Raw genomic sequence first — 56610 nt, 5'->3', positions numbered from 1 at the left:
GCAACGCCGAATGGGCATCTCCTCGACCACCGTGCGCACCCACATCCAGGCACTGCTGACCAAGCTCGGGGTCCACTCGCGCCTGGAGGCGGCCTCCTTCGCCGTCCGCCACCGCCTCTTGGTCGACCCACCCCACCGGGCCACCGGGACCTGACCGACCAACCCGCGCGGGGGACCCGGCGCCGGTGATCCAACTGTCTGAATCGGCCCGCCGGGGTCACTATGGACACATGCGGACGACCCTCGACGGTGCCCTGATCGCCGGCCTCGTCGCCACCCTGGCCGAGACCGCGCCGGAGCCGTCCCCCGTGGACAGTCGAGCCGCCGTCCGCCAACCGGTGCACACCTGCCTGGTCCCGGTGGAGGACGCCACCGACGACATGCCCGCCCGCTGGGGTGCGCTCGCCGCCGCCGCTCTCGCGCAGTACGCCCCGGACCCCGCCGCGCTGGCCGGGATCGTCGGCCTACCCCCAGCTCTCGCGACGACCGTGTACGAGCGGGTGTGCGGCAAGCTCGCCACCGACCCGGTAGAGGACGTGCGGATCGACCTCAGCCACCGTGAACACGACACCGGCGATGCTGACGCTGCCCGCGCCGCCGAACTCTTGGCCCGTTGGTGCCTACCCGAGTCCGGCATCCGGGTCCGCTCGTTCGCCACGGCCGACTCCTTCCGCCGTGCGGTCCGGTCGCTCGACCTTGCCGTCACCTCTCTAGGCCGCCCGGTCACCCTGACCCTGCCTGAGGTCACCTGGACCGAACAGGTCAGCGTCATGGTTGGCCTCTTGGAGGTCCTTGAACGGCGGCTCGGCCTGCCCGATGGAGCCCTGCGATTCGAGATCGGCGTTGACACTGCCCGCGCTGTCGTCGATCACGTGGGGGGCGCCGCGGTACCGGCTCTAATCGCAGCCGGTGAAGGGCGCGTGTCCGGGCTCGTGTTCGGTGCGGACACTTACGCCGCCACCTGCGGTCTTACCGACGCTAGCGCCGACCACCCGGCATGTGACTTCGCCCGACATCTGATCCTGGTAGGCGCGGCTGGCAGCGGTGTCCGCCTCTGCGACAGCCCGACGACTCTGCTGCCGACAGAGGATGCCGTCGCCGAGGGGTGGCGCAGGCACTATCAGCAGGTTCGACGGTCGCTAGCGCTCGGCTTCCCACAAGGCGTGGACATCCACCCCGCCCAGCTTGTCGCCCGGTACGCCGCCGTGTTCACCCACCGGCTGGAAACTCACAGCGCGGAGAGCCTGGCCAACCTCTCCTCGGGCAGCTGACGGGGACAAGAGACGCACTTAGGTCCGCCGGTCGCTTCGTAGATCAAGCAGCAAGACCCTCGCCGCACGTAATCGCGGCCGTTGACGTTAACGAACCGCGGTGTCGGCAACTCCGGCATGTCCGCAGCCAGAGACAGCGCCAACTCCGGTGTCCCGCCCGACCACAGCACCCGGTTCGCCAGCGAATCCGCCGCCACCGCCCACAACGTCCGGGCCTTGGCGCCGGTCACCGCCGCGACAGCCGAGATCACTGATTCGAAAACTCCGCGCAACGCCGCCCCGGGCGCCGAGCACAACGAGTCCGAAGTGGCCGCCAAGATTCGCCCGTCAGGGTGCAAGTACAGGGTGACGGCGGCGGGGTCCAACGCCATCCCAGTCACCACAAGTGATTCGACCGTCGGCGCGGGCACCATCATGCTCGCCGAGTACCACCACAACACGCCCAGCACCCGCCGGTCGCGGAACCGGTACATCCGCCCCGCCGCGGTGATCTGCTCGGCCACCCAGTCCGCGTCCGACCCCCTGGACCCGGGCACCGGCGACAGGCCTACCGCCGCCGCGCCCACGTGATAGGGCAGCCGCGCGGCGATCGCCGCGTACACCTCCGGTACCCCGCTCATCGACGGCCAGGTTACAGACACGCTTCCGTAGTCGACCGCTCACTACTCGTGAGTGAAACCTGGCCGTAACACCGCTGAGTGCGGAGTTCACCGGCCGGAAACGAACGGCGCGGTCCCGCGAAACAGCGCACCCCGATGCTTCCCGGCAATCAACAGTTCACGGGAGGACGATGTGAACGCAGGAGATACGGCCTGGGTGCTGGTGAGCGCGGCACTGGTCATGCTCATGACACCCGGCCTCGCCTTCTTCTACGGCGGCATGGTGCGGGCGAAGAGCGTGCTCAACATGCTGATGATGAGCTTTATCGCGCTGGCCGTGGTGACGGTGCTGTGGGTGCTCTACGGCTACAGCCTCGCCTTCGGCAACGACCTCGGTGGCGGTCTGCTCGGCGGCTTCGACTTCGCGGGCCTTAAAGGCGTCGTCGGCTCCCTCGTAGGCACCGCGCCGACCGACCCCGCCATCCCGTGGGCCGACGGCCACCAGATCCCGCACCTGGTCTTCGTCGTGTTCCAGCTGATGTTCGCCGTCATCACCGCCGCGCTCATCTCCGGTGCCATCGCCGACCGGGCCAAGTTCTGGGCGTGGACGCTGTTCATCGCGGTGTGGGTCACCCTCGTCTACTTCCCGGTCGCGCACTGGGTGTTCAACTTCGACGGCGCCACCGGGGTCGACTTCGTCGGCGGCTGGATCGCCACCAAGCTCGGCGCGCTCGACTTCGCGGGCGGCACCGCCGTGCACATCAACGCGGGCGCCGCGGGCCTCGCCCTGGCGATCGTGCTGGGCAAGCGCAAGGGCTGGCCGCGCGAACCGATGCGGCCGCACAACCTCCCGTTCGTCATCCTCGGCGCCGGGCTGCTCTGGTTCGGCTGGTACGGCTTCAACGCGGGCTCCGCGCTCGGCGCGAGCGACCTCGCAGGCGTCGCGTTCATCACGACCACCGCCGCCACCGCGGCCGCGGTCATCGGCTGGCTGCTGGTCGAGCAGTTCCGCGACGGCAAGCCCACCACCCTCGGCGCGGCCTCCGGCGCGGTGGCCGGTCTGGTCGCGATCACCCCGGCCTGCGGGTTCGTCAGCCCGCTCGGCGCGTTGGCGATCGGGCTCGTCGCGGGGGTGCTGTGCGCCCTGGCGGTCAGCCTCAAGTACCGCTTCGGCTTCGACGACTCACTCGACGTGGTCGGCGTTCACCTGGTCGGTGGGCTCGTCGGCACCCTGATGATCGGTCTGTTCGCCACCACCTCGGTGAACCCGGCGGGCAAGGACGGTCTGCTCTACGGTGGCGGCCTGGATCTGCTGGGCAAGCAGGCCATCGCCGCGATCGCGGTGCTCGGCTACTCGTTCGCGCTCACCCTGGTGATCGGCTTCCTGATCCAGAAGACCATCGGCTTCCGGGTCTCCGCCGAGGCCGAGCGCACCGGGATCGACGAGGCCGAGCACGCCGAGAGCGGCTACGAGTTCTCCAGCCTGCGCGGCGGCGGCTCCTCGCTCTCGAGGACCGCCGAGGTGCTGGCGGGCAAGGTCTCCGCAGGCGCGGGCAAGGAAGGCTGAGGACCATGAAGCTGGTCACCGCGATCATCAAGCCGTTCACCCTCGACGAGGTCAAGGCGGCGCTCGAGCAGATCGGCGTGCTGGGCATGACGGTCAGCGAGGTGCAGGGCTACGGCAGGCAGAAGGGCCACACCGAGGTCTACCGGGGCGCGGAGTACTCGGTCGACTTCGTGCCCAAGGTGCGCGTCGAGGTGCTCACCGACGACGCCACCGCCGACAAGGTCGTCGACGCGGTCGTCGAGGCCGCGCGCACCGGCAAGATCGGCGACGGGAAGGTCTGGGTCACCCCGGTGGAGACCGTGGTCCGGGTCCGCACCGGCGAACGCGGGACGGACGCGATCTAGCCGATGTCCGGGGACACCCCGACGACGGCGGCGGACCTGGTCCTGGCCCGCGACCGGCTCCTGCGAGCCGCCGCGGCGCCCAGGTCCGCCGCGGCCGGGCACCGGCTCACGCCTGCCGCGCTGCGCGAGGCGCTCGCCGACCTGCACGAGTTCTGGCTCACCGCGCACGCGGCGCACGCCGGGATCGGTGCCGGGGCGGGCGTCGCCCTGCTCGCCGTCGGCGGCCTCGGCAGGCGCGAGCTGGTGCCCTACGCTGACCTCGACCTGGTCCTGGTGCACGACGGGCGGTCCAAGGTGGACGGTCTCGCCGAGCGGCTGTGGTACCCGCTGTGGAACTCCGGGGTCGGCCTGGACCACTCGGTCCGCACCGTCGGCGAGGCGCTCGACGTCGCCGCCGCGGACCTGCGCACCGCGCTCGGCCTGCTCGACGCCCGGCACCTGGCAGGCGACGCGGAGGTCACCGCCCGGCTCGCCGCCGCGGCCAGGGACCGGTGGCGGGCGGGGGCGCGCAAGCGGCTCGGCGAGCTCATCGAGTCGGTGCGCAAGCGGTGGGTGCGCGCGGGCGAGGTGGCGCACTGGGTCGAACCGGACCTGAAGCACGGCCGCGGTGGTCTGCGGGATCTCGACATCCTGCGCGCGCTCGCCCTGGCCCAGCTCATAGATCGCCCCGGCGCCGAGGTCAACGCGGCGCACACACTGCTTCTAGACACCCGCACGGAGTTGCGCCGCATCGCGGGCCGCCCGCGTGACATCTTGCGACCACAAGACGGCGATGACGTTGCCGCCGCGCTTGGGCTGGTCGATCGTTTCGCGCTTGCCAGAGCTCTATCTGGAGCAGGCCGCACTATTGCTTACGCACTGGACGTTGCTCTTCGCTCTACCGGCGCTTCTGCACCACCCCGGCGAGTACTGGGTGTCTTGCGCCGCGCGCCTGACCGCCGCCCCTTGGACGAAGGCGTTGTATTGCACGGCACCGAGGTAGCGCTTGCCAGGGATGCCGACCCCGGTAAGGACCCCGGCTTGCTGCTGCGTGTTGCCGCTGCCTCTGGGCGCACCGGTCACCCCATCGCTCCCGCTGCCTTGGCGCGACTCGCCGAATCGGCACCGGAGCCGCGCGCGCCGTGGCCCGCTGAGGTCCGCCAGGACTTGGTGGCGTTGCTGGGTGCGGGGGAGGGGCTCGCCGACGTCGTCGAGGCCATGGACCGGGGCGGGCTGTGGGCGCGCCTGTTCCCCGAGTGGGGCGCCGTCCGCGACCTGCCACCGCGCGACGCCGCCCACGTGTGGACCGTCGACCGGCACCTGGTGCAGACCACCATCAACGCCGCCCGCCTGGTCACCTCGGTGCCGCGCCCCGACCTGCTCCTGCTCGGCGCGCTCCTGCACGACATCGGCAAGGGCCGCGACCAGGACCACTCGGTCGTCGGCGCCGCCCTCGCCGCCCAGGTCGGTCACCGGCTGGGGCTGCCGAAGGCCGATGTGGACACCCTCGCCGCGCTGGTCCGCCACCACCTGCTCCTGCCGCACACCGCCACCCGCCGCGACGTCGACGACGAGACCACCATCCACCGCGTCGTCGACACCCTCGGCGGCGACCCGGTCCTGCTGGACCTGCTGCGCGCCCTCGCCGAGGCCGACTCGCTGGCCACCGGCCCGGGGGTGTGGACCGAGTGGAAGGCCCGCCTCCTCGACGACCTGGTCGCCCACTGCCGCACCGCCATGGCGGGCGGCACCCTCCCCGAACCCGTCGGCCTCGACCCGGCCCAGCGCGCCCTCGCCGAATCCGTGGCCACCACCGGCAAACCCGACGTCCTCGTCGAACCCACCCCGGGCCGCGCGGCCACCACCATCACCCTCGCCACCCCCGACCGCCCCGGCGTCCTCTCCCGCGCGGCGGGCGTCCTGGCCCTCAACTCCCTGGAAGTCCACGCCGCCACCGTCGCCACCCACGCCACCACCGCCGTCGGCGTCTTCGCGGTGACCCCCCGCTTCGGCTCCCTGCCCGACCCCGCCCTCTTGCGCGAACAGTTCACCCGGGCCCTCTCCGGCTCCCTGGCCCTGGCCACCCACCTGGCCGCCAAAGAACGCGACTACGCCACCCGCGCCAGCGACGCTCCCGAGCCCAAAGTCCTCTGGTTCGACCACGAAGCCCCCGACCCCCACGCGGTGGTCCTCGAACTCCGAGCCCCCAACCGAATAGGCCTCCTCCACAGCGTCGCCACAGCCCTGGAGTCAGCGGGCGTCAACGTCCAGTGGTCCCGAGCCACCACCCTCGGCCCCTCCGCCGTCGACGCCTTCGGCTTCACCCCACCCCCCATCCCCGACTGGCGAGCCCGCATAACCCACCAGGTCCTGGCCGCCGCCCGAGGTTGAGTAGTCCTACCCACCCCCACCCAAGTGCCCTCACACTGTGCCCCCACCCCCCACCCGACAAGACTTCCCCTCGTCACGCCGAGCACCACGGGCCGGGATCTGTCGGGGAGGACACTCCCGCCCCCTTCCCTCGCCGCGACAACTCCCCGGGAGGGGCCCGCCGAGGGGTCGGGCCCCACTCCCGGGGTTTCGCCTTTCCAGCTTGGCCCGCCATTCACTGCAGGAACCCCCACCCCCACCCCCACCCCGGCGCCGGGTCCGGCCCCACCCACCCGATCGCCCCCTGGACACTCGAACCGTCGGTGCCCAAACCAGTCCACCGAGCCAGCCCGGCCAACCCGCCCCTTGGACCCTCGGACCCAGCGGCGCCAACCCAGCCCCCGTCAGGACCGCCCCAGCCCGCCTGCTCAGCGCCCGGACACTGGTACCGCCGGTGTCAACTCAGCTGCCGTTAGGTCCGCTCCAGCCCGCCTGCCCAGCCACTGGCTACTAGGACCCGATGGCGCCAACTCAGTGCCCGTCAGTTCCGCCCCCACCACCTGCTCAGCCACTGGCTACTAGGACCCGACGGTGCCAACTCAGCCGCCGTCAGGTCCGGCCCAGCCCGCCTGCTCAGCGCCTGGACAGTCGGACCTTGCGGTGCCATCCCAGCCCGCCCTCGTCTGTCCTGCCAACCCAGCACCTGGACAGTCGGAGTCGCTGGTGCCAAGTGCTCGATGGGGCGGACTTGTTTTGCGTGGGGGGACAACACCCGTAGCGTTTCCGCGCGGCAGGGCCTGCTTTTGGGCCCCTGCTTTGCGGTTCTGCGTCGGGTGTTGTAGGGGCCCCGCGCAAAATAAGTTCGCCCCATCGAGCTTGTCGCATTGTCGCGTTTCCCGCCGATGTTGCCGCCAGGCGACGAGGCGTCTCCCGGAGCCGAAGGCGGAGGCCCGAATCCCTTGCCCCGCACTCCCAGCAACGGCCTACGTCAAGATCAACCTGATCGAAAGCCCCCAAATACACAGCCTACCGCCGCACACCGACACAACGGGAGCAGCGAACAACGCCCTGTGGACAAGCGAACCCGTTGTGGACAACCACCCGCCACAACCACCCCCAAAAGATCAACTAATCCAAGAGCCCCCGATATACAGCCTACCGAGAACACCCGACAACCCGGCAGCAGCGACCAGCACCCTGTGGACAAGCAAACCCGTTGTGGACAACCACATGAATAACCACGTGAACAACCACCAATAGCCCCATCCCCCAAACCCCACACGACCGCGAAACCCCTCAACCGACACCCCACACGACCCCTCCCAGCCGCACACCCCCAGCACGCCAGCACCCCCACCCCACGTCCGACCGCACCCCGTCCACACCCCGTCCACTGGCCAGAACCGAGACGTCCAGGCGCGCACCCGTCGTGGCCGACTACCCTCGACCCCAGAGCCTCCCCCGCCCCCACCGGGCGAGGGACCCGATCCGACCCGCAACGCTGGAGTGCCGCACCCGTGTTCGACACCCTCTCCGACCGGCTCACCTCGGTCCTGCAGAACCTGCGGGGCAAGGGGCGGCTGAGCGAAACCGACATCGACACCACCGCGCGCGAGATCCGCATCGCGCTGCTGGAGGCCGACGTCGCGCTGCCCGTGGTGCGCGCCTTCATCGCCAAGGTCAAGGAGCGGGCCAAGGGGGCGGAGGTCTCCGCGGCGCTGAACCCGGCCCAGCAGGTCGTCAAGATCGTCAACGACGAGCTGGTCGCCATCCTCGGCGGGGAGACCCGGCGGCTGAACCTGGCCAAGACGCCGCCGACGGTGATCATGCTCGCCGGGTTGCAGGGTGCCGGTAAGACGACGCTGGCTGGCAAGCTCGCGCGCCACCTCAAGACCCAGGGCCACGCGCCGCTGCTGGTGGCCTGCGACCTGCAGCGCCCCAACGCGGTCACCCAGCTGCAGGTCGTCGCCGAGCGCGCCGGGGTCGCGGTGTTCGCGCCCGAGCCGGGCAACGGCGTCGGCGACCCGGTCGACGTCGCCCGCCGCGGCATCGACGAGGCGCGCCGCAGCCAGCACGACATCGTCGTCGTCGACACCGCGGGTCGGCTCGGCGTCGACGAGGAGCTGATGCGGCAGGCGGCCGACATCAAGGCCGCCGTGGCCGCCGACGAGGTGCTCTTCGTTGTCGACGCCATGATCGGTCAGGACGCGGTCACCACGGCCGAGGCCTTCCGCGACGGGGTCGGCTTCACCGGCGTGGTGCTGACCAAGCTCGACGGCGACGCCCGCGGTGGTGCCGCGCTCTCGGTCCGCGAGGTCACCGGCGTCCCGATCATGTTCGCCTCCAACGGCGAGAAGCTCGAGGACTTCGACGCCTTCCACCCGGACCGGATGGCCTCGCGGATCCTGGGCATGGGCGACGTGCTCACCCTCATCGAGCAGGCCGAGCAGCACTTCGACCAGGAGCAGGCCGAGAAGGCCGCCGCCAAGATCGGCACCGGCGAGCTGACCCTGGAGGACTTCCTCGAGCAGATGCTCGCCGTGCGCAAGATGGGCCCGATCGCCAACCTGCTCGGCATGCTGCCCGGCGCGGGCCAGATGAAGGACGCGCTGGCCCAGGTCGACGAGAAGCACATCGACCGGCTGCAGGCGATCATCCGCGGCATGACCCCGGCCGAGCGCCAGGACCCGAAGATGATCAACGCCTCGCGCAGGCTGCGCATCGCCAACGGCTCCGGCGTGCAGGTGCGCGACGTCAACGACCTGGTCAACCGGTTCTTCGAGGCCAAGAAGGTCATGCAGCAGATGGCGGGCCGCTTCGGCATGCCGGGCGCCCGGGCCAACCAGCGCAAGCAGAAGGGCAAGAAGGGGAAGAAGGGCAAGGGGCCGACGCCGCCGCAGAAGCGCGCGGCCCTGCCCGGCGGCTTCCCGGACCTGTCCGGCATGCCCCCCGGCCTCAACCAGCTCCCGCCCGGCCTCGGTGGCCTCGACGGGCTCCCCCCTGGCTTCGACCCCTCGCGGCTGAAGTTCCCCAAGAAGCCGTGACCGCGCTGCACCTGCGCGGGGTCGTGCTCCCCGGCGACGACGAACGCGACCTGTGGATCGTCAACGGTCGCGTGCGCACCAAGCCGGTCCCGGGAGCGGAAACGGTCGTCGACGGGGGCTACCTGCTCCCCGGTTTCGTCGACGCCCACTGCCACATCGGCATCGGCCCCCAAGGGCCGGTCGACCTGGACACCGCCGCCGAGCAAGCCGTGGCAGACCGCGACGCGGGTGCGCTGCTACTGCGCGACTGCGGTTCGCCTACCGACACCACGCCCTTGCAGGAGCGGTTGGACCTGCCGAGGATCGTGCGCGCCGGTAGGCATATCGCCCGCCCTAAGCGCTACATCCCGCACTTGGGCGTCGACGTCGGTGACCCGGAGCAGCTGCCCGCCGCAGTGGCCGAGCAGGCCGCCAATGGCGACGGCTGGGTGAAGCTCGTCGGTGACTGGATCGACCGCGACCGAGGTGACCTCGCCCCGCTGTGGCCAGATGAGGTGCTGGCGGAAGCGATCGCCGTTGCCCACGCCGCCGGTGCCCGGGTCACCGCGCACGTTTTCGGCGAGGAAGCCCTACCTGGCCTGATCAACGCGGGCATCGACTGCATTGAGCACGGCACCGGTCTCTCGACCGACGTCATAGCCGAAATGGCCCGGCGGGGCACGGCTCTTGTACCCACCCTCATCAACATCGAGAACTTCCCCGGAATCGCGGCAAAGGCGACTAAGTACCCCGCCTACGCCAGCCACATGGTCGACCTACACGCTCGCGCGGGCTCTATGGTCGCCGAGGCAATCGAGGCCGGTGTGCCTGTCTACGCGGGCACGGACGCGGGCGGCGGCATCGCCCACGGACGCATCGTCGACGAGATCATCGCCCTTCACCGGGCTGGCATGTCCACCGAGAACGCCATCGCGGCGGGTTCGTGGGGCGCCCGCGCGTGGCTGGGGTGGTCTGCTCTGGAAGAGGGGTCCGCGGCCGACGTGCTCGCCTTCGACGACGACCCGCGCAAGGATCTGGAAGTGCTGCGCGGCCCGAAGAGGATCATTCTGAGAGGCAGGATCGTCGGGTGATCCGGCCGGGCGGCCCGGACCACCCCGGTTAGTCTCTGCGCACCGCAGGAATCGGACGGATGACGGGGGAAAGCGCGATGGCACCACCTCCGCCCGGTGAGCCAACCGCCGCGCCCGCGGCGGAAGTCCCACCTGTGCCCGCTACCGCGCCCGCGCGCGACCACAAATGGGGATTCGGCGCGTTCCTGCTCGTATTCGCCATCTTCGTCATGTCCGCCGTGGTCATCAACGCGGTGATCGGCCTCGCCGGGCCGGACTCCACGGACTCGGTTGCGGTGATCCTGGTCGGCACCATGGTCCCCACCGCGCTGGCCACCCTCGCCACCCTGGTCGTCACCTGGGTGCGCGGCAACGGCCCCAAGATCGACCTCAGGCTCTCCTACAACCGCGAGGACCTGCGCGCGGGGCTGAAGTTCGGCCTGATCGGCCTGGTGTGCACCACCGCGGCGGCGGCGATCTGGACCAGGGTCGTCGGCGAGGACGACGCCACCTCCTCGCTGGGCAGGCTGGTGGACAACCAGACCATGCCGGTGGCCGCGGCGATCGCGCTGTTCCTCTACGTCTGGCTGGTCGGCCCGCTGCTCGAGGAGATCATCTACCGCGGTCTGCTCTGGGGCGCGCTCGAGCGGCTGCAGTGGGGCCGCTGGGCGGTCTTCGCGCTGACCACCGCCATCTTCGCGGTCAGCCACCTCGAACCGCTGCGCACCTCGCTGCTGCTGGTCATCGGCATCCCGATCGGCCTCGCCCGGCTGTACACCGGGCGGCTGGGCGCCAGCGTCGTGGCGCACCAGGTCAACAACTTCACCCCCGCGCTCGCCGTCCTGCTCATCAGCCTCGGCGTGATGCACTCATGAGCGCGCTCGACCTCAACAGCGACCTCGGCGAGGGCTTCGGCGTCTGGCGGCTCGGCGACGACGACGCGCTCCTCAACGTCGTCACCTCGGCCAACGTCGCCTGCGGCTTCCACGCGGGCGACGCCCCCACCATGCGCTCGGTCTGCGTCGCAGCGGCCGCCAGGGGAGTGGCTGTGGGCGCCCAGGTGTCCTATCGCGACCTCGCCGGGTTCGGCCGCCGCTTCATTGACGTCGAACCCGCCAGGCTCGCCGACGAGGTCCTCTATCAGATCGGCGCGCTAGAGGCTTTCGCGAGAGCCGCTGGTACCCGGGTCTCTTATGTGAAACCGCACGGCGCGCTCTATAACGCCACCGTGCACCACGACGCTCAGGCCCAGGCAGTCGTGGACGGGGTTCGCGCATTCGGTGATCTACCCATCCTTGGCCTACCGGGATCGTGCCTGCTCGCCGCAGCGGGCTCAGCGGGCGTCGAAGAAGCCTTCGCCGACCGCGGCTACACCCCCGAAGGGACCCTTGTCCCGCGCGGAAGCCCTGAGGCGTTGCTCACCGATACCGCTGCCGTCGTCGCGCGCGCCGTCCGCCTCGCTCAAACAGGGGAGATAGTCGCTGTCGACGGCACGGTGTTGGCCCTGCCCGCGCGGTCGTTGTGCCTGCACGGCGACACCCCGGGAGCCGTCCACCACGCCCGCGCCGTCCGCTCGGCCTTGGCAGAAGCGGGCGTCACCCTCACCCCGTTCGCGGCATAGACCCCCGCGAGTTCTCCTCCCGGGACCGCGTCTGGCAGAATTGGCGGCTGTCCGTCGTGGCCGGACCCTCTCACCGTGCCGTGACACCCGAAACCTTCGGGCGCGGTCCCGACCCCACACGGGACCGCCGCGCCCGGCACCGCATGTCGAGAGCTTTGAGGAGCACCCCTACCCGTGGCTGTCAAGATCAAGCTGCAGCGCCTCGGAAAGATCCGCGCGCCGTACTACCGCATCATCGTCGCCGACGCCCGCACCCGCCGCGACGGCAAGGCGATCGAGACGATCGGTCGCTACAGCCCCAAGGAGGAGCCGAGCCTCATCGAGGTCGACTCCGAGCGGGCGCAGTACTGGCTGGGTGTCGGCGCCACGCCGACCGACCCGGTGAAGCACCTGTTCGAGATCACCGGTGACTGGCAGAAGTTCAAGGGCCTGCCGGGCACCGAGGGCACGCTGCGGGTCAAGGAGCCCAAGGTGAGCAAGCAGGAGCTGTTCGAGGCCGCGCTCAAGGCCGCTGGCGACGAGCCCGGCACCGAGGCGACGACCCCGAAGAAGAAGTCCGCGCCGCGCAAGGTCGAGGACACCCCCGCCGAGGCGGAGGCCACGGCCGAGTGAGTGCCCTCGCGGACGCCCTCGAACACCTCGTGCGCGGCATCGTGGACAACCCCGATGACGTGCAGGTCGAACTCGTCACCACCCGGCGCGGCCGCACCCTCGAGGTGCACGTCAACCCGGAGGACCTCGGCAAGGTGATCGGCCGGGGCGGCCGCACCGCGACCGCGCTGCGGACCGTGATGGCCGGGGTCGGCGGTCGCGGTATCCGGGTGGACGTGGTCGACACCGACCACTGATCGGGTCGAGCTCATGGACAAGCCAGACCTGGTCGCCGTCGGCCGGGTGGCCAAGGCGCACGGCATCCACGGCGAACTCGCCGTGGACGTGCGCACGGACACCCCGCAGTTGCGGTTCGCACTGGAGGCGACCGTGACCGCGCGCCTGCGCGACGGTTCGCACCGCCCGCTGACGATCTCAGCCGCCCGGCAGCACGCCGGGCGGCTGCTCGTCCGCTTCACCGAGGTCCCCGACCGCACCGCCGCCGAGGCGCTGCGCGGGGCCCTCCTGCTCGCCGACACCGCGGACCTCCCGCCCATCGACGACCCGGACGAGTTCTACGACCACGAGCTGGCGGGCCTGTCCGCCGAGTTGGTCGACGGGACTCGGGTCGGCACGGTTCGCGAGATCACCCACGGTCCCGGCAGCGACCTGCTGGTCATCGACCGCGACGGGACCGACGTCCTGGTCCCGTTCGTGCGCGAGATCGTCCCCGTGGTCGACGTGCGCGGCGGCCGGGTCGTGCTGGACCCGCCGGAGGGCCTGATCGACCCGGACGACGCCGTGGAAGCGAAAGGCGCGACCGACTAGTGCGCGTCGACGTCGTCACGATCTTCCCCGAGTACCTGGAGCCGCTGCGCGGCGCGCTGCTCGGGCGCGCCATCGAGCGCGGCCTGCTCACCCTCGGCGTGCACGACCTGCGCCGGTGGACCTACGACGTGCACAAGGCCGTCGACGACAGCCCGTACGGCGGTGGCCCCGGCATGGTCATGAAGCCGCAGGTGTGGGGTGAGGCGCTCGACGAGGTCTGCGCCGGTCCGCCGCCGCGGCTGGTCGTGCCCACCCCGGCCGGGCGGCCGTTCACCCAGGCCCTGGCGCACGAGTACGCCGCCGAGGAGCACCTGGTGTTCGCCTGCGGCCGCTACGAGGGCATCGACCAGCGGGTCGTCGACGACGCCGCGACCAGGATGCCGGTCGACGAGGTGTCCATCGGCGACTACGTGCTCGTCGGCGGCGAGGTCGCGGTCATGGTGATCGTCGAGGCCGTGGCCCGGCTGCTGCCCGGGGTGCTGGGCAACCCGGTCTCGGCCCAGCAGGACTCCTTCTCCGACGGCCTGCTCGAGGGCCCCAGCTACACCCGGCCCGAGGTGTGGCGGGAGCGGCCGGTGCCCGACGTGCTGCGCTCGGGCAACCACGCCGCGATCGCCCGCTGGCGGCGCGACCGGTCGCTGGAGCGGACCTTCGCCCGCAGGCCGGACCTGCTGGCCGCGCTCCCCCCGGGTGGCCTGGACAAACACGATCGAGCTATGTTGGACACCCTGCGCGCGGGGGCCGATTTCGGGTCCGCCGACCCGGTCTGACATACTTTCCGGGTTGTCGCGCCTCCGGCGCGGCCCACCAGCCCACCCGAGCCAGGCAGTTCGGCACGACGCCGCCCCTGGCCGGGATGTACGAGCATCGTGACGAAGACGAGGACGGACTACCGATGAACACCCTGGATGCCCTGGACGCCAAGTCGCTGCGTTCCGACATCCCGGACTTCCGCCCGGGTGACACGCTGAAGGTCCACGTTCGCGTCATCGAGGGTTCTCGCTCGCGCGTCCAGGTGTTCCAGGGCGTGGTGATCCGCCGCCAGGGCGGCGGGATCCGCGAGACCTTCACCGTCCGCAAGGTCTCCTTCGGTGTCGGGGTCGAGCGCACCTTCCCGGTGCACACCCCCAACATCGCCGAGATCGAGGTCGCCCGCCGCGGTGACGTCCGCCGGGCGAAGCTGTACTACCTGCGCGAGCTGCGCGGCAAGGCCGCCAAGATCAAGGAGAAGCGGGAGCCGCAGACCGCTTCCTGACGCGGCCAGCACACCCGCTCACGTACGCTCAAGTGCGTGGTCGACCGCCCTCCTCACCGTGTGCCACCGGACGCCGTGGCAGAGTCGGAGCACTCCCGTCGGGAGGCGGTCGACCGTACCCGCGATCAAGAGCGCGCGGCCGGTGCTGACCAGGGCGTCAAGCACACGGAGCCGATCAAGCGCGACGTGAACGGGCACCGGGTCAACGGGGCCAAGGTCAACGGCGCCCCGGTCGGCCCCGCCAAGGGCGGTCCAGCTCAGGTCGGTCCTGCCCAGGTCAACGGGGCGCAGACCGGTGCCGCGGCCAACGGGACCCCGGTCAACGGCGCGCGGGTGAACGGCAAGCCGCTGCCCGCGCGCGAGGCCCGCACCGAGCCGATCCGGCGCAAGCCGCCGGCCCCCGAGGTGCCCGGCCTGCCCGAGGTGGCGCCCGCCGACCCCGAGTTCTGGTTTGGCGCGCCGCTGCCCGAGGAGCAGTCCGCCGAGTGGTTCCCTGCCGCCGCCGTGCAGTCGGCCGCCGAGCGCAAGCGGCCCGAGCCCGACGGGTACACCCGTCCGGGCGGCGCCCCCGCACCACCCCCCGTTGGTGATGTGGCGCAGGTCACCGGCGCGCATCATTCGAAGATGGTGCCGACCGACGACGACACCGACGAGACGATCCCGGTGTCGCGGACGACGTACTCGCCCGCGCGGGTGGACCCGCCGCCGACCCGCCTCCCCGGTGGATCCCGGACCGACCTGCCAGTGGTCGGTCCGCAGCGCCGACCCGACACCCCGTCGCGGTCAGACCTCCCCCCGCTCGGTCCTATCGCCCTCCCGGCTGGTCAGCGCTCCCGGCAGGACCTTCCCGTTGCGGGGCCGCCTTCCCGTTCGGACCTCCCCGCCGCTGTTGGGCCTGCCGCTCCACCTGGACCTGCTGCTCCGTCGGACACGCCGTCTCGCAATGACCTGCCCGCTGTCGGTCCGGATCGCGCCCAGCCGTCGGTACAGCTATCGGAGCTCATCGAGCCCGCGGACTGGGAGGTCGCGGAAGCGGAAGAGGCTGCGAAGGCCAAGCCGCCCGCAGACGTTCAAGACGTCGATCTCACCGCTCTTATCCCGCGAGTGCGGTCACGCGCGCAAGAGATCCCCACCTCGACCTCCAAGCGTAGGCGCGCTAAGACAGTCGAAGATGAACGCCCCAAGGGCGGTAGGCACCGTCGGCCGCCCCGCAGGCAGCCGTTGTGGCGCGAGATCCTCACCTTGATCGGCGTCGCGCTGCTGCTGACGTTCCTCATCCAGCACTTCATCGGCCGCGTTTACTCGATCCCCTCGGGTTCGATGGAGCAGACGCTGCACGGTTGCCCGGGGTGCAGCGGTGACCGGGTCTTCGTCGACAAGGTCGTCTACATGTTCCGCGACCCGACGCCCGGTGACGTCGTCGTGTTCAAGGGCCCCAACACCTGGACCGAGCACGACGTCGCCGCCAACGAGAGCGGCAACCCGTTCACCCGCGCGCTGCGGTACGCGGGGTCGTTCATCGGCATCGCGCCGCCCGACGAGCGCGACTTCGTGAAGCGGGTCATCGCCGTCGGCGGGCAGACCGTCGAGTGCTGCGACGAGCAGAACCGCGTTCTGGTGGACGGGAAACCGCTCGACGAGCCCTACATCTACTGGGAGGGCGGCAACCCCAACTCGCAGAAGGAGTTCGCCCGGGTTACCGTGCCCGAGGGCACACTGTGGGTGATGGGCGACAACCGGAACAACTCCAGCGACTCCCGCTTCCAGGGTGGTGGCGGTGTACGCGGAGTGGTCCCGCTGGGCAAGGTCATCGGCAAGGCCCGCTACATCGTGCTCCCGCCGTCGCGCTGGCGCGGGGTCGGCGACCACAACCCGCAGGCGGGTCCGGGGTTGTCCGCGGCGGGGTGGCAGCAGGGGGTTCCGCTCGGGGTCGGTCTGGCCGCGGCCTGGCCGTTGCTGTGGCTCTCGCGCCGCGTGAAGTACGCACTCACACCCAGGAAGGCTGAATAGCTTGTCGGACGCACACGGTGTCGTGCCAGGGGATGGACGCGGCACCGAGGATCTCGACGTCATCGAACCGGACACCACAGCCGAATCCGGCCCAGCGCGGTCGACACCGGACACCGGCCCGGACGGGGAGCACCGGTCGGACGACGCGGACGACGCAGGCGGGGCCGACGGGACCGACGGGGCGGCGGCGGGTGAGTCCGCCAAGGCCGAGAAGAAGAAGCGCCCGTTCTGGGTGGAACTGCCGATCCTGATCGGCGTCGCGCTGGTGCTGACGATCATCATCCAGTCGTTCATCGCGCGGGTGTTCGTGATCCCGTCGGAGTCGATGGAGCAGACCCTGCACGGCTGCAACGGCTGCTCGGGCGACCGGATCCTGGTCGACCGGGTTGTGTACTACTTCCGCGATCCCGAGCCCGGTGACGTCGTGGTGTTCGAGCGGCCGGACACCTGGGACGCCGACGGCCCGGTCACCCGGTCGGACAACGCGGTCGTGGCCTGGCTGCAGGACTTCGGCTCGCAGTTCGGCCTGGCCGAGCCGAGCAACGAGGACGTGGTCAAGCGGGTCATCGCCGTCGCCGGGCAGACCGTGGAGTGCTGCGACGAGCAACAGCGCGTCCTGGTCGACGGCAAGCCGCTCGACGAGCCCTACATCAACCGCACCTTCGGGCCCGACGAGGACCAGCGGAAGATCGAGAAGATCACCATCGCCCCGGGGATGTTGTGGGTGATGGGCGACAACCGGAACTTCTCCGCGGACTCGCGCATCCAGGGTGGCGGTAAGGCCAACGGGTTCGTGCCCGTCGACAACGTCATTGGCAAGGCGCGCTACATCATCCTGCCGCCATCGCGGTGGCGGGGAGTGGGCGACCACAACCCGCAAGCTCAATCGTTGTCGGTTCCGGCGTGGCAGGTAGGACTACCGGCGGGTGTTGGCATTGCCGCCGCGTGGCCGACCTTGTGGCTCGGTAGGCGACTACGCGGGGTGCTGGTGCGCGGTTCCCGTAAGCGCGCCGGATAGGCTGCCTCGGTGTCCGAAGGATCTTCCACACCCGATGATGACGAGACCCCTGAGGACAAGAGTTCGGGGGCTGCGAAACCCAAGCGACAGCGTAAGAAGCGGCCGTTCTGGATAGAACTGCCGATCCTGCTCGTAGTCGCGTTGGTGCTGACGATCATCATCCAGTCGTTCATCGCGCGGGTGTTTGTGATCCCGTCGGAGTCGATGGAGCAGACCCTGCACGGCTGTCCGGGCTGCTACGGCGACCGCGTCGTTGTCGACAAACTCGTCTACACGTTCGGCGATCCCGAGCCCGGTGAGGTCGTCGTGTTCAGCAGGCCCGACACGTGGAACCGGTCGGAGAGCATCGCGCCCCGCTCGGACAACGGGTTCGTCCGGTGGATGCAAGGGGTCGGCGCGAAGTTCGGCTTCGCCGCGCCTGACGAAGACGACGTGGTGAAGCGGATCGTCGCCGTTGGCGGGCAGACCGTGGAGTGCTGCGACGACGACAACCGCGTGCTGGTGGACGGCAAACCGCTCGACGAGCCCTACATCTACTTGGATCCAGAGCGCAACCAGCAGCAAGACGAGTTCAAGGCCGTGTCGGTGCCCCCGGGCAAGCTGTTCGTCATGGGGGACAACCGCAACAACTCCGCCGACTCCCGGGTTCAGGGTGGGGGTGGTCAGAACGGGCTGGTGCCGGTGGACAATGTCATCGGCAAGGTGCGCGCGATCATCCTGCCGCCGTCGCGGTGGCAAGGCGTGGGCGACCACAACCCGCAGGCTTTGTCGGCTCCCGCATGGCAGGCAGCCCTACCGGCGGGAGTTGGCCTTGCCGCGGCGTGGCCGACGTTGTGGCTGCTCAGGCGGTCGCGCGAGCTGTTGCCGATACGGAGGGGGAAGCGGTGACGGAGGTGCTGGAGCAGGTGCTGCGGCCACCCCGCGCGGTGTTGCGGCGCGACACCGGCACCTGGGGTTTACAGACCGCACTGCACCGGCGTGGACTCGGACCCGTCGCGGGCGTGGATGAGGCAGGCAGGGGTGCTTGTGCCGGACCGCTGGTCATCGCCTCGTGCGTATTGCGCCCCGGTGACGCTGCCCGCCTCGACGGGCTCACCGACTCCAAGCTGATGACCCCCGCCGCCCGCGACCGGATGTTCGACCTGGTCCGCGCCCGCGCTGTCGACTACGCGGTGGTGGTCGTGCCCACCGCGGAGGTCGACCTCACCGGCGTGCACTTCGCCAACATCGAGGGCATGCGGCGCGCGGTGGCCCAGCTGACCACCCACCCGGGGTACGTGCTGGTCGACGGCTTCCGGGTGCCCGGCCTGACCGCGCCGAGCATGCCGGTGCTCAAGGGCGACCAGGCGGCAGCCTGCGTCGCGGCGGCGTCCGTGCTGGCCAAGGTCACCCGGGACCGGATCATGACCGGGCTGCACGAGCGGTTGCCGGAGTACCGGTTCGACGTGCACAAGGGGTACTGCACGGGGCTGCACACGCGCGCGCTGCGCGAGCACGGCCCCAGCCACGAACACCGTTGGTCCTACGCCAACGTCGCCGCCGCGGGCGTCGCCCACGGGATGCGCGCGCCACATCGGGTGGCGCTGAGTGTGGCGGCGACCGCCGTGGTCCAGAATGGTGGACCCCCGCAGTAGCGGGCGGAACAGGTCACGACCAGGAGGGGCGCGCGGCAGATGAGCGCGGAGGATCTCGAGAAGTACGAGACCGAGATGGAGCTGCAGCTCTACCGGGAGTACCGCGACATCGTGGGTCAGTTCGCCTACGTGGTCGAGACCGAGCGGCGGTTCTACCTCGCCAACGGTGTCGACGTGCAGGTTCGTGACGCCGACGGCGAGGTCTACTTCGAGGTGCGGATGTCCGACGCCTGGGTGTGGGACATGTACCGGCCCGCCCGGTTCGTCAAGAACGTCCGGGTGATCACCTTCAAGGACGTCAACGTCGAGGAGCTCGACAAACCCGATCTCCGGCTGCCCGAGGACGGCCCCTTCAGCGGCTGATCCCGAGTTATCCACAACCCCACCGGTTGTCCACCGTTCGCCAGCACCCCTGGCCGACCCGCACCGCCACCCCGCACCGTTGTGGTGGGCCCGGCGACCGCCGCGCCCACCACCCGGACCGGGAGCGGACGTGGCACGACACCTCGAGGTGGGGGCGCGCGGCGAGGACATCGCCGCGCGGTACTTGGCGAGCAGCGGGCTGGTCGTCCTCGCCCGCAACTGGCGGTGCGAGCTCGGTGAGCTCGACGTCATCTGCGGCGACGACGGCAGGCTGGTGGTGTGCGAGGTCAAGACCCGCACCGGCACCCACTACGGCGGCCCCGCCGAGGCCGTCACCGACGACAAGGCCCGCCGCGTCCGGGCACTCGCGCGCCGCTGGCGGCTCGACAACGGCATCGGCCCGGTCGAGATCCGCTTCGACATCGTCTCGGTTCTCCTACCGCGCGACGACGAGCCGACCGTCCGGCACCTGCGCGGGGTGTTCTGATGGTGCTGTCGCGAGTGTGGTCGGTGGCCCTGTCCGGGGTGGACGGCATCCCGGTGGAGATCGAGGCCGACATCGGCGGCGGCAGGCCGCGCACCCAGATCGTCGGGCTGCCTGACGCCGCGCTGAACGAGGCCAAGGACCGCGTCCGCGCCGCCGTGCGCAACAGCGGCATGGTCTGGCCGGACCAGTTGGTCACCTTCGCCCTGTCCCCGGCAGCCCTGCCCAAGGGCGGCTCGGGCTACGACTTGGCGTTGGCGGTGTCCATGCTCGTCGCTGACGGCAGACTCCCGCCTGAGGCCTTCAGCGACACGGTCCTCGTCGGCGAGTTGGCCCTGGACGGCAGGTTGCGCCCGGTCAAGGGGGTCCTGCCGTGCCTGCTCGCCGCCCGCCGAGCCGGGTTGCGCCGGGCGATCGTGCCCACGCACGCCCTCGCCGAGGCCTCCCTCGTCAGCGGCATGGAGGTCCTGGGCGCGGGCACCCTGGCCGAGGTGGTGACGTGGGCCCAGGGCGCCGCTGACGCCCTCTGCGTGCCCGACCCTCCCCCGACCGCCCCGACGACCGACCACCCCGACCTGGTCGACGTCGTGGGGCAGCCCGAGGGCCGCTGGGCGCTGGAGGTCGCCGCCGCGGGCGGTCACCACGTCCTGCTCGCGGGCCCGCCCGGCACCGGCAAGACCATGCTCGCCCGCCGCCTGCCCGGTCTGCTCCCCGGGCTGTCGTCCGAACAGGCCCTCGAAGTCACCGCCATCCACTCCGTCGCGGGCGTCCTGACCACCGACTCACCCTTGATCACCGCACCCCCGTTCGTCGCGCCGCACCACACCGCCTCCATCGCGGCCCTGGTCGGCGGTGGCTCCGGTTTGGCGAAACCCGGCGGCATCAGCCGGGCCCACTACGGGGTGCTCTTCCTGGACGAAGCTGCCGAGTTCGCGTCAGATCGCTTGGAGGCGCTGCGCACCGCGTTGGAGGAAGGCGAGATCCGCCTCGCCCGCCGCGACGGCGTGGTCGTCTACCCGGCCCGGTTCCAACTCGTCCTGGCCACCAACCTCTGCCCGTGCGCCCCGCCCAGGGACGCCGACTGCGTCTGCCCGCCCCAAGCCCGCAGGCGCTACGCCGCCCGGCTGTCCGGCCCCCTGCTCGACCGCGTGGACCTGCGCGTCCGAACCCGCCCCATCACCGCCATGTCCCGCACCGCCGACACCGAACCGGAAACCACCACCGCCGTCCGCACCCGCGTCGCCGAGGCCCGGGCCAGAGCCACCCACCGCTGGTCCGCCCACGGCTGGCACACCAACGCCGAAGTCCCCGGCCCCGCCCTCCGCCGCGAGTTCGCCCTCCCCCGGGAGACCACCGCCCTCCTCGACCGAGCCCTCTCCGCAGGCGCCGTCTCCGCCCGAGGCGCCGACCGCTGCCTCCGCGTCGCCTGGACCCTGTCCGACCTGGCAGGTACCCCACAACCAACCCGCGACCACGTCATGGCCGCCCTCGATTTCCGTGACCGCAAGGTCGCCTGAGTGCCGTAGTCCCGTTCTTTCCCGACCCTGCTCGCCACCGCGAGTTCGCTCTCCCGCAGGAGGCCACCGCTCTCAGTCCGAGGCGTTGACCGCGCCTCCGTGTTATTTGGCCCTATCCGCCCTGGTATGTGCCCGCAGCCAGCTCACGATCACGTCATGGCGGCCCTTGATCTCCGTAACCGCAAGGTTGCCTGAGTGCGGTTAGCCCTTGTTTCCTGGCCCTGCTCGCCGCCGCGAGCTCGCTCGTTCGCTGGAGGTCATCGCTCTGAGTACGAGGCACTGACCGCTGCCTCCGCGTCGCCTGGACCCTGTCCGACCTCGCAGGTACCCCACAACCAACCCGCGATCACGTCATGGCCGCCCTCGATTTCCGTGACCGCAAGGTCGCCTGAGTGCCGTAGTCCCGTTCTTTCCCGACTCTGCTTTGCCGTCGCGAGTTTCGCTCGTCCGCAGGACACCATCGCTCGCAGTCCGAGGTGCTGACCGTTGCCTCCGTGCGACTTGGCCGCTATCCGACCTGGTAGGTGCCCGCAGCCAACTTGCGAATACGTGGTGGCGGCCCTTGATCTCCGCGACCGCGAAGTCGCCTGAGTGCGAATAGCCCGTTTGTTGATTTCCGTTGTTGTGCAGCCCTTTGAGTGAGGAGACATCGATGAGTCGTGTAGTGGTTCCCGCATGCCCTGTTCCCGGTGAGTGGCGCGTGGTGCCGACCAGAGCCGGGGGAGTGCGGGTGAAGTTCGTCGTGGCCCGGGGGCGGGCTGTGGTGCGCGGTTGCCCGCTGTGGGGGAGGAGCGGTGGATGAGGTCCGGTTGGCCCGCGCCTACTTGTCCCGGGTAGCGGAGCCGCCCGCGGGGGCGCTCGGTGTTCTGGTCGAGCACCTCGGGCCTGTCGAGTCCGCCGAACTGGTGCGGCGGGGTGAGGTGCCGCGGGCTGTCCTCGATGAGACTTCGGCTCGGGTGGGTCAGGACATCGCGGCTGAGGATTTGGCCAAGGCGGCCGATGCGGGGATTCGGCTTGTCACGCCCGAGGATGACGAGTGGCCCGCGTGGGCTTTGTTGCCGCTCGCCAATGCGCGCGATCGTGGGCTCCGGTGGGCGGCGCCACCGCTGGCGTTGTGGGTCCGTGGGCCTGCTCTGCTCGACGACGCAGTCAGGCGGTCCGCGGCTGTTGTCGGCGCTAGAGCCGCGAGTGCCTATGGCGAGCACACAGCCGCTGAGTTTGCCTACGAGCTCGCCGGTCAGTCCGTCACCATCGTCTCCGGTGCTGCTTTCGGCATCGACGGCGCCGCGCATCGGGGTGCCCTCGCCGCCCGTGGCACGACGCTCGCCATCTTGGCTTGTGGCGCGGACATCAGCTATCCGGCCGCGCACACGACGCTGCTTGATCACGTGGCCAAGGAGGGGGCGGTCATCAGCGAGTACCCGCCGGGTACTACGCCCGCGAAGTACCGCTTTCTAGTCCGCAACCGACTCATCGCTGCTTTGGCCGTTGGCACGGTCGTAGTGGAGGCCGGGCGTCGCAGTGGGGCTCGGAACACGGCTGCGTCTGCCGCGGCCTTGGGCAAGGCCGTGTTGGCCGTTCCCGGGCCGGTCAGCTCGCCGGTCTCCCAGGGCTGCCACGACCTGATCCGCTCCGGCACCGCGACCCTCGCCACTTCCGTCCCCGACATCTTGGAGGCCATCGGCGCCATCGGCGATCTGCCCGATCCGCAAGCACCACCACCCCCGCGCCCGACCGACGGCCTGTCCCCGCAAGCGCTTCAACTCCACGACGCCCTGTCCCGTGCCACCCCCACCACGCCGGAACACCTGGCCCGGGCGTCCGGGGTCCCGCTGGGCCGGGTTCGGGCCCTGCTCCCCGAACTCGAACTCACCGGGCTGGCCACCCGCGCGGAGGAGGGCTGGCTGGGCACTTGACGCCGAATCCGCGCGCGGGGCCGGGGCGGGAGTTGATGTTCGTGGCCGCTGGGGCGTGGCGATGCTTGACCACGCCTGGTTCGTACCGCAGCGTGGCGGGGTGTCGCGTGCTGATGGTGGGGCTGCCGGGGGTCGGGGTCACGGGGGGCGGACCCCCCGGGTGGACCTGGTCGCCGTTCGGGATCGGCTGCCCGGGCCGGTGCGGGCAGCCCTGGTCGAGTACGAGCGGCACCTGACCCACGAGCGCGGCCACTCCCCCCACACGGTCCGCGCCTACCTGGGGGACGCGGTGTCCCTGTTGGGGTTCTTGGCCGGGATCAGCGCGGCCGATGACCCTCAATCGGGTGAATTCAGTCCACCGTTGGGCGAAGGTGATCAGCCGGGGGGCGCCGCGGAAGCGGAGGTCAGCGGGGGTGGTCACCCGGCAGGCACAGTGGGTGCCAATGCGCAACTTGCCAGGATGGCGGGAAACGGCGACTCCGTTCCGTACGACCATGGTGACTGTGGCGACACGAATCCGGGTGCAGATCCCCCCGCCGGGGAATCCCGCGACCCCCGACCGGCGTTGGACGACGACGTGGCCGTGACCGAGGTGCCCACCCCGACCGGAGCCCGTGCCGGGGCCCCGGCGACTGCGCTAGCCGGGGGGATTGACGGGGGAATCGACATCGACGGGGTGTCCGACGGAGCGCTCGACGGGGTGGGTGTGCGGCTGCCGGGGCTGCGGGCGTGGTTGGCCGCGCAGCACAACGCCGGGGTCGGGCGCACGACCCTGGCCCGGCGGGCGGCTGGCGCGCGCGGGTTTACCGCGTGGGCGCACCGGCAGGGGTACCTGTCGGCCGACGCGGGCGCGCGGCTGGTAGCGCCCAAGCGACAGCGGGTGCTGCCCGCGGTGTTGCGGCAAGACCAGGCCGACGAGGTGATGCGGGCCTCGGCGGCGGGCGCGCGGGAGATGGACCCCGTCGCACTGCGTGATCACGCGGTGGTCGAGCTGCTCTACGCGACCGGGGTCCGGGTCTCGGAGCTGTGCGGACTCGACGTGACCGACCTCGACCTGCGGGACCGGTTGGCCAAGGTGCTCGGCAAGGGTGGCCGCGAACGGGTGGTCCCGTTCGGGGTACCGGCCGCGACCGCGGTGTCGCTGTGGCTCGACCAGGGCCGTCCGTCACTTGTCCGGGCCGATTCCCCCGGGGCACTGTTGCTGGGAACTCGCGGCGGGAGGCTCCACCCGAGCGCCGTACGGCGTATCGTGCATGGGGTGACCACCGCCGTGCCGGGGGCAACGGACCTCGCTCCGCACGGCCTTCGTCACTCAGCGGCGACACACCTGCTCGAAGGAGGTGCGGACCTTCGTAGCGTCCAGGAGTTACTCGGTCACGCTACGCTCTCAACGACGCAGCTCTACACCCACGTGACCGTCGAACGGCTGAAGGCGATCCATGACCGTACCCACCCCCGTTCCCGATGACCGCGGGAATGGCACCCGGGCATCGGCGCGGCCATCGCGGGCAGGCGGGTCCGCTGGACCGGCGGACCAGGTGAGAGGCAACGCCGCCCCTTACGGCGAGGGCCAGACCTCCGGGGTGCTGCCCGGCGACCACCGCACCGCCGATGACGTCGAGGCGGGCATCGTCGCGCTCTGGCGCCGCTTCGGCCAGGGCCGCGACCAGGCCCTGCGCGACCGGCTCGTGCTGCACTACGCCCCGCTGGTCAAGTACGTCGCGGGCCGGGTCGGCACCGGCCTGCCCGCGCACGTCGACGTCTCCGACCTGATCCAGTCCGGCATCTTCGGGCTGGTCGACGCGATCGAGAAGTTCGAGCCCGAGCGCGGCCTCAAGTTCGAGACCTACGCCATGCAGCGCATCCGCGGCGCGATCCTCGACGACCTGCGCGCCCAGGACTGGGTCCCGCGCACCGTGCGCGGCCGGGCCCGCGAGGTCGAGCGCGGCATCGAGCGGCTCGGCGCCAAGCTGCAGCGCACCCCCAACGACGCCGAGCTCGCCAGCGAGCTCGGTCTGTCCGTCGGCGAACTGCGCGACGTCTACGCCCAGCTCCAGCTGACCAGCGTCGTCGCCCTCGACGAACTGGCCGCCGCGGGCCGGGGCATCAACTCGCTGGCCGACGTGCTCGAGGACGAGGCGGCCGAGGACCCGGTCGCGCTGCTGGTCGACCAGGACAACCGCCGCCAGCTCGCCGAGGCCATCGGCCTGCTCGTCGAACGCGACCGGGTGGTGGTGACCCTCTACTACTTCGAGAACCTCACCCTCGCCGAGATCGGCCGCGTCCTCGGCGTCACCGAGTCCCGGGTCTGCCAACTGCACACCAGGGCGGTGCTGCGGCTGCGCGCCAAGCTGATGGAGACCGCCGAGGTCTGATCACCTCCTTTCGTCGAGTTCGCTGAAGGCCGCCAGCGAGTGGCGAGTGTCTATAGGGCTGTCACACGCTCGGCAGGAGCCGGACGCGCGGGCGGTGCAAGGCGATGAGCGGATCCAGGTACTCCTTGCCCCGGCGCAAGCCCCAGTGCAGGCACGCGGGCGCTTCCGCACAGCCCGGGTGGCCTGCGGTCAAGAGACCGATCTGGTCGCCCCGGTGCACGGCAGCGCCAACGGTGACCACTGGCGTCACCGGCTCGTAGGTGGTCCGCAGGTCGCCCGCGTGCCGCACTGACACCACCCCGCGGTCCACCACGACGCCCGCGAACGCCACCACGCCGTCGGCCGCGGCGTGCACCGGCTCGCCGACGGCGCCGGGTAAGTCGACCCCGCGGTGACCCGGTCCGTACGGGTGCGCGGGCGCCAGGAACGGTCGGGCGACCGGTCGCGCGGGGAGCAGCGGCGACGCGTACGCCGAGGTCCACCGCCGCGGTGGGTCGGGCACGGCGAACAGGGGCACGGGCGGCACAACCGCCGCGGCCGCGGCGCTGGTCCACAGCAGCAGGGAGCTCACCAGCAGGGCGGCGAGTTTTCGCAGGTCAAGTCGCATGCGACCACGATGGCGGGGGTGGTCGGGGCGGCGCCAGGGGTGGTCGGGATCTGTGGACAACCGGTGGGGTTGTGGATGAGTCGGAATCCGATTCCGGATCTCCAGCACACCCGGCGTACACTTTGCCCCGCGTCCTGTGGTCTTCACCGGACGACTTCGCGTGCCAGTGCGCGTCCACGGTCCCACGGACCGCGGTCACCGACGCCCGGCGGTCTCGATGGTGCTCACACCACCGGGTCCGGGCGTCCGCACGGCACCAGGGCGGCGGTCCCACCGGGTCCGCCGCGAACCGCATCGCGCGCCCGGCCCAACCAGCCGCGCGCGCCCGAACGAAGAGGTGCGTAACCGGCCATGGCCGTCGTCACCATGAAGCAGTTGTTGGATTCCGGCGTGCACTTCGGGCACCAGACCCGCCGCTGGAACCCGAAGATGAAGCGGTACATCCTCACCGACCGCAACGGCATCTACATCATCGACCTGCGCCAGACGCTGACCTACATCGACCGCGCGTTCGAGTTCGTCAAGGAGACCGTCGCGCACGGTGGCTCGATCCTGTTCGTCGGCACGAAGAAGCAGGCGCAGGAGGCCATCGCCAGCGAGGCCAAGCGGGTCGGGATGCCGTTCGTCAACCAGCGCTGGCTGGGCGGCATGCTCACCAACTTCTCCACCGTCCACAAGCGCCTGCAGCGCCTCAAGGAGCTCGAGGCGATGGAGCAGACGGGCGGTTTCCAGGGTCTCACCAAGAAGGAGATCCTGATGCTCACCCGTGAGAAGGACAAGCTCGACCGCACCCTCGGCGGTATCCGCGACATGGCGAAGGTCCCCTCCGCCATCTGGATCGTGGACACCAAGAAGGAGCACATCGCCGTCGGTGAGGCGCGCAAGCTGCACATCCCGATCGTGGCGATCCTCGACACCAACTGCGACCCCGACGAGGTCGACTACCCGATCCCGGGCAACGACGACGCGATCCGCTCCGCCGCGCTGCTGACCAAGGTCGTCGCCGAGGCGGTCGCCGCTGGTCTGATCGCCCGCTCCGGCGCGCGCAACGGCTCGGACAAGCCCGAGGCGGCCGCCGAGCCGCTGGCCGAGTGGGAGCAGGAGCTGCTCGCGGGCGCCGAGCCCGTCGCCGCCGAGGCCGAGCAGCCCGCGGCCCCGGCCGCCGACGCGACCGACGCCCCGGCCGAGTCCTGATCAGCACACCCCGGCGGGCCGGTGGCCCGCCGGGGTACCACCCCCACGCGCGTACCCGAAGAAGGACGGAAAACGCACGATGTCGAACTTCACCGCGGCCGACGTCAAGAGGCTCCGGGACCTGACCGGCGCCGGGATGATGGACTGCAAGAAGGCGCTCACCGAGACCGAGGGCGACTTCGACAAGGCAGTCGAGATCCTGCGCATCAAGGGCGCCAAGGACGTCGGCAAGCGCGCTGAGCGCGCCACCGCACAGGGCCTGGTCGCCGCCGACGGCGGTGTGCTGGTCGAGCTGAACTGCGAGACCGACTTCGTCGCCAAGAACGAGGAGTTCCAGGAGCTGGCGAACAAGATCGTCGCCGCCGCGAAGTCCTCCGGCGCCGCCGACCTCGACGCCCTCAAGGCCGCCCCGCTCGAGGGCACCACCGTGGACGACGCGGTGCAGGCCCTCTCGGCCAAGATCGGCGAGAAGCTGGAGCTGCGCCGGGTGGTCAACTTCACCGGCACGGTCAGCACCTACCTGCACAAGCGCGCCTCCGACCTGCCCCCGGCGGTCGGTGTGCTGGTCGAGTTCACCGGTGCCGGTGACGACGTGGCCAAGCAGACCGCGCAGCAGATCGCGGCCATGAAGCCGCGCTACGTGACCCGCGACGAGGTCCCCGGTGACATCGTCGACGGTGAGCGGCGCATCGCCGAGGAGACCGCCCGCGAGGAGGGCAAGCCGGAAGCGGCGCTGCCCAAGATCGTCGAGGGTCGGGTCAACGGCTTCTACAAGGACGTCGTGCTGCTCGAGCAGTCCTCGGTGTTCGACTCGAAGAAGTCGGTCAAGGCGCTGCTCGACGACGCGGGCGTCACCGTCACCCGCTTCGCCCGGTTCGAGGTCGGCCAGTCCTGACCCGCCCGCGGCACCTGGAGTGATTAGGGTTGTGCCCCGCCCCCGGATCCCCGAGGGCGGGGCATAGTCACGAGGAGGGGTCTACGTGACTCAGAACGGCAGTTTCCGCCGCGTGCTGCTCAAGCTCGGCGGCGAGATGTTCGGCGGCGGCCGCATCGGCGTCGACCCCGACGTGGTGCTCACCGTGGCCAGGCAGGTCGCCGACGTGGTCCGCGGCGGTGTGCAGACCTCGATCGTGATCGGCGGCGGCAACTTCTTCCGCGGCGCGGAGCTGAGCCAGCGCGGCATGGACCGCGACCGGGCCGACTACATGGCGATGCTCGGCACGGTGATGAACTGCCTCGCGCTGCAGGACTTCCTGGAGAAGGAAGGCATCGACACGCGGGTGCAGACCGCCATCACCATGGGCCAGGTCGCCGAGCCCTACATCCCGCGCCGCGCCGAGCGGCACCTGGAGAAGGGCCGCGTGGTCATCTTCGGCTGCGGGGTGGGCATGCCCTACTTCTCCACCGACACCGCGGCCGCCCAGCGCGCGCTGGAGATCGGCTGCGACGTGGTGCTGATGGCCAAGGCGGTCGACGGGGTCTACGACGCCGACCCGAAGACCACGCCGGACGCGAAGATGTTCACCGACATCACCCACCGCGAGGTGCTCGAGCGGGACCTGAAGGTGGCCGACGCGACCGCGTTCAGCCTCTGCATGGACAACAACATGCCGATCATCGTGTTCAACCTCCTGACGGAGGGGAACATCGCCCGCGCGGTGCGTGGTGAGAGGATCGGCACGCTGGTCAGTACGCCAACCGCGTGACCCCTGGCGAGCCGGTTCGCCGGGAGATGGACAAGGAGCACCCTTGATCGACGAGACACTCCTCGACGCCGAGGAAAAGATGGAAAAAGCGGTGTCGGTGGCCAAGGACGACCTCGGTGCGGTCCGCACCGGCCGCGCGACGCCCTCGATGTTCTCCCGGATCACCGCCGAGTACTACGGCGCGTACACCCCGCTCAACCAGCTCGCCAGCGTCGCCATCCCGGAGGCCCGGATGGCGATCATCAAGCCCTACGACGTCAGCGCGCTCAACACCATCGAGAAGGCGATCCGCGACTCGGACCTGGGGGTCAACCCCAGCAACGACGGCACGGTGATCCGGGTGGTCATCCCGCAGCTGTCCGAGGAGCGGCGCCGGGAGATGGTCAAGGTCGCCAAGACCAAGGGCGAGGACGCCAAGATCTCGATCCGCAGCGTCCGGCGCAAGGCCAAGGAGGAGCTCGACCGGCTGGTCAAGGACGGCGAGTCCGGTGAGGACGACGTCGCCCGCGCCGAGAAGGAGCTGCAGAACCTGACCGACAAGTACGTCCACCAGGTCGAAGAGCTGGTCAAGCACAAGGAAACCGAGCTGCTGGAGGTCTGACCTCCGCGCACGGACGAGGGATCGCGATGGTGGCCGGACCCGTTGGGGAGCTGGAGCATGATTCGGTCGGGGACCCACCGGTGAGCGCCGCGGACACCGGCGGCCCGACCGCCGCGCGGACCCCCCGCGCGGGTCGCAACCTGCCCGCGGCCATCGGGGTCGGGGTCGGGTTGGGCGCGGTCATCCTGACCTCGCTGCTGACCGTGCGGCACACCTTCGTCGGTGTGGTGGCGCTCGCGGTCGCCGTGGCCACCTGGGAGTTGGCCGGGGCGCTGCGCCGGGGTGCCGGTGTCGAGGTCGCGCTGTGGCCGGTGCTGCTCGGTGGGCAGGCCATGGTGTGGCTGTCGTGGCCGTTCGGCCGCGACGGGGTGCTCGCCGCGTTCGTGGTCACCATCCTCGCCTGCCTGCTGTGGCGGTTGCGCGGTGGCGTGGCCGGGTACCTGCGGGACGCCTCGGCGTCGGTGTTCACCGCCGCCTACGTGCCGCTGTTCGCCTCGTTCGCCGCGATGCTCGTGCTCCCCGCGGACGGCACGTACCGGGTGCTGTGCTTCCTGATCCTGGTGGTCAGCTCCGACACCGGCGGCTACATCGCCGGTGTGCTGTTCGGCAAGCACCCGATGGCACCGACGATCAGCCCGAAGAAGTCCTGGGAGGGCTTCACCGGGTCGCTGGTCGCCGGTGTCGTCGCGGGGGCGCTCACCGTCACCCTGATGCTCGACGGCCAGTGGTGGCAGGGCGTGGTGTTCGGCGCCGCCCTAGTCGCCACCGCCACGCTGGGCGACCTGGTCGAGTCGGTGATCAAGCGGGACCTGGGCATCAAGGACATGGGCACGCTGCTGCCCGGCCACGGCGGCCTCATGGACCGGATGGACTCGTTGCTGCCGTCCGCCGTCGTGTCCTGGCTGCTGCTGCGGCTGTTCATCCCGAGCTAGGCCCGCCACGTCCTCCGCGGCTCTCTATAGGCGAGCGTGCCAAGCCGGGGACGATGCTGGGTGGGGAAGTGGGGGTGGGTGGTGGGAGGAATGGGCTCAGTCGTCGTACGGGTCGTCGACTTCGGCGCCGATCTCCTCTTCGGGGACCACGCTGATCGCCAGTGAGCGGTCGAGGACGGTGAACTCGGCGCCGGTGACGTCGGCGAGCACGGCCGCCCGCCCGTACGGGGAGTCGAAGGGCGGCACCGTGACCCGGCCGCCGAGCCGGACCGCGAGGGCCGCCGTGGCGTCCGCGCCGATCTCGGGGTCGACCTCGAAGAACACCATCCAGTACGGGGCCTGGTCGGCCGGGAACTCCGGGCCCATCCGGAGCCTGCCGAGCAGTTCGTCGCCGTTGAGCCGCCAACTGGTGTAGTCGAAGTTGTCGCCGTCGCCGATCTGGGTCTGCTCGAAGCCGAACAGGTGGTGGAAGAACCCGTCGGCGGCGGCGCCGTCCCAGGTGTTGAGTTCGGCCCAGGTGAACGCGCCGGGGAAACCGGTACCCAGGTCCCAGCCGCGGTCTTGGCGCCAGAAGCCGATGGGTCCGCCGCTGGGGTCGGTGGCGATGAGAAGTCCGCCTTGACCCGGGATCTCCCGCGGTGCGGTGAGGATCTGCCCGCCCAGCTGCAAGACCCGCTCGGTGGTGTTGCCGGTGTCGTGGACTGTCAGGTACAGCGTCCACTGGCTGGGTTGCCCGCCTTGCGGCGTATAGAGGCCCGCGACCGCGATGTCCTCTACGTAGGCCATCGCGTACCCGTCGTCACCGACGCGCACCGTCCAGCCGAACAACCCGCGGTAGAACTCGCTGCTGGCGGTGGGATCCGGTGTGGCCACCTCGACCCAGCAGGGTCTGCCCGGGGTGCCTTCCGGCACTTCTTCAACGGCGCTGATCGCGTCGGTTGGGATCATGGCGACCTCCTTGCGCGTCAAGTGGACACTAACCCGGTCGGGTGGTTGCGTCAGCCACCGCCGGGTGGTGATCTTCTCCGCGTTTGACCAGGCGACCCGGTGGGCACGACTTGTGCTTTTCTTGTCGTATGGGTCTGGCTGGCAGGGGATTGGTCGCGCGGGCGCGCGAGCGGCTGGCCACCTCGTTGCGGGCCGCCGAGGTGGTGCCCAGCCCCAACATCTGGCACTGGCCGGGGGTCTACGAGGCGGAGAACCGCGCCCAGGACGCCGACGGCGCGGTGTGGGCCCTGCTCGACGGCCTCGCCGACTGGACCGGCGACGTCCTCGACGTGGGCTGCGGGGACGGCTTCCACCTGCCGCGCTTCGCCGAGCGGGCGGCGACCGTGCTCGGCGTCGAGCCGCACCCACCGCTGGTCGAGCGCGCGAAGGCGCGGATCGGCGGGGTGCCCCGGGTCGCCGTGGCGCTCGGTTCGGCCCAGGACATCCCGGTCGCCGACGCGAGCGCGGACGTGGTGCACGCGCGCACGGCGTACTTCTTCGGCCCCGGCTGCGAACCCGGGTTGCGCGAGGCGGACCGGGTGCTGCGCCCCGGCGGCGCCCTCGTGGTGGTCGACCTCGACGCCGCCGCGCCGCCCTACGGCCGGTGGATGCGCGCCGACCTGCCCGACTACGACACCGGTGAGGTCGACCGCTTCTTCGAGATCTCCGGGTTCGACCGCCACCGGGTCGCGACCACGTGGCGCTTCCCGGACCGGGAGACGCTGGAAGCCGTGCTGCGCATCGAGTTCTCCGCGCCGGTGGCGGCACGGGCGATCGCGGACACGCCCGGTCTGGAGTTCAGCGTGGGCTACCGCGTCCTGGTCCGCCGCAAGCCCCGTGGCCTGATCGTCGGCTGACTGGGAAAAGATCAGGGCCCGGATCTTTGCCGCCACGATTGTCCCCGTTGCGTGGTTCACGGCATCTTCAACCTGCACACCACGGTCGCCCTGCCCGTGGTGGGGCCGACTGGTTGGAGATCTGATGCGTCGGTTGTTCCTGCTCTTATCCCTCTTAGGCTTAGCGCTGAGCGGCACGGTTGTCGCGCAAGCAGCCCAGGGCCCGGTGATCGTCGCGACCAAGCCGATCCCGGGCTCTTACATTGTCGTGCTCAATCCCTCGACAGCCCAACCGGATCGCACCGCTGCGACGCTGTCCCGTCGCTATGGCGGTACGCCGCAGTCCTACTACCGCAGCACCCTCTATGGCTTCTCGACTCGCGGGCTCACAGCGAGCCAAGCGACGCGGCTCGCCGCGGACCCGTTGGTGCGCACGGTCTACCAAGACGGCACCGCTCGCGCCGCCCAAGCCGCTGTCCCGTGGGGGCTCGACCGGCTCGACCAACGCCAGTTGCCGTTGGACAACCGCCCCTTCGCCTCACGCGGGGGCGCCGGGGCCACCGCTTACCTGATCGACTCCGGGATCACGTCGAACCAGGCCGAGTTCGGCACCCGGGCCCGCGTCGGCGCCGACTTCCTCGGCGGTACCGGCGTCGACTGCCACGGCCACGGCACCCACGTGGCGGGCGTCGTCGGCGGCAAGACCCACGGCGCGGCCAAGGAAACCGCCTTGGTCGCACTGCGGGTGCTCGGCTGTGACGGGCTCGGCCGCGATTCGCACGTCCTCGACGCCGTCGAGTGGGTCACCCGCAACGGCACCCGCCCGGCCGTGGTGACCATGAGCGTGACCATGGACCAGGCCGGGGCGGGTGACGAGGCGGTTCGGCGCTCCATCGACGCCGAGTTCACCTATGTGGTCGCCGCGGGCAACGACAGCGCGGATTCCTGCGGGTTCAGCCCTGGGCGGGTGAGCGAGGCGATCACCGTGGCGGCCACCGACCGCACGGACACGCGGCCCGCCTGGTCGAACTACGGCCGGTGCGTGGACTTCTTCGCCCCGGGCAGCGATATCCCCTCTCTGGGCCGCTTGGGCCAAGAGGTGCGGATGTCCGGCACGTCCGTCGCCGCCGCGCATGTGGCGGGGATCGTCGCGGGCTACATCGCGCGCAATCCGTTCGCGATGCCTGCCGACGTGCGTGTCGCGCTAAGCAGGGCCATGGTCACCGGCGCGGTTCTCTCGCCCGGCGACGGTAGCCCTAACCAGCTGGCCAACGTGGCCTACCCGCTGGATCCGGAGGTCCCCACGTGCCGCGGTGGCGCCAACACCACCGATGTCGTGATCCCCGACAACGGCACGACTGCCACCTCGGTGATCGGGGTGGGCGGTTGCCCGCCCACCGGTGCCCCCGGCCGCGTCCGGGTCTACCTCGACCACGCGGACGTCAACGACCTGCGGATCGACCTGGTCGACCCGCTGGGCCGGGTGTACGAGCTGGAGCAGGTCGGCGGTACGGACCCGGTGGGCCCCCTCCGCAAGATCTACGCCATTTCCCCGCCCGGGGGCGACCGCAACGGCGCGTGGACGTTGCGGGTGAGCGACCAGGTCCGCACCGGCACCGGTCGGCTCGACCAGTGGGTGCTGTCCTTCGGCTGACCGCGCGCTAGTCGTTGTCCTCCTCGGCGGGGGTGTCCTCGCCGAGGAGGGCGTACAGCTCGCGCCGGGCGTTGTTGAGGATGTCGGCCGCGCGGGACTTCTGCTCCGAGGTGGCTGCCTGGGACACCGTCATCGCGGCGGCGGCCAGCTGGCCGAGCGCCTCGCGCAGGCCGATCTCGGTGCGGTCGACGCCCGCGGCGACCTGCTCCCACGGCGGGGTGTCGAGCTTGGCCGCGGCGGCGGTGCCGTCCTCGGTGAGCTGGAACAGCCGCTTGCCGCCGTCGCCGTCGATCGCGGCGACCAAGCCCTCGTCGGCCAGCAACTGCAGCGTGGGGTAGACCGAGCCGGGGCTCGGCTTCCAGAACCCGCCGCTGCGCTCGGCGATCTCCTGGATCATCTCGTAGCCGTGCATCGGCCGTTCGGTGAGCAGTGCGAGCAGCGCGGCGCGCACGTCGCCCCGCCTGCCCCTGCCGCGCCCGTGGCCCCTGCTGTGGCCGCGCCGACCGAACCCGAACGGCGGGCCGGGCGGGAACGGGGGAATCGGCGGGAAGGGCGGGGTCATCTCATCCTCCGGTCCGAAGTCCACGGCGAACTCGGGTCGGCCGCGGTGGTGGTGCCTGCGCCAAGGTCCGCGCTGGTGCTCGCGCCGGTGGTGTTCGTGGCGCTGGTGTTCGTGGCGCTGGTGTTCGTGGCGCTGGTGGTCGTGATCGTGTGAGACACGCATTCTTCTCTCCCCTGGGTGGTGGGCCGCGAGCCGGTCGCTCGCGATAGCTCAACGATATATCGGAACATGTCGCGATGCAACGCCCAGTTGCTGTGCGATGATCGAGGCGTGCGGTTCCTGCTGGTCGGCTGCCTGATCGCCCTGTCCTCGTGCGCCGTGCCGGTCGTCGGGGCGCCGGTCGCTGTCGACACCCCCGTCGTCGCCGCGGACAGCCCGGAAGCCAGGTGGGTGAACCGGTTCTGCGGGATGGGGAAACTGCTGGTCACGGCGGGGGAGACGGCGCAGGAGCCGATCACCGCCGCGGACCCGGCCGTGCTCAAGCGCCAGTTCCTCGACGTCACCGGGCGGCTGGTCGGCGTGCTCGACGCGGCCCTGGCCGACCTGCGGGCGTTGCGCCCGGCACCCGCGCCCGAGGTCGACCCGCTGATCCGCGACCTCATCGAGTCGTTCACCGAGGCCCGCGGCGCGATCGCCACCGCCCGCGACGAGGTGCGCGCCGCCACCCCGCTGACCACCGAGGTCCTCACGTCGGCCGTCCAGCGCTTCGGCGGTGCGGTGAGCGCGCTCGACCGCGCCGCCCGGTTGATCAAGGCGGCAGACCTGCCGCCCAGCCTCGCCAACGCCACCGACGCCGCGCCCAACTGCCGTTAGCGGACGTGGGACAATGGAGTCGCCATGACCTCACTCCCGCTCGTCTTCGACGCCCCCCGGCGCGGTCTCCCGCCCCGGCACCTCGCCGACCTCACCACCGAGCAGCGCCGCGAAGCGGTCACCTCGTTGGGGGAGAAGGCGTTCCGGGCGAACCAGCTCTCCACGCACTACTTCGGCAGGCTCACCGCCGACCGCGCGGCCATGACCGACATCCCGGCGGCCGCCCGTGACCGGCTCGCCGACGAACTGCTGCCGCCGCTGCTCACCGAACTGCGCACTGTGACGTGCGACGACGGCAATACGCGCAAGGCGCTGTTGAAGGCGCACGACGGGACGCTGATCGAGAGCGTCCTCATGCGCTACCCGGACCGGGCCACCCTGTGCATCTCCAGCCAGGCGGGCTGCGGCATGGCCTGCCCCTTCTGCGCGACCGGCCAGGGCGGGCTGCAGCGCAACCTGTCCACCGCCGAGATCGTCGAACAGGTCCGCCTCGGCGCCGCGGCGATGCGCGACGGCGAACTGCCGGGCGGCGCGGGCAGGCTGTCGAACATCGTCTTCATGGGCATGGGTGAACCGCTCGCCAATTTCTCCCGGGTCTTGTCGGCGATTCACCGAATCTGCGACCCGGCTCCGGACGGCTTCGGCATCTCCCAGCGCTCGGTGACGGTGTCCACGGTGGGGCTGGTGCCCGCCATCCGGAAGCTGACCGAAGAGGGCATGCAGGTCCGCCTCGCGGTGTCACTGCACACCCCGGACGACGAGCTGCGCGACACGCTGGTGCCGGTGAACAACCGCTGGAAGATCGCCGAGGTCCTGGAGGCGGCCCGCGCCTACGCCGACAAGACCGGTCGGCGGGTGTCGATCGAGTACGCCTTGATCCGTGACATCAACGACCACCCGTGGCGTGCGGACATGCTGGGCAAGCTGTTGCGCAAGCACTTGGGCCAGTTCGCGCACGTGAACGTGATCCCGTTGAACCCGACCCCGGGCTCGAAGTGGGACGCGTCCCCGAAGCCGGTGGAGCGCGAGTTCGTGCGCCGGGTGAAGGAACAGGGCGTGGAGTGCACGGTCCGCGACACCCGCGGCCAGGAGATCGCCGCTGCTTGCGGCCAACTCGCCGCCGAGGGCTGAGGCGTTGTCGAACCGGTAATACCCGGTTATACTCAACCCATGAAGACGGCGATCTCAGTGCCGAACGAGACGTTCACCCAGGTGGAGCGCGGTGCGAAATGCCTCGGTGTCACTCGTTCCGAATTCTACGTCCGGGCTGCGCAGCACTACCTGAGGCACCTTGAACAGGAGTCCCTGACCGGCGAGATCAACGACGCGCTCGACATCATCGGCGAGGATGACTCCGCTGCTGTCGCCGTCGCCTCGGGTCGGGGCGTCCTCGCCGCCGCGGATGACGAGTGGTGATCGAGAGAGGGGCGATCCACTGGGCGGACCTCGGCGAGCCAGACGGTTCTCGTCCGGCCAAGCGGCGCCCCGTGCTGGTCGTGCAGGCGGACCCGTACAACGCGAGCAGGTTGGCGACGGTGCTCGCGGCGGTCGTCACGTCGAACACCCGGTTGGCCGCCGCGCCCGGCAACGTCTTCCTGCCCGCGTCGGCGACCGGACTGGCCCGGGACTCGGTCGTCAACGTCACCGCGCTGGTCACCTTGAACAAGACCGACCTGGTTGAGCACGTGGGGGACGTGCCCCTGGTCCTGATGCGGGATGTGGACGCCGGGCTTCGCCGCGTGCTCGCCCTGTGAAGCGGGGACGCGACCGGGGTCGCGTCCCCGAGGGCGCTAGTCGACCTCGTTCAGCTTCCCCGTGGCGACGTCGAAGATGAAGCCGCGGACGGAGTCGGTGAGCGGGATGAAGGGGCTGGCCTTGATCCGGGCGATGGACTGGCGGACGTCGGTCTCCAGGTCGTCGAAGGCTTCCGAGGACCAGGCCGGGCGGACGCCGGTCTCGTCGCGGATGCCGTCGCGGAAGTCCTTGTCGGAGAAGGTGAGCATGCCGCAGTCGGTGTGGTGGATGAGGATGATCTCCCGGGTGCCCAGCAGGCGCTGGCTGATGGCCAGGGAGCGGATCTCGTCCTCGGTGACGACGCCGCCCGCGTTGCGGATGACGTGCGCCTCGCCCTCGTTGAGGCCGAGCACGCCGTAGACGTTGATCCTGGCGTCCATGCACGCCACCACGGCGACGTGCTTGGCCGGCGGCAGCGGGAGCGGGCCCTCGAAGGTCTCGACGTAGCGGGCGTTGTTGGCGAGCAGGTCGTCCGTGATGGACATGTGGTCTCCGGGGGTGCTGTGTCGGGTGTGGACCACCCCGGCGCGACCCGTCAACAGCCGGAGTCGGTCGGGATGGGCTGGGACGGCACGGCCACGCGGGTCAGCTGAGCACCCGCGCGGCCCCCGGACACGCTTCGTCGTACAGCCGCGGCCGCCGCGACGGCCAGAACGGCTCCAGGTGGGAGGGGCGCATGACCCACAGCCAACTGCGCACATGTGCATAGCGGCAACAGATGACCACCAAGTGGGCGGCGGCGTAACCACCAATCCGCTCGCTCGTTTGCCCCGAACGCTACCGGCGCCAGGACGTCCGGTTCTTGTGGATCTTCCACGCGACCCCGGCCAGCGTGGTGAGGCCGATGCCGATCAGCCACAGGTCCTCGGTGCGGCCGTGGTGGTTGCCCACCAGCATCACGAACATCGCCAGCCCGGTGAACACCCCGGCGATGAGCGTCCCCTTGGGGAACGACCCGTGCCAGCCCCACTCCGCCGACGGCTCCTCCGCGGGGGTCACGGTGCCCGCCGCGGTGGTCTTCCGCTTCTCCAGCTCCGTGTTCGCCACTGTGTTCCTCCTGGCCGGTGTACCGCTGACGCCCGGAATCCTGCCACACCCCGGACACGCCGAGGGCGCCGTGGTGACCCACGGCGCCCTCGGCGTGTGACAGGTGTCGCTCGGCTACACCCTGGCCCGGCCACGACCGGTGACCGCCCGGTAGATGGCGAGCAGGATCACCGCGCCCAGAATCGACAGCAGCCAGGTTCGCAGGTCGAAGAAATTACCGAGACCGCCGCCGAAGATCGCGTTTCCGATGAAACCGCCGAGAATGGCGCCGACGATGCCGATCAGGATGGTGACGATGATGCCACCGGGGTCCTTACCAGGCATGATGGCCTTGGCGATGAGACCGGCGACCAAACCGAGGACGATCCAGCCGAGAATGCCCATCGAAGCTCCTTCCACATGATCGCCGGCATTTCCCGACGATCTTTCCGCGCTGCCGGTGAAGTGCCCGGTCCGCGCGAAGTTCACCCCTTCGGAGCGGAACTTTTTTCGGATTGCGCCGTTTGGCCCAACCCGGCGGGTGCCACGATCGGAGGACATCAGCCCGTGCTGGTTGCCGAGCGTGTCCAGACATCGGGAACAATGGCGGTGATGACTGCATCCTTCGCGTCGGGCGGTCCCCGGCGTTCACTGCTCGTGCTCGGGTCGACCGGCTCGATCGGCACCCAGGCGCTCGACCTCGTCGCGGCCAACCCCGACCGGTTCACCGTGGCCGGGCTCGCCGCGGGCGGGTCGGACCCGGCGCTGCTGGCCGAGCAGGCCCTGCGCCACCGGGTGCGCGCGGTGGCCGTGACCAGGGCGACCGCCGCGCCCGACGTCCAGCTGGCGCTCTACGCGGCCGCGCAGAAAGCGGGCTACGACCAGGGCGCCTTCGCCATGCCCAAGCTCTTCGCGGGCCCGGACGCGGTCACCGACCTGATCGAGGCGGTGCCCACCGACATCGTGCTCAACGGCATCACCGGCTCGCAGGGGCTCGCGCCGACCCTCAAGGCGCTGGCCTCGGGCGCCACCCTCGCCCTGGCCAACAAGGAGTCGCTGATCGCCGGTGGTGACCTGGTGCTGGCCGCGGCCAAACCCGGCCAGATCGTCCCGGTCGACTCCGAGCACTCCGCGATGGCCCAAGCGCTGCGCGGCGGCAGCGCGGGCGAGGTCGACCGGCTGGTGCTGACCGCCTCCGGTGGCCCCTTCCGCGGCCGGACCCGCGCCGAGCTCGTCGACGTCACCGCCGAGCAGGCGCTGGTCCACCCCACCTGGGCGATGGGCCCGGTCATCACCATCAACTCGGCGACCCTGGTCAACAAGGCGCTTGAGCTGATCGAGGCGCACCTGCTGTTCGGCGTGCCCTACGACCGCATCGACGTCGTAGTGCACCCGCAGTCGATCGTGCACTCGATGGTCACCTTCACCGATGGCTCCACCTTGGCCCAGGCGAGCCCGCCGGACATGAAGCTGCCCATCGCGCTCGCCCTCGCCTGGCCGGACCGGGTACCCGGGGCCGCGCGGGCCTGCGACTGGTCCAAGGCCACCCAGTGGACCTTCGAGCCGCTCGACGACGAGACCTTCCCCGCCGTGCGCCTGGCCAGGGCCGCGGGGGAGACCGGCGGCTGCCTGCCCGCGGTCTTCAACGCCGCGAACGAGGAGGCCGTCGCCGCTTTCCTACGGGGCGACACCACCTTCACAGTCATCGTGGACACTGTGAGTCGGGTACTCGACGACGCCGCCGCCTGGCATGGCGCGCCGCGCGAGGTCGAGGAGGTGCTCGCCGCTGAGCACTGGGCCCGCGCCCGCGCGCGAGAGCTCCTCGCGGTGACTGCTGCCCCGCGCGCCGCCGCGGGGTCGGGAAGGGACTGACGTGTTCGTTTGGCTGCTGGGGCTCGTGTTGTTCGCGCTGGGGATCTGCGCGTCGGTCGCGCTGCACGAGGCCGGGCACATGCTGACCGCCAAGGCGTTCGGCATGCGGGTCCGCCGCTACTTCATCGGCTTCGGCCCCACCCTGTTCTCCTTCCGCCGGGGTGAGACCGAGTACGGCCTCAAGGCGATCCCGGCGGGCGGTTTCTGCGAGATCGCGGGCATGACCGCGCTCGACCAGGTGACCCCGGAGGAGTCCCCCCGGGCGATGTGGCGCTTCGCCACCTGGAAGCGCGTCGTGGTGCTGGCCGCCGGGTCGATCACGCACTTCATCCTCGGCTTCATCATCCTGTACCTGATGGCCGTCACCATGGGCCTGCCGAACACCACCGACCGGCCGCTGATCGGCAGCACCAGCTGCGCCGCGCCGACCCAGGACCCGAAGACCCTCAAGATCACCGAGTGCACCCCGGCCGACCCCTCGCCCGCGGTCGCCGCGGGCATGCTGCCCGGCGACGAGATCATCAGCGTCAACGGGCGCGCGGTCGACTCCTTCACCCAGCTGGTCGGCACGATCCGCGACCTGCGCGGGCAGAGCACCTTCGTCGTCGAGCGCGACGGCGAGCGGCGCACGCTGACCGTCGACGTCGCCACCGTCAAGCGCGCCGCGGTCACCGCGAAGCCGGGCACCGACAACCAGGTCAACGACGTCGGCGCCATCGGCGTCGGCAAGGGCTCCTACTTCCAGTACGGCGCGGCCTCCGGGTTCTCCGGCACGGTGGTGTTCACCGGCGAGATGTTCGCCGCCACCTGGGAGGGCCTGATGCGCTTCCCGGAGAAGATCCCGGCGGTCATCCGCGCCATCGGCGGCGAGGACGACCCGGAGCGCCCGGTCAGCGTGGTGGGCGCCAGCATCATCGGTGCCGACGCCGCCGAGAAGGGCGTCTGGGAGATCTTCGTGCTGATGCTGGCGATGCTGAACTTCTTCGTCGGCGTGTTCAACCTGCTGCCGCTGCTGCCCCTCGACGGCGGCCACATCGCCATCACCCTCTACGAGCGGGTGCGCGACCTGCTGCGCAAGGCGCGCGGCAAGGCCCCCGCCGGTCCGGTCGACTACAACCGGCTGGCTGGCGTGACCATGGTGCTCGTCATCATCGGCGGCGCGATCGTGCTGCTCACGGTGACCGCCGACATCGTCAACCCGATCCGACTGCAATGACCGTGTTCAACCCAGTCTGCTCAACCCAGCCTTTGTTCAACCCAGAGAGGCCCCCATGCCCGACGTGATGCTCGGCATGCCAGCCACCCCCCCGCCGGTGCTCGCCGAGCGCCGCAAGACCCGCCAGCTGCAGGTGGGGTCGGTCGGGGTGGGCAGCGACCACCCGATCTCGGTGCAATCGATGACCACCACCGTCACCGCCGACGTCAACGCGACGCTGCAGCAGATCGCCGAGCTGACCGCGTCCGGCTGCGACATCGTGCGGGTGGCCTGCCCGTCGCAGGACGACGCCGACGCGCTGGCCGCGATCGCCGCCAAGTCGCAGATCCCGGTGATCGCCGACATCCACTTCCAGCCCAAGTACGTCTTCGCCGCGATCGAGGCGGGCTGCGCGGCGGTGCGGGTCAACCCGGGCAACATCCGCAAGTTCGACGACCAGGTCAAGGAGATCGCGCACGCCGCGCGCGACCACGGCACCCCGATCCGGATCGGGGTCAACGCGGGCTCGCTGGACCCCCGGCTGCTGGCCAAGTACGGCAAGGCGACCCCGGAGGCGCTGGCCGAGTCGGCGCTGTGGGAGGCGTCGCTGTTCGCCGAGCACGACTTCCACGACATCAAGATCTCGGTCAAGCACAACGACCCGGTCGTGATGGTGCGCGCCTACGAGCTGCTCGCCGAGCAGTGCGACTACCCGCTGCACCTGGGCGTCACCGAGGCGGGGCCCGCCTTCCAGGGGACCATCAAGTCGGCGGTGGCCTTCGGCGCGCTGCTGCGCCAGGGCATCGGCGACACGATCCGGGTGTCGCTCTCGGCGCCGCCGGTCGAGGAGGTCAAGGTCGGCTCGCAGATCCTGCAGTCGCTCAACCTGCGGCCGCGCAAGCTCGAGATCGTCTCCTGCCCGTCGTGCGGGCGCGCGCAGGTGGACGTCTACAAGCTCGCCGACCAGGTCACCGCGGGTCTGGAGGGCATGTCGGTGCCGCTGCGGGTCGCGGTCATGGGCTGCGTGGTGAACGGACCGGGTGAGGCTCGCGAGGCCGACCTGGGGGTGGCCTCCGGCAACGGCAAGGGCCAGATCTTCGTCAAGGGCCAGGTGATCAAGACCGTGCCCGAGGCGCAGATCGTGGAGACCCTGATCGAGGAGGCCATGCGGTTGGCCGAGGAGATGGGCGAGCCGGTGGACGGCGAGACCGGTGTCCCGACGGTGGTCGCCATCGGCTGAGCGGGGCGCGCACCGGTTGGGCTGGCCGGGTTGTGGCCGGGTCGGTCCGTTTTCCCGGTGGGCACCTTTCTGGCACGCTGGTGGACGTGTTGCGGCTAGCGGGAGCGCGACTGCTCGACGAGCGGGATGGCCAGGCGGTGCGCGCTGTGCTCACCGCCGACCCGGTCGCGTCCTGCATGGTCGCCGCGCGGATCGAGACGGCCGGGTTGGACCCGTGGCGGCTGGGCGGTGAGCTGTGGGGCTGCGACATCCGCGGCCTGCGCCCGGCGGGCAGGCTCGAGGCGCTGTGCTTCGCCGGGCCGAACCTGATCCCGTTGCGCGGCAAGCGCTCGGCCCTGCGCGCCTTCGCCGACCGGGCGCTGCGGCGCAGGCGGATGTGCTCGTCGATGGTGGGTCCGGCCGAGCAGGTGATGGGCCTGTGGGCCGAGCTGGAGGCCGAGTGGGGCCCGGCGCGCGAGGTGCGGGCCGACCAGCCGCTGATGTCGATCTCCAGTGCCCCGCTGGTGCCGCCGGACCCGCTGGTGCGGCCGGTGCGCCCGGACGAGCTGGACCGCTACCTGCCCGCCGCGGTGCGCATGTTCATCGAGGAGGTCGGCATCGACCCGCGCCTGGGTGACGGTGGCGCGGGCTACCGCTCCAGGGTGGCCGAGTTGATCGCCGCGGGCCGCGCGTTCGCCCGCTTCGAGGGTGGCGACGTGGTGTTCAAGGCCGAGATCGGCGCGATGTCCAGCAAGGTCGGGCAGATCCAGGGCGTGTGGGTGCACCCGGACCGGCGCGGCCACGGCCTGGGCGCCTCGGGCACGGCGGCGGTGGCGCAGCGGCTGGTCAGCGGCATGGGCCGGACCGCGAGCCTCTACGTCAACGGCTACAACGCGCCCGCCCGCGCGGTCTACGACCGGATCGGGTTCGCGCAGGTCGGGCAGTACGCCACCGTGCTGTTCTGAGCACCGGGCCTGCCGGTTCGCGCCGCTGGGCGGCCCGCATTGGGCATACTGCGGCCGTGCGTGCCTCACTCCGTCGCCCCGCCGTGCTGCTCGCCGCGGTGCTGACCGTGCTCCCGCTCCCCGGCTGCGGCCTGTTCGGCTCGGACCCGCAGCCGCAGGACGCCGCCAACCAGTTCGTGGCCGCCTTCGCAGGCGGTGACACCGCCTCCGCCTCGGCGCAGACCGACTCGGCCGAGTCGGCGAAGGCGCTGATGGACAAGGTGCGCGGTGCGCTCAAGCCGTCCACGGTGCTCGCCCAGGTGAGCCGGGTGGAGGCGGGCGACGGCACGGCGCGGGTGACCTACCAGCTCACCTGGGACCTGGGCCGGGGCCGGTTGTGGGCCTACGACTCGTTCTTCGAGCTGCGCAGGCACGACGACGCGTGGAAGGTGCACTGGGAGCCCGCGGTGCTGCACCCGAAGCTGGCCGCGCAGCAGACCCTGGCGGTGCAGGACGCCGACGCGCAGCTGGCGCCGGTGCTCGACCGCGACGGGGAGCCGGTGCTGCAGCCGGAGAAGGTCATCTCGGTGCTGTTCGAGCCCGCCAAGGCCGGTGACGCCAACGCGGTCGCTGGCGAGCTGGCCAAGGCGCTCTCGGGCATCGACGCCACGATCACCGCGGAGTCCATCCTCGACCTCGCCTCGAAGACCGACGGGCAGCCCTACCAGGTGGTGGCGCTGCGCGACGCGGACTACCAGAAGGTCCGGCCGCTGATCTACGAGCTGCCGGGGGTGCGGTTCACCTCGACGTTCCGGTTGCTGGCGGTGGACCGCAAGTTCGCCCCGACCCTGCTGCCCGCCATCCGCAAGGTCGTGGAGGAGCAGGTGCAGGGCAAGTCCGGGTGGCGGGTCTACACCGTCGACAGCGCGGGCGCCGAGGGGGAGGAGCTCTACGCGAAGGCAGCCGAGCCCGCGAAGGCGGTGCAGTTGGCCCTGAGCAAGAAGGCCCAGAACGCCGCGCAGGCCGCCATCGCCGGTGAGGCGACGCCGTCGATGATCGTGGCGATCCAGCCCTCCACCGGTGAGCTGCTCGCGGTGGCGCAGAACGACCCGGCCGACAAGGAGGGTGCGCTGGCGCTCACCGGCCGCTACCCGCCCGGCTCGACGTTCAAGATCGTGACGGCCGCCGAGGCGATCTCCTCCGGCAAGGCGACCGCGGAGACCCCGCTCGGCTGCCCGGGCACGACCGTGGTCGACGGCCGCGAGATCCCCAACAGCGGCAAGTTCGACAAGGGCGTCATCCCGCTGCGCAGCGCGTTCGCCTTCTCCTGCAACACCACCTTCGCCACACTGGCCCTGGCGATGGGCCCGGCCGACCTCACCGAGATGGCCAGGCGGCTGGGCCTGGGCGTGGACTACGTCGTGCCCGGGGTGACCACGATCACCGGGTCGGTGCCCCCGGCCAGCGGCAAGACCGAGCGCGCCGAGGACGGCTTCGGCCAGGGCAAGGTGGTCGCGAGCCCGTTCGGCATGGCCGTGGTCGCCGCGACGGTGGCCTCCGGCGCGGTGCCCAAGCCGGTGCTGGTGCGCGGCGTGGAGACCAAGTCCGACGCGGGCGGGGACCCGGTTCCCGCCGCCGTGCTCGACCCGGTGCGCGCGATGATGGCCGAGGTCGTCGCCAGCGGCACGGCCACCGCGCTCAAGCCCTACGGGGACGTGCGCGGCAAGACCGGGACCGCCCAGTTCGGCGACGGCACGCACTCACACGGGTGGTTCGTCGGCTACCGCGGCGATGTGGCGTTCGCGGTGCTGCTGACCGATGTCGGCCAGTCCGGGACCGCCGTGCAGGCGGCGGGCCGGTTCCTGGCCGCCCTGGGCTGATCCGGGGGTCGTAGGGTGGAGGGCATGTCCGTTCGTGCCCCGTTGACGCCCGGCGTGCAGACGCCCCGCCGGGTCGTGCCGTCCACCATCGTCCGGCCCGAGTACGTCGACCGCCCCGCGCCCGCGCGCAACACCGACCCGTGGGTCCAGCCGCCGGAGATCATCGAGGCCATGCGGGTCGCCGGGCGGATCGCCGCCCAGGCGCTGCGGGCGGGCGGCGAGGCCGTCAAGCCGGGCGCCACGACCGACGAGGTCGACGCGGTGGTGCACGAGTTCCTGCTCGACAACCGGGCGTACCCCTCGACGCTGGGCTACCGCGGCTTCCCGAAGTCCTGCTGCGTGTCGCTCAACGAGGTGATCTGCCACGGCATCCCGGACTCGACGGTGATCGAGGACGGCGACATCGTCAACATCGACGTGACCGCTTACATCGGCGGCGTGCACGGCGACACGAACGCCACCTTCCTCGCGGGCGAGGTGCGCGAGGAGGCGCGGCTGCTGGTCGAGCGCACGCACGAGGCGACCATGCGCGCCATCGCCGCGGTGCGCCCCGGCCGCGAGTTCAACGTCATCGGCCGGGTCATCGAGAAGTACGCCAAGCGCTTCGAGTACGGGGTGGTGCGCGCCTTCACCGGGCACGGCATCGCCCGCTCGTTCCACAGTGGACTGGTGGTGCTGCACTACGAGGACCTCACCGACCGGACCGTGATGGAACCGGGGATGACCTTCACCATCGAGCCGATGATCACCCTGGGCGGCATCGACTACGACATGTGGCCCGACGACTGGACCGCCACGACCCGGGACAAGTCCTGGACCGCGCAGTTCGAGCACACCCTGGTGGTCACCGACACCGGCTCGGAGATCCTCACCCTCCCGTAGCCGCCAGCGACCCGAGCAGGACCTCCAGCACCAGGGTCGCGACCGGCTCCGCGTCGGTCGCGACCGCCAGGTGGTGCAGGTCCGCGCCGCGCACCGGCCAACCGAGCCCGCGCGCGGCCTCGGCGTCGGCGGCGTGCTCGGCGGAGAGCTGGACGTACCCGGCCGCCCCGGTCCACAGCACGCTGGGCCGGTCCTCCTTGAGGAACACCAGCGGCACCTCGGGCGCCTCCTCGGCGATCTCGGCGCGCAGGTCCGCGTCGGCGATGGCGTCGAGCGGGTCGGTGTCGGACCACTTCGGCCAGCGCGGCAGCAGGTTGTCCCTGCCGCGCCCGCGCAGCTCGGCGTAGGCCTTCGGGTGGATCTCGCGCCAGCTCCGGCCAGGGGTGGGCAGGTCGGCGTCGAGGTAGAGCAGGCAGCGGACGTCGTCCTCGAGCTCCTCGGCGAACGCGGGCAGTTGCGGCCCGGCCGCCCCGTGCCCGACCAGCGCGATCGGGCCGGTGAGCGCGGCGTCGGACAGCGCGTCGGCGAACGCGCCGATCAGCCGCTGGTGCACGGGGGCGGCCGCGACACTGGGCAGCAGGTCGAGCACTACGGTGGGGTGGCCGAGCGCGGCGAGCGCGTCGGCCAGCGGTCGGAGACTTGCCGGACCCAGGTACGGGCTGTGCACCAACACTGCGGTGACCGCTGAGACGGGCATAACCGAAGATGATTGCAGGCTGGCGGGAGCGACGGGGAGGGGGACGCGGTGCCGGGTGCGCTGTTGGTCGCCGGGACGACCTCCGACGCCGGGAAGAGCGTCCTGGTCGCGGGTCTGTGCCGGTGGTTGCTGCGGCAGGGCGTGCGGGTCGCGCCGTTCAAGGCGCAGAACATGTCCAACAACTCGATGGTCACCTTCGACGGCGGTGAGATCGGCCGCGCCCAGGCCGTCCAAGCGGCGGCGTGCGGCCTCGAACCCAGCGTCAGGTTCAACCCGGTGCTGCTCAAGCCGGGCTCCGATCGCACGTCCCAGGTTGTCGTTCTCGGCAAGCCCACCGGCTTCGCTTCCGCCTTGTCCTACCGGGACCGCAAAGCCGAGCTGATGCAGACAGTCCTGACGACGCTCGCGAGCTTGCGTGAGGACTTCGAGGTGGTCGTGTGTGAGGGGGCAGGCTCGCCCACCGAGATCAACCTTCGCGCCAACGACATCGCCAACATGGGCCTGGCGCGTGCGGCAGACCTGCCGGTGCTCGTTGTCGGAGACATCGACCGCGGCGGCGTCTTCGCGCACCTCTACGGCACGCTCGCCTTGCTAGATGCCGCGGATCAGGCGCTTATCGCTGGGTTCGTCATCAACAAGTTCCGCGGCGACCCTGCCTTGCTGGAGCCGGGCCTGCGTCAACTGCGCGACTTGACCGGCCGCGACGTGCTCGGCGTACTGCCATGGCGCGAGGAACTCTGGCTAGATGCGGAGGATTCGCTCTCTTACGCCGCCGACGGAGTGGTGGGACGGCCCGCGCCTCCGCTGGGCTCCCAGTGGCTGAGGGTCGCGGTCGTCCGGCTTCCCCGGATCTCCAACGCGACCGACGTGGAGGCCTTGGCGTGTGAGCCGGGGGTGTCGGTCCGGTTCGTCACCGAGCCGTCCCGGTTGGCCGACGCGGACGTAGTTGTCCTACCCGGCTCGAAGTCGACCGTGGACGACCTGGCGTGGTTGCGCCGCACCGGTTTGGCCGACGCTGTGGTCGCCCACGCGGAGAAGGGCCTACCGGTGCTCGGCGTGTGTGGCGGCTTCCAGATGCTGTCCCGGCAGATAGACGACCGGGTCGAATCAGGCGCCGGGATCGTCGAGGGACTAAGACTGGTGGATGTGGATGTCGAGTTCGCCCGGGAGAAGACCCTCGCCCGGCCAACCGGCGTCGTCTTCGGTGAGCCCGCCGTTGGCTATGAGATCCACCACGGTCGCGTCTCGCGGCGGGGTGACGTCCCGGGACTGGTCGATCTCCCGGACGGCGACGTGGAGGGTGCCGTGGTGGGCTCGGTCCTGGGGACCCACTGGCACGGCCTGCTGGAGAACGACGCCGCGCGCCGGGCCTTCCTGCGCTGGGCGGCCGACCGCGCGGGCCGCGACGGCTTCCGGCCCGCCGCGACCGTCGACTTCGCCGCGGCGCGGCAGGCGCAACTCGACCTCCTCGGCGACCTGGTGGCCGAGCACCTCGACACCGGTGCCGTGCGCCGGTTGATCGACACCGGTGCCCCCACCGGCCTGCGCACCCTGCCGCCGGGGGCCTGAGGTGGGACTAGTCGGTGTCCAGGTCGGCGATGAGCTCGTCGAGGAACCCGCCAGCCTCGGCGGCGGCGCGGTCGCTGTCGCGGTCGCGGATCGCCGACAGCAGCCGCTGGTGGTCGACGGTGGCCAGGTTGGGCTTGGTGCTCACGGTCGAGGCGACCGAGGCGCGCACGACCTCGGTGAGGCCCTGGTAGAGCTCGGCCAGCAGCGGGTTGTGCGAGCAGCGCACCACCGCGAGGTGGAACGCCGCGTCCTGGTCGATGCCGACCTCGTAGTCGCGGGCGGACATCGAGTGGTCGCGGGCGTCGAGCAGCTCGGTCAGCTCGGTGAGCTCCTCGTCGCTGCGGTGCGCCGCGGCGAGCCGGGCGCCCTCGACCTCCAGCGTGCGCCGGACCTGCAGCACGTCGCGCAGCTCGGTGCCCGCCAGCCTGCGCACCGCGCCGGAGAACTCGCTGGTGGCGCGCACGAAGGTGCCGTCGCCCTGGCGGACCTCCAGCAGGCCCGCGTGCGAGAGCGCGCGGACCGCCTCGCGGACGGTGTTGCGGCCCACGCCCAGCGCGGTGACCAGCTCGGGCTCGGTGGGGATGCGCTCGCCGACCTTCCACTCCGCGCTGGTGATCGCCGCGCGCATCTGCTCGATCACCTGGTCGACGAGGCCGGAACGCCGGGTAGTGGCCAACGGCACAGCGCCATCCTTTCAGCCAAACATCCTATGTTTGTGATACTCGACCCGTGACGCTCCACCGCAGGCGCAGCGCCGAGGACGTCAAGATTGCCACGCCGACCCCGCCGCGTGGGGCACAGTCGGCGCACCCGACCTCAAACAGTGCCCGCACGGCTCTGGTCGGCACACCGTTGCTGATCATCGGGGTCGCTCTCGCGGCGGTGAACCTACGACCCGCTGTCACCAGTCTCGCATCTCTGCTGGAGCAGGTGCGCGGGTCCGTCGGCGCGAGCCACGCCTGGGCCAGCGCGCTCACCGCGCTCCCGGTCGTCTGCTTCGGCGCCGCTGGCGTCCTGGCACCCAGGCTGAACAGGCGCTTCGGCATCGCCAGGGCCGTCGGCTGGGCGTTGGCACTGCTCACCACCGGACTCGTGATTCGCGTGCTCGATGGACCTGCCGTGGTCCTCGGCGGCACCCTGCTCGCTTGCGCGGGCATCGCCCTGGGCAACGTGCTGCTCCCCGTTGTGATCAAGCAGTCTTATCCCCACCGGCTGGGCATGGTGACGGGCATCTACATGGGCGCCCTGTCCGGAGGTGGCGCTATCGGCGCCGCGTTGACCCCGCCGCTCAACAGCGCACTCGGCGATTGGCGGTTGGCCCTGGGAGCGTGGGCGCTCCTCGCGGTCGCCGCCGTCGTGCTGTGGAGCGCGGCGGCCCGGCACGCGGACCACGTCGCCGCCGAAGCACCGAAGCCGCGCCGGTCGCTGCTGCGCAACCGGCTGGCGTGGACGGTGACGATCTTCTTCGGCCTCCAGGCGCTGGTCGCCTACGTGATCATGGGCTGGCTGCCGGAGATGCTCGTCGAGGCGGGCGTCGACCGCGCCACCGCGGGCCTCTACCTGGGGATCTGCACCCTGTTCGGGGTCCCGACCGGACTGCTGTTCCCGCCGCTCGCGGTCCGCATGCGGTCGCAGTCGGCGCTCATCTCCAGCCTCACCGCCGTCGGCGGCCTCGGTCTGGTCGGCCTGCTGGTCGCTCCCGCGGCGGCGCCGCTGGCCTGGAGCCTGCTCGCGGGTGTGGGCATGGGCGTGTTCTCGCTGGCCATCACCGTGCTCGCGCTGCGCACCGAGGACCCGGCCGACACCGCCGCGCTCTCGGCCATGGCCCAGTCCCTCGGCTACCTGATCGCCGCGTGCGGGCCGTTCCTGTTCGGGCTGCTGCGCGGCATCACCGGCGACTGGTCGGCGTCGCTGGTGCTGGTGCTGGCCGTCACCGCGGCGCAGACCGTGGTGGGCTGGGCCGCGGGCAGGCCCCGCACGGTCTAGCGCGAGCGGTGATCAGAACAGGTTGAGCAGGGCGTTCTCCACGACCTCCGGCATGCCGGGGTGGATCCAGTACTGCCCGCGCGCCATCTCCCGGGCGTCCAGGCCGAAGCTCATCGCCTGGATGATCGGCTGCAGCAGCGTCGGCGCCTGCGGGCCGATGATGTGCGCGCCCAGGATCCGCGCGGTGTCCGGGTCGGCGATGATCTTCGCGAAGCCGGTCTCGTCCTCCATCGCCCAGCCGTAGGCGATCCCGCCGAAGGTCTGCGTCGCCGCGACCCAGCGGATGCCCCGCCGCTCGGCCTCCTGCTCGGTGATCCCGACCGCGGCGATCTGCGGCGAGCTGAACACCGCGTGCGGGACGAACCGGTGGTCCGCTGCGCGCAGGTCCTGCGGGTGCAGCAGGTTGTGCTGCACGATCCGGGCCTCGTGGTTGGCGACGTGCTTGAGCTCGAACGGCGAGCTGATGTCGCCCAGCGCCCACACCCCCTCGGCGGAGGTGCGCTGGAACTCGTCGACGACCACGTGCCCGCTCGGCGCGACCGCGATCCCGGCCGCCGCGACGTCGAGCTGGTCGGAGTTGGGGGTGCGACCGGTCGCGACCAGCAGCAGGTCGCCGTCGGCGGTCTCCGCGCCGCCCGGGCCCTCCAGGTGCAGCCGGATCCCGCCGTCGTGCCGCTCGACCCGCAGCGCCTTGCGGTCCAGCCGGACGTCCCAGCGCTGCTGGGCGAGCTCGGTGAACCGCTGGCTGACGTCGCGGTCCTCGGCCCGCAGCAGGGCGCCGGAGCGCGCGATCACGGTCACCTCGACGCCGAAGGCGGAGAACACGTGCGCGAACTCGGCCGCCACGAACCCGCTGCCCAGGATCACCAGCCGCCGGGGCAGCTCATCGATGCGCATGATCGTGTCGCTGGTGTGGAAGTCGACCTCGTGGATGCCCTCGACCTCGGGCACCACCGCGCGACCACCCGCGGCCAGCACCACCTGGTCACCGGTGATCGTCTCGGCGGGGGAGCCGTCGTTGGGGGTGATCTCCAGCGTCCGCTCGCCGGTGAACCGGGCGTTCCCGGCGTACACGGTCACGTTGGCGTTGTCCGGGTGCTGGACCCGGTACTGCTGCCCGCCCGCGGCGATCGGGTCGATCCGGCCGAAGATCCGGTCCCGCACGTCGGTCCAGCGCACCCCGTCGAGCGTGGTGTCCACGCCCAGGCGCGCCGAGTGCCCCGGCACCGCGGCCAGGTCGGCGGCGTGCACGAACATCTTCGTCGGGATGCAGCCGACGTTGAGGCACGTGCCGCCGAACACCCCGCGCTCGACCAGCGCCACGCGCTTGTCGGCGAACCGCGGGTCGAGCAGCGAGTTGCCGGAGCCGGTCCCGATGATCACCAGGTCGTAGTGGGCCACGAACCCATCCAACCGCATCGGGACCGGCCGTGTTCCCGGCGGCGGGGTCGGGCCGGGGTCAGTGCGCGAAGGTGGGCGCGATGACCGCTCGGGCCAGGGTGTGGAAGGCCAGGTTGAAGCTGACCACCGCCGGGCTGGAGTCCTGGTCCACGTCCAGTTCCTCGACGTCGACCGCGTGCACGACGAAGTAGTACCGGTGCACCTGGTCGCCCTGCGGCGGGGCGGCGCCGCCGTAGTCGCGGGACCCGAAGTCGGTCCGCACGTGGAAGGCACCCCCGGGCAGGCCGTCGTCGCCTGAGCCCGCGCCCTGGGGGAGCTCGGTGGTGTTCGCGGGGAGGTTGACCGCGGCCCAGTGCCAGAACCCGCCGGGGATCGGGGCGTCGGGGTCGAAGCAGGTGACGACGAAGCTCTTGGTGCCGTCGGGAGCGCCGTCCCAGGCCAGCTGGGGCGAGACGTTCTCCCCGCCCGCCGAGCCGTGCGCGTACCGGGTGCTCAGCGGTTCCCCGTCGCGCACGTCGGTTGAGGTCAGGGTGAACGAGCCCACCTGGGGCAGCAGCTCGTAGGGGTCGGGCGCGACCGGGCGGTCCAGGCTCATCGGGTTCCTCGCAACCAGTGGGGGTGATCGTCCCGGCCAACCTAGCCGGGCCGGTTCTCGATCGCCTGTGGACGAACTCCGCCAAACGGACCGCGGACGGGCCTACTGTGGGGGTTGACACCCGGGGAGGAATGACCAGTGACCGACAACACCGAGCACGAGGTATCGCGCTCGACCAGCCGCGTGCGGTTCCCGCGGATCAGCCCGAGGGCCTACGAGCACCCGGCCGACCGCGGCGCCATGGCGACCCTGCGCGCCGTGCCCGGCCTGGCCGAGGTGCTCAAGACCGTCGCGGGCCTGTTCAGCGAGCGCGGCGAGCGGCTGATGGCCCTCGCCTCGGCGATCCGGGTCGGTGAGAAGCAGTACCCGAAGATCAACCAGCTGCGGCTGGAGTCGGCCGAGGTGCTCGACCTCGACACCCCGCCGAACCTGTTCATCCAGCGCAGCCCGCACGCCAACGCGATGGCCATCGGCATCGACGAGCCGTTCATCGTGGTCACCTCCGGGCTGGTCGAGGCGATCGACTCGGAGAGCCTGCGCTGGGTCATCGGCCACGAGATGGGCCACGTGCTCTCCGGCCACGCGGTGCTGCGCACCATCCTGCTGCGGCTGCGCAACATGCAGCAGACGATGGCGTTGCTGCCGCCGGGCGCGCTGGCGCTGCGGGCCATCCTCGCCGCGCTCAACGAGTGGTTCCGCAAGGCGGAGCTCACCGCGGACCGCGCGGGCCTGCTAGTGGGCCAGGACCCGGCCGCCGCCCTGCGCACCCACCTCTACCTGGCGGGCTCCACCGACCTCACGCAGATCGACATCCCGTCGTTCCTGCAACAGGCCAAGGAGTACGAGGAGGTGGACGACATCCGCGACAGCATCCACAAGCTGCGCAACGTCGAGGGCATGAGCCACCCGTTCTCGGTCGTGCGCGCCGCGCAGCTGCAGCGCTGGGCCGCCTCCGACGAGTACCGCGAGATCCTCACCGGCCAGTACCTGCGCCGCGACGACGACGCCCCCACCAGCAACCTCGGCGACGACCTGCGCTCGGCGGCCAAGTCCTACAAGGACTCGTTCACCAACTCGACCGATCCGCTGGTCAGCCTGCTCAACACGGTCGGCTCCACGATCTCGGACACGGCGGGCAAGGTCTTCAGCAAGTTCGGCGCGCGACCGGACAACAGCGCGGCCAACTAGGGGCTCGGGCGTTGGCTGTGTAGCCGTGCGGTGGGCTCGATGGGGCAGGTATCCCGTGTGGCCGCGGGTGGTTGGGAGTGCGGTTGGCTCGATGGGGCGAACTTGTTTTGCGCGGGGCCCCTACGACACCCGTGGCAGGTCCGCACAGCAGGGGCCGAAAAGACTGGCCCTGCCGCGAGGAAACGCTACGGGTGTCGCTCCACCCACGCAAAACAAGTCCGCCCCATCGAGCAAGAACAGGGGTGGAGTTGGCGGGGGTGAGGGTGGGGGCGTGGCGCTGAGCACGGCTGCCCCATCGAGCAGGAGCAGGAGCAGGTTGGGGCGGGGTTGGTGGTGGGGGTGGTGCAGGTCCCATCGAGCAGGGGCTGTGGCGACCTGCTCAAAACCGTCTCGTGGACCGATGGCACCAGAGGCTTCCGCGAGCGGCGGTCGGGGTGAGGCCGCGTCGTCGGTGGTCGGGCTTAGGAGCGCGTCCGGCGGGGGCGGTGTTGCCACCAGCCGATCGCGGTCGCGGCCAACACCATGAGGGTTGCCGCGCCGGTGGCTACCGCCGCTGCCACGCCGGTTTGCTCCCAGTTCGGGGCCGGGTAGGGGAACCCGACCGCGAACCACAGCAGCCACACGGCGAGGAACAACCACCGCCTGCCGGTCTTCGGGGTCGTCTTCGTGCTGGTCACCACCGGTCCTCCTGAGTGCTCAGGTCGCTGTGCGTCACCATCGGTGCGGCGCGCGGTGTCCGCCGCGCGCGGCGTCGAGCTGGGCGAACACCGTTGGGGCATCTGGCCGATCCCGGTGTCGCGGGTGCAGCACGCGGTCCATTCCAGGGTCGCCCGTCCTGTGCGCAGCGTTACACGTCCCGGCTGGTGGTGATCACCCGCGCGGGGCGTACATGATCACCGCGACCCCGCTGAGGCACAGCGCGGCGCCCAGCAGGTCCCAGCGGTCGGGGCGGAACCCGTCGAGCGCGACGGCCCAGGCTAGGGAGCCCGCGATGAAGACCCCGCCGTAGGCCGCCAGGATCCGGCCGAAGTGCGCGTCGGGCTGCAGGGTGGCCACGAACCCGTACGCCCCGAGGGCGAGGACCCCGCCTGCGATCCACAGCCAGCCCCGGTCCTCGCGCACGCCCTGCCACACCAGCCACGACCCGCCTATCTCGGCGAGGGCGGCCACCGCGAACAGCGCCGCCGAGCGCAGCACGGCTCAGCCCCCGGTCGCGCTGAAGTGCTGGCGGTCCACCGGCGAGGTCCAGGTGCCGCCCCAGGTCCAGCCGATCGCGGTGAACGCGCGGACGACGGCGTCACCAGCGAAGACCATGCCCGGGCGGCGGTTCGATCTGTCCACATAGGACGAAGCGAGTTCCGGGAGCACCAATTTTCCCTTGGTGTAGGGGTTGCAGAAGGGGTTGATGTCGATCGCCAGGCCGGAGGCGTGCGCGGACCAGGTGGTCCCGGTGCGCACCGCGCGGCAGACGAACGAGCCGGTGTTGTTGCCGTCGCCGGTGGGCGCGAGGTCCAGTTCGGACCGGGCGGTCACCCGCATCTCCTCGAGCGGGAACTGTTGCGCGAACAGCGTCTCGAACACCCGGGTCACGTCCTGGGCGACCGTGGCGTTGACCAGCATCTCCCCGGTGTGCGGCTTCCCGTCGAACCCCCAGAACGACATCGTCAGGTACCGCAACTGCGCGAGCGCCACCGGGCATCCGGCGTGCCAGGTGCTGCGCCGCGCCACCGCGTCCGGCACCGGCGAGACCGTCGCCGCGTAGCGCCCGCCCGTGGGCGGCGGCAGGAGGTCGGCCGTCGGCAGCGACCGGTTCGCCAGCACGGCCGGTGTCGGCAGGATCTTCCCGAACCCGTCCGGCCCCAGCGGCAGCGGCGTCGCCCCGACCACCCACACTGGCGGCTGGGTCGTCGGTGGCTGGGTCGTGGTCAGGGGTGCCGCGGTGGTCGCCGCGGGCGGGCTTGTGGTCGTCGCGGGCGCGGTTGATCGCGTCGTGCTGGGCGGTGGGGGTGTCGCCGGGGCGGAGGCCGCGCGTTGCTGCTCGGGGGTCACGCACGCGGTGGTGGTGAGCAGCAGGCCGAGCGGGAGGCACAGCGCGGTGAGGAAGCGACGCACGCCACCAGCATGCCGTACCCGGGAAGTTCCACCCGTTCGAGCGACAGCGCAGAGTAACCGTTCGCCGACGATTTGACCTACCGTGTCGACCCTGGCCCACATCCCCGCCGACAGGAGACAACCCCCATGGCGCGATACGTCCGCCGCGTCCTCGGTGCCCTGGCCGCCCTGGCGATCATCGCCGCGGTGGTCCTCGGCCAGTTCTTCCGCGCCGAGGCGGGCCAGCAGATCGTCGGCGGGCAGCGCGCCGCCATCGCCGACCACCCGTACGTGGTCTACCTGGCCACCGCCGACGGCTTCCAGTTCTGCGGCGGCACCCTGGTCACCCGGGACAAGGTCGTCACCGCCGCGCACTGCGCCCGGGCCTACCCCCGCGACCGGGTCCGCGTGGTCGCCGGGCGCGAGGACAAGGCGAGCACCGACGGCACCACCGTCGAGGTCAAGGACATCTGGGTGCACCCCGACTACCGCGATGTCACCCTGGGTGATGACGTGGCTGTGCTCACCCTCGCCCAGCGGGTGA

At 71.0% G+C, this 56610-nt stretch carries 59 protein-coding genes and 1 pseudogene (2 of these 60 running past the window's edge); 46 read left to right on the top strand and 14 right to left on the bottom strand.

From position 1 onward, the window contains the following. Together LV75_RS31505 and LV75_RS31500 are read left to right on the top strand one after the other, a co-directional pair. On the top strand, window positions 1-154 hold the final stretch of the coding sequence (locus LV75_RS31505; RefSeq protein ID WP_253890999.1) for a response regulator. Its footprint begins 503 nt before the window's first position; only the last 154 of its 657 coding nucleotides appear in the window; the start codon falls outside the window, past its left edge; the stop codon is at window positions 152-154. 76 nt (window positions 155-230) lie between these two features. Continuing rightward, window positions 231-1271, top strand: coding sequence for a DUF6986 family protein (locus tag LV75_RS31500; RefSeq protein WP_253890998.1), 1041 nt, complete (start codon window positions 231-233; stop codon window positions 1269-1271). Here the strand turns inward: LV75_RS31500 and LV75_RS31495 are convergent. Further along, the gene (locus tag LV75_RS31495) at window positions 1229-1891 is read right to left on the bottom strand and encodes a (2Fe-2S)-binding protein (protein ID WP_253890997.1); all 663 of its coding nucleotides are present in this window, start codon (window positions 1889-1891) and stop codon (window positions 1229-1231) included. The genes LV75_RS31500 and LV75_RS31495 overlap by 43 nt on opposite strands. A gap of 172 nt (window positions 1892-2063) precedes the next feature. Between LV75_RS31495 and LV75_RS31490 the strand changes: the two genes are divergently transcribed. The 23 genes and pseudogenes from LV75_RS31490 to LV75_RS31375 all read left to right on the top strand — a co-directional run bounded on the left by LV75_RS31490 (window position 2064) and on the right by LV75_RS31375 (window position 25835). Next, complete coding sequence (locus tag LV75_RS31490) at window positions 2064-3437, top strand: ammonium transporter (RefSeq protein WP_308211078.1); 1374 nt, start codon at window positions 2064-2066, stop codon at window positions 3435-3437. Window positions 3438-3442: 5 nt separating this feature from the next. Next, the gene (locus tag LV75_RS31485) at window positions 3443-3781 is read left to right on the top strand and encodes a P-II family nitrogen regulator (protein ID WP_253890996.1); all 339 of its coding nucleotides are present in this window, start codon (window positions 3443-3445) and stop codon (window positions 3779-3781) included. A gap of 3 nt (window positions 3782-3784) precedes the next feature. Continuing rightward, complete coding sequence (locus LV75_RS31480) at window positions 3785-6151, top strand: [protein-PII] uridylyltransferase (RefSeq protein WP_253890995.1); 2367 nt, start codon at window positions 3785-3787, stop codon at window positions 6149-6151. A gap of 1496 nt (window positions 6152-7647) precedes the next feature. Then, window positions 7648-9174, top strand: a complete 1527-nt coding sequence (ffh, locus tag LV75_RS31475) for a signal recognition particle protein (protein ID WP_253890994.1) — start codon at window positions 7648-7650, stop codon at window positions 9172-9174. After that, window positions 9171-10244 carry an amidohydrolase family protein gene (locus LV75_RS31470; RefSeq protein ID WP_253890993.1) on the top strand — a complete coding sequence of 358 codons (1074 nt, stop codon included), beginning with the start codon at window positions 9171-9173 and terminating at the stop codon, window positions 10242-10244. Before ffh ends, LV75_RS31470 begins: the two co-directional genes overlap by 4 nt. A 77-nt stretch (window positions 10245-10321) precedes the next feature. Beyond that, on the top strand, window positions 10322-11098 hold the full coding sequence (locus tag LV75_RS31465; protein WP_253890992.1) for a CPBP family intramembrane glutamic endopeptidase: 777 nt from the start codon (window positions 10322-10324) through the stop codon (window positions 11096-11098). Continuing rightward, a complete protein-coding gene (locus LV75_RS31460) occupies window positions 11095-11844 on the top strand; it encodes a LamB/YcsF family protein (RefSeq protein WP_253890991.1) in 750 nt (249 codons plus the stop codon). The genes LV75_RS31465 and LV75_RS31460 overlap by 4 nt, the downstream gene beginning before the upstream one ends. Before the next feature lie 174 nt (window positions 11845-12018). Then, window positions 12019-12456: a 30S ribosomal protein S16 gene (gene rpsP, locus LV75_RS31455; RefSeq protein ID WP_253890990.1), complete on the top strand. Its 438-nt coding sequence runs from the start codon at window positions 12019-12021 to the stop codon at window positions 12454-12456. After that, window positions 12453-12692 (top strand): RNA-binding protein, encoded by a 240-nt coding sequence (locus LV75_RS31450; protein ID WP_092776549.1) that lies wholly within the window; start codon window positions 12453-12455, stop codon window positions 12690-12692. Before rpsP ends, LV75_RS31450 begins: the two co-directional genes overlap by 4 nt. Before the next feature lie 13 nt (window positions 12693-12705). Further along, window positions 12706-13263, top strand: coding sequence for a ribosome maturation factor RimM (gene rimM / locus LV75_RS31445; protein WP_253890989.1), 558 nt, complete (start codon window positions 12706-12708; stop codon window positions 13261-13263). After that, window positions 13263-14033 carry a tRNA (guanosine(37)-N1)-methyltransferase TrmD gene (trmD, locus tag LV75_RS31440; RefSeq protein ID WP_253890988.1) on the top strand — a complete coding sequence of 257 codons (771 nt, stop codon included), beginning with the start codon at window positions 13263-13265 and terminating at the stop codon, window positions 14031-14033. Before rimM ends, trmD begins: the two co-directional genes overlap by 1 nt. 125 nt (window positions 14034-14158) lie before the next feature. Next, window positions 14159-14518: a 50S ribosomal protein L19 gene (gene rplS, locus LV75_RS31435; RefSeq protein WP_018682038.1), complete on the top strand. Its 360-nt coding sequence runs from the start codon at window positions 14159-14161 to the stop codon at window positions 14516-14518. Between the two features lie 1095 nt (window positions 14519-15613). Beyond that, window positions 15614-16528 carry a signal peptidase I gene (gene lepB, locus LV75_RS31430; RefSeq protein ID WP_372504272.1) on the top strand — a complete coding sequence of 305 codons (915 nt, stop codon included), beginning with the start codon at window positions 15614-15616 and terminating at the stop codon, window positions 16526-16528. Between the two features lie 61 nt (window positions 16529-16589). After that, window positions 16590-17546, top strand: a complete 957-nt coding sequence (gene lepB, locus LV75_RS31425) for a signal peptidase I (RefSeq protein WP_372504270.1) — start codon at window positions 16590-16592, stop codon at window positions 17544-17546. A 9-nt stretch (window positions 17547-17555) separates the two neighbouring features. Next, on the top strand, window positions 17556-18434 hold the full coding sequence (gene lepB / locus LV75_RS31420) for a signal peptidase I (protein WP_253890986.1): 879 nt from the start codon (window positions 17556-17558) through the stop codon (window positions 18432-18434). Next, entirely contained in the window at window positions 18431-19180 is a 750-nt protein-coding gene (locus LV75_RS31415) for a ribonuclease HII (protein WP_372504268.1), read from the top strand. Before lepB (LV75_RS31420) ends, LV75_RS31415 begins: the two co-directional genes overlap by 4 nt. A 39-nt stretch (window positions 19181-19219) precedes the next feature. Beyond that, window positions 19220-19543: a DUF2469 domain-containing protein gene (locus LV75_RS31410; RefSeq protein ID WP_018682033.1), complete on the top strand. Its 324-nt coding sequence runs from the start codon at window positions 19220-19222 to the stop codon at window positions 19541-19543. A gap of 130 nt (window positions 19544-19673) precedes the next feature. Beyond that, a complete protein-coding gene (locus LV75_RS31405) occupies window positions 19674-20030 on the top strand; it encodes a YraN family protein (protein ID WP_253890985.1) in 357 nt (118 codons plus the stop codon). Further along, window positions 20030-21544, top strand: a complete 1515-nt coding sequence (locus tag LV75_RS31400; RefSeq protein ID WP_253890984.1) for a YifB family Mg chelatase-like AAA ATPase — start codon at window positions 20030-20032, stop codon at window positions 21542-21544. Before LV75_RS31405 ends, LV75_RS31400 begins: the two co-directional genes overlap by 1 nt. Window positions 21545-21816: 272 nt before the next feature. After that, window positions 21817-21936 (top strand): annotated as a pseudogene (locus LV75_RS31395) (magnesium chelatase subunit ChlI family protein); the annotation flags it as partial. A gap of 402 nt (window positions 21937-22338) precedes the next feature. Beyond that, entirely contained in the window at window positions 22339-23460 is a 1122-nt protein-coding gene (dprA, locus tag LV75_RS31390; protein WP_253890983.1) for a DNA-processing protein DprA, read from the top strand. A gap of 577 nt (window positions 23461-24037) precedes the next feature. Beyond that, window positions 24038-24928, top strand: coding sequence for a tyrosine recombinase XerC (locus LV75_RS31380; protein ID WP_308211079.1), 891 nt, complete (start codon window positions 24038-24040; stop codon window positions 24926-24928). 70 nt (window positions 24929-24998) lie between these two features. Beyond that, on the top strand, window positions 24999-25835 hold the full coding sequence (locus tag LV75_RS31375) for a FliA/WhiG family RNA polymerase sigma factor (RefSeq protein WP_253890982.1): 837 nt from the start codon (window positions 24999-25001) through the stop codon (window positions 25833-25835). 61 nt (window positions 25836-25896) lie between these two features. On the opposite strand, the gene LV75_RS31370 is transcribed toward LV75_RS31375, so the two are convergent. After that, entirely contained in the window at window positions 25897-26442 is a 546-nt protein-coding gene (locus LV75_RS31370) for a M23 family metallopeptidase (protein ID WP_253890981.1), read from the bottom strand. 351 nt (window positions 26443-26793) lie between these two features. Between LV75_RS31370 and rpsB the strand changes: the two genes are divergently transcribed. The 5 genes from rpsB (at window position 26794) to LV75_RS31345 (ending at window position 30875) form a co-directional block, all read left to right on the top strand. Next, entirely contained in the window at window positions 26794-27636 is an 843-nt protein-coding gene (gene rpsB / locus LV75_RS31365) for a 30S ribosomal protein S2 (protein WP_253890980.1), read from the top strand. Between the two features lie 79 nt (window positions 27637-27715). Further along, complete coding sequence (gene tsf, locus LV75_RS31360) at window positions 27716-28531, top strand: translation elongation factor Ts (protein ID WP_253890979.1); 816 nt, start codon at window positions 27716-27718, stop codon at window positions 28529-28531. A gap of 85 nt (window positions 28532-28616) precedes the next feature. Further along, the gene (gene pyrH / locus LV75_RS31355; protein WP_092776524.1) at window positions 28617-29342 is read left to right on the top strand and encodes a UMP kinase; all 726 of its coding nucleotides are present in this window, start codon (window positions 28617-28619) and stop codon (window positions 29340-29342) included. 43 nt (window positions 29343-29385) lie between these two features. Beyond that, complete coding sequence (gene frr / locus LV75_RS31350; RefSeq protein WP_253890978.1) at window positions 29386-29943, top strand: ribosome recycling factor; 558 nt, start codon at window positions 29386-29388, stop codon at window positions 29941-29943. A 26-nt stretch (window positions 29944-29969) separates the two neighbouring features. Further along, a complete protein-coding gene (locus LV75_RS31345) occupies window positions 29970-30875 on the top strand; it encodes a phosphatidate cytidylyltransferase (protein ID WP_301320130.1) in 906 nt (301 codons plus the stop codon). A gap of 96 nt (window positions 30876-30971) precedes the next feature. Here the strand turns inward: LV75_RS31345 and LV75_RS31340 are convergent, their stop codons facing one another. Continuing rightward, window positions 30972-31823, bottom strand: a complete 852-nt coding sequence (locus tag LV75_RS31340) for a VOC family protein (RefSeq protein WP_253890976.1) — start codon at window positions 31821-31823, stop codon at window positions 30972-30974. Between the two features lie 128 nt (window positions 31824-31951). On the opposite strand from LV75_RS31340, the gene LV75_RS31335 reads away from it, so the two are divergent. Both LV75_RS31335 and LV75_RS31330 read left to right on the top strand, forming a co-directional pair. After that, a complete protein-coding gene (locus tag LV75_RS31335; RefSeq protein ID WP_253890975.1) occupies window positions 31952-32719 on the top strand; it encodes a class I SAM-dependent methyltransferase in 768 nt (255 codons plus the stop codon). Between the two features lie 124 nt (window positions 32720-32843). Next, window positions 32844-34352 carry a S8 family serine peptidase gene (locus LV75_RS31330; RefSeq protein ID WP_301320129.1) on the top strand — a complete coding sequence of 503 codons (1509 nt, stop codon included), beginning with the start codon at window positions 32844-32846 and terminating at the stop codon, window positions 34350-34352. Between the two features lie 7 nt (window positions 34353-34359). Here the strand turns inward: LV75_RS31330 and LV75_RS31315 are convergent, their stop codons facing one another. Further along, window positions 34360-34914, bottom strand: a complete 555-nt coding sequence (locus LV75_RS31315) for a PadR family transcriptional regulator (protein WP_253890974.1) — start codon at window positions 34912-34914, stop codon at window positions 34360-34362. A 270-nt stretch (window positions 34915-35184) separates the two neighbouring features. Between LV75_RS31315 and LV75_RS31310 the strand changes: the two genes are divergently transcribed. Genes LV75_RS31310 through LV75_RS31295 form a run of 4 tightly spaced genes read left to right on the top strand, consistent with a single transcriptional unit; the run spans window position 35185 to window position 37481 of the window. Further along, window positions 35185-35727: a hypothetical protein gene (locus LV75_RS31310; RefSeq protein ID WP_253890973.1), complete on the top strand. Its 543-nt coding sequence runs from the start codon at window positions 35185-35187 to the stop codon at window positions 35725-35727. Between the two features lie 24 nt (window positions 35728-35751). Beyond that, a complete protein-coding gene (gene rlmN, locus LV75_RS31305; RefSeq protein WP_253890972.1) occupies window positions 35752-36858 on the top strand; it encodes a dual-specificity RNA methyltransferase RlmN in 1107 nt (368 codons plus the stop codon). Between the two features lie 39 nt (window positions 36859-36897). Next, window positions 36898-37143: a CopG family transcriptional regulator gene (locus LV75_RS31300; protein WP_253890971.1), complete on the top strand. Its 246-nt coding sequence runs from the start codon at window positions 36898-36900 to the stop codon at window positions 37141-37143. Further along, entirely contained in the window at window positions 37137-37481 is a 345-nt protein-coding gene (locus LV75_RS31295) for a type II toxin-antitoxin system PemK/MazF family toxin (RefSeq protein ID WP_253890970.1), read from the top strand. Before LV75_RS31300 ends, LV75_RS31295 begins: the two co-directional genes overlap by 7 nt. A 36-nt stretch (window positions 37482-37517) precedes the next feature. Here the strand turns inward: LV75_RS31295 and LV75_RS31290 are convergent, their stop codons facing one another. The 3 genes from LV75_RS31290 to LV75_RS31280 form a co-directional block, all read right to left on the bottom strand. Beyond that, window positions 37518-38006, bottom strand: coding sequence for a beta-class carbonic anhydrase (locus tag LV75_RS31290; RefSeq protein WP_253890969.1), 489 nt, complete (start codon window positions 38004-38006; stop codon window positions 37518-37520). A 292-nt stretch (window positions 38007-38298) separates the two neighbouring features. After that, window positions 38299-38568: a DUF2631 domain-containing protein gene (locus LV75_RS31285; RefSeq protein WP_253890968.1), complete on the bottom strand. Its 270-nt coding sequence runs from the start codon at window positions 38566-38568 to the stop codon at window positions 38299-38301. 114 nt (window positions 38569-38682) lie between these two features. Then, window positions 38683-38952: a GlsB/YeaQ/YmgE family stress response membrane protein gene (locus tag LV75_RS31280; protein WP_253890967.1), complete on the bottom strand. Its 270-nt coding sequence runs from the start codon at window positions 38950-38952 to the stop codon at window positions 38683-38685. Between the two features lie 198 nt (window positions 38953-39150). On the opposite strand from LV75_RS31280, the gene dxr reads away from it, so the two are divergent. The 6 genes from dxr to map all read left to right on the top strand — a co-directional run bounded on the left by dxr (window position 39151) and on the right by map (window position 46539). Beyond that, window positions 39151-40419 (top strand): 1-deoxy-D-xylulose-5-phosphate reductoisomerase, encoded by a 1269-nt coding sequence (gene dxr / locus LV75_RS31275; protein WP_253890966.1) that lies wholly within the window; start codon window positions 39151-39153, stop codon window positions 40417-40419. A 1-nt stretch (window position 40420) separates the two neighbouring features. Continuing rightward, the gene (locus LV75_RS31270) at window positions 40421-41635 is read left to right on the top strand and encodes a M50 family metallopeptidase (protein ID WP_253890965.1); all 1215 of its coding nucleotides are present in this window, start codon (window positions 40421-40423) and stop codon (window positions 41633-41635) included. Window positions 41636-41690: 55 nt separating this feature from the next. After that, window positions 41691-42854: a flavodoxin-dependent (E)-4-hydroxy-3-methylbut-2-enyl-diphosphate synthase gene (ispG, locus tag LV75_RS31265; protein WP_253890964.1), complete on the top strand. Its 1164-nt coding sequence runs from the start codon at window positions 41691-41693 to the stop codon at window positions 42852-42854. An 86-nt stretch (window positions 42855-42940) separates the two neighbouring features. After that, complete coding sequence (locus tag LV75_RS31260) at window positions 42941-43798, top strand: GNAT family N-acetyltransferase (RefSeq protein WP_253890963.1); 858 nt, start codon at window positions 42941-42943, stop codon at window positions 43796-43798. A gap of 56 nt (window positions 43799-43854) precedes the next feature. After that, on the top strand, window positions 43855-45657 hold the full coding sequence (locus LV75_RS31255) for a penicillin-binding transpeptidase domain-containing protein (RefSeq protein ID WP_253890962.1): 1803 nt from the start codon (window positions 43855-43857) through the stop codon (window positions 45655-45657). A 24-nt stretch (window positions 45658-45681) separates the two neighbouring features. Then, window positions 45682-46539 (top strand): type I methionyl aminopeptidase, encoded by an 858-nt coding sequence (map, locus tag LV75_RS31250; RefSeq protein ID WP_253890961.1) that lies wholly within the window; start codon window positions 45682-45684, stop codon window positions 46537-46539. Here map and LV75_RS31245 read toward each other — a convergent pair. Beyond that, entirely contained in the window at window positions 46526-47236 is a 711-nt protein-coding gene (locus LV75_RS31245; RefSeq protein ID WP_253890960.1) for a hypothetical protein, read from the bottom strand. The genes map and LV75_RS31245 overlap by 14 nt on opposite strands. Before the next feature lie 48 nt (window positions 47237-47284). On the opposite strand from LV75_RS31245, the gene LV75_RS31240 reads away from it, so the two are divergent. Beyond that, window positions 47285-48805: a cobyric acid synthase gene (locus LV75_RS31240; RefSeq protein ID WP_253890959.1), complete on the top strand. Its 1521-nt coding sequence runs from the start codon at window positions 47285-47287 to the stop codon at window positions 48803-48805. A gap of 7 nt (window positions 48806-48812) precedes the next feature. Here the strand turns inward: LV75_RS31240 and LV75_RS31235 are convergent, their stop codons facing one another. Next, window positions 48813-49487, bottom strand: coding sequence for a FadR/GntR family transcriptional regulator (locus LV75_RS31235; protein ID WP_253890958.1), 675 nt, complete (start codon window positions 49485-49487; stop codon window positions 48813-48815). Between the two features lie 47 nt (window positions 49488-49534). Here LV75_RS31235 and LV75_RS31230 point away from each other — a divergent pair, with 47 nt between their 5' ends. Next, a complete protein-coding gene (locus LV75_RS31230; RefSeq protein ID WP_253890957.1) occupies window positions 49535-50791 on the top strand; it encodes a CynX/NimT family MFS transporter in 1257 nt (418 codons plus the stop codon). Window positions 50792-50803: 12 nt separating this feature from the next. Here LV75_RS31230 and LV75_RS31225 read toward each other — a convergent pair whose 3' ends face one another. Next, entirely contained in the window at window positions 50804-52192 is a 1389-nt protein-coding gene (locus LV75_RS31225; protein WP_253890956.1) for a mycothione reductase, read from the bottom strand. A gap of 58 nt (window positions 52193-52250) precedes the next feature. Then, window positions 52251-52787: a YbhB/YbcL family Raf kinase inhibitor-like protein gene (locus LV75_RS31220; protein ID WP_253890955.1), complete on the bottom strand. Its 537-nt coding sequence runs from the start codon at window positions 52785-52787 to the stop codon at window positions 52251-52253. 138 nt (window positions 52788-52925) lie between these two features. Here LV75_RS31220 and LV75_RS31215 point away from each other — a divergent pair, with 138 nt between their 5' ends. Next, window positions 52926-53975, top strand: coding sequence for a M48 family metallopeptidase (locus LV75_RS31215; protein WP_253890954.1), 1050 nt, complete (start codon window positions 52926-52928; stop codon window positions 53973-53975). A 461-nt stretch (window positions 53976-54436) separates the two neighbouring features. On the opposite strand, the gene LV75_RS31210 is transcribed toward LV75_RS31215, so the two are convergent. The 3 genes from LV75_RS31210 to LV75_RS31200 form a co-directional block, all read right to left on the bottom strand. Further along, on the bottom strand, window positions 54437-54652 hold the full coding sequence (locus LV75_RS31210; RefSeq protein ID WP_253890953.1) for a hypothetical protein: 216 nt from the start codon (window positions 54650-54652) through the stop codon (window positions 54437-54439). Between the two features lie 193 nt (window positions 54653-54845). Beyond that, on the bottom strand, window positions 54846-55172 hold the full coding sequence (locus LV75_RS31205) for a YnfA family protein (RefSeq protein WP_253890952.1): 327 nt from the start codon (window positions 55170-55172) through the stop codon (window positions 54846-54848). 3 nt (window positions 55173-55175) lie between these two features. Further along, window positions 55176-56087: a M15 family metallopeptidase gene (locus tag LV75_RS31200; protein ID WP_253890951.1), complete on the bottom strand. Its 912-nt coding sequence runs from the start codon at window positions 56085-56087 to the stop codon at window positions 55176-55178. Window positions 56088-56213: 126 nt separating this feature from the next. Between LV75_RS31200 and LV75_RS31195 the strand changes: the two genes are divergently transcribed. Further along, window positions 56214-56610, top strand: the 5' portion of a protein-coding gene (locus tag LV75_RS31195) for a S1 family peptidase (protein WP_253890950.1). Its footprint extends 371 nt past the window's final position; the window shows 397 of its 768 coding nt (coding positions 1-397); it begins with the start codon at window positions 56214-56216; the stop codon falls past the right edge of the window.

Source organism: Actinokineospora diospyrosa (assembly GCF_024171925.1).
In the GTDB taxonomy this organism is placed as follows: Bacteria; Actinomycetota; Actinomycetes; order Mycobacteriales; family Pseudonocardiaceae; genus Actinokineospora; species Actinokineospora diospyrosa.
This window is presented reverse-complemented; position numbering and strand designations above follow the sequence as displayed.

Bases quoted from the DNA above. Each gene is read 5' to 3' on its own strand.
- LV75_RS31500 (WP_253890998.1), top strand. From the start codon at position 231: ATGCGGACGACCCTCGACGGTGCCCTGATCGCCGGCCTCGTCGCCACC.
- LV75_RS31495 (WP_253890997.1), bottom strand. From the start codon at position 1,891: ATGAGCGGGGTACCGGAGGTGTACGCGGCGATCGCCGCGCGGCTGCCC.
- LV75_RS31485 (WP_253890996.1), top strand. From the start codon at position 3,443: ATGAAGCTGGTCACCGCGATCATCAAGCCGTTCACCCTCGACGAGGTC.
- LV75_RS31480 (WP_253890995.1), top strand. From the start codon at position 3,785: ATGTCCGGGGACACCCCGACGACGGCGGCGGACCTGGTCCTGGCCCGC.
- LV75_RS31465 (WP_253890992.1), top strand. From the start codon at position 10,322: ATGGCACCACCTCCGCCCGGTGAGCCAACCGCCGCGCCCGCGGCGGAA.
- LV75_RS31460 (WP_253890991.1), top strand. From the start codon at position 11,095: ATGAGCGCGCTCGACCTCAACAGCGACCTCGGCGAGGGCTTCGGCGTC.
- rimM (WP_253890989.1), top strand. From the start codon at position 12,706: ATGGACAAGCCAGACCTGGTCGCCGTCGGCCGGGTGGCCAAGGCGCAC.
- rplS (WP_018682038.1), top strand. From the start codon at position 14,159: ATGAACACCCTGGATGCCCTGGACGCCAAGTCGCTGCGTTCCGACATC.
- LV75_RS31410 (WP_018682033.1), top strand. From the start codon at position 19,220: ATGAGCGCGGAGGATCTCGAGAAGTACGAGACCGAGATGGAGCTGCAG.
- LV75_RS31400 (WP_253890984.1), top strand. From the start codon at position 20,030: ATGGTGCTGTCGCGAGTGTGGTCGGTGGCCCTGTCCGGGGTGGACGGC.
- LV75_RS31370 (WP_253890981.1), bottom strand. From the start codon at position 26,442: ATGCGACTTGACCTGCGAAAACTCGCCGCCCTGCTGGTGAGCTCCCTG.
- rpsB (WP_253890980.1), top strand. From the start codon at position 26,794: ATGGCCGTCGTCACCATGAAGCAGTTGTTGGATTCCGGCGTGCACTTC.
- tsf (WP_253890979.1), top strand. From the start codon at position 27,716: ATGTCGAACTTCACCGCGGCCGACGTCAAGAGGCTCCGGGACCTGACC.
- LV75_RS31345 (WP_301320130.1), top strand. From the start codon at position 29,970: ATGGTGGCCGGACCCGTTGGGGAGCTGGAGCATGATTCGGTCGGGGAC.
- LV75_RS31340 (WP_253890976.1), bottom strand. From the start codon at position 31,823: ATGATCCCAACCGACGCGATCAGCGCCGTTGAAGAAGTGCCGGAAGGC.
- LV75_RS31335 (WP_253890975.1), top strand. From the start codon at position 31,952: ATGGGTCTGGCTGGCAGGGGATTGGTCGCGCGGGCGCGCGAGCGGCTG.
- LV75_RS31330 (WP_301320129.1), top strand. From the start codon at position 32,844: ATGCGTCGGTTGTTCCTGCTCTTATCCCTCTTAGGCTTAGCGCTGAGC.
- LV75_RS31315 (WP_253890974.1), bottom strand. From the start codon at position 34,914: ATGACCCCGCCCTTCCCGCCGATTCCCCCGTTCCCGCCCGGCCCGCCG.
- rlmN (WP_253890972.1), top strand. From the start codon at position 35,752: ATGACCTCACTCCCGCTCGTCTTCGACGCCCCCCGGCGCGGTCTCCCG.
- LV75_RS31300 (WP_253890971.1), top strand. From the start codon at position 36,898: ATGAAGACGGCGATCTCAGTGCCGAACGAGACGTTCACCCAGGTGGAG.
- LV75_RS31290 (WP_253890969.1), bottom strand. From the start codon at position 38,006: ATGTCCATCACGGACGACCTGCTCGCCAACAACGCCCGCTACGTCGAG.
- LV75_RS31280 (WP_253890967.1), bottom strand. From the start codon at position 38,952: ATGGGCATTCTCGGCTGGATCGTCCTCGGTTTGGTCGCCGGTCTCATC.
- dxr (WP_253890966.1), top strand. From the start codon at position 39,151: ATGGCGGTGATGACTGCATCCTTCGCGTCGGGCGGTCCCCGGCGTTCA.
- ispG (WP_253890964.1), top strand. From the start codon at position 41,691: ATGCCCGACGTGATGCTCGGCATGCCAGCCACCCCCCCGCCGGTGCTC.
- map (WP_253890961.1), top strand. From the start codon at position 45,682: ATGTCCGTTCGTGCCCCGTTGACGCCCGGCGTGCAGACGCCCCGCCGG.
- LV75_RS31245 (WP_253890960.1), bottom strand. From the start codon at position 47,236: ATGCCCGTCTCAGCGGTCACCGCAGTGTTGGTGCACAGCCCGTACCTG.
- LV75_RS31220 (WP_253890955.1), bottom strand. From the start codon at position 52,787: ATGAGCCTGGACCGCCCGGTCGCGCCCGACCCCTACGAGCTGCTGCCC.